General features: G+C 73.2%; 58 protein-coding genes (1 of these 58 cut by a window edge). 46 read left to right on the top strand and 12 right to left on the bottom strand.

From position 1 onward, the window contains the following. From ACTHAM_RS14730 to ACTHAM_RS14685, 10 genes are all read left to right on the top strand, one after another. A protein-coding gene (locus ACTHAM_RS14730; protein WP_440688780.1) for an adenylate kinase crosses the window boundary here: on the top strand, positions 1-180 show its final stretch. The gene continues 399 nt to the left of window position 1, outside the view; the window shows 180 of its 579 coding nt (coding positions 400-579); the start codon falls outside the window, past its left edge; it ends in the stop codon at positions 178-180. A gap of 18 nt (positions 181-198) precedes the next feature. Beyond that, positions 199-1,053, top strand: coding sequence for a type I methionyl aminopeptidase (map, locus tag ACTHAM_RS14725; RefSeq protein ID WP_440688778.1), 855 nt, complete (start codon positions 199-201; stop codon positions 1,051-1,053). Between the two features lie 326 nt (positions 1,054-1,379). Beyond that, positions 1,380-2,246 (top strand): hypothetical protein, encoded by an 867-nt coding sequence (locus ACTHAM_RS14720; RefSeq protein ID WP_440688776.1) that lies wholly within the window; start codon positions 1,380-1,382, stop codon positions 2,244-2,246. Positions 2,247-2,543: 297 nt separating this feature from the next. Further along, entirely contained in the window at positions 2,544-2,765 is a 222-nt protein-coding gene (gene infA / locus ACTHAM_RS14715; RefSeq protein ID WP_013770189.1) for a translation initiation factor IF-1, read from the top strand. A 64-nt stretch (positions 2,766-2,829) separates the two neighbouring features. After that, positions 2,830-2,943 (top strand): 50S ribosomal protein L36, encoded by a 114-nt coding sequence (gene rpmJ, locus ACTHAM_RS14710; RefSeq protein WP_013117849.1) that lies wholly within the window; start codon positions 2,830-2,832, stop codon positions 2,941-2,943. 210 nt (positions 2,944-3,153) lie between these two features. After that, positions 3,154-3,534, top strand: a complete 381-nt coding sequence (rpsM, locus tag ACTHAM_RS14705; protein WP_440688773.1) for a 30S ribosomal protein S13 — start codon at positions 3,154-3,156, stop codon at positions 3,532-3,534. Positions 3,535-3,615: 81 nt separating this feature from the next. Then, complete coding sequence (gene rpsK, locus ACTHAM_RS14700) at positions 3,616-4,017, top strand: 30S ribosomal protein S11 (RefSeq protein WP_146951446.1); 402 nt, start codon at positions 3,616-3,618, stop codon at positions 4,015-4,017. A gap of 140 nt (positions 4,018-4,157) precedes the next feature. Continuing rightward, on the top strand, positions 4,158-5,168 hold the full coding sequence (locus ACTHAM_RS14695; RefSeq protein ID WP_440688770.1) for a DNA-directed RNA polymerase subunit alpha: 1,011 nt from the start codon (positions 4,158-4,160) through the stop codon (positions 5,166-5,168). A gap of 80 nt (positions 5,169-5,248) precedes the next feature. Further along, positions 5,249-5,761 (top strand): 50S ribosomal protein L17, encoded by a 513-nt coding sequence (rplQ, locus tag ACTHAM_RS14690; RefSeq protein ID WP_440688768.1) that lies wholly within the window; start codon positions 5,249-5,251, stop codon positions 5,759-5,761. 133 nt (positions 5,762-5,894) lie between these two features. Continuing rightward, entirely contained in the window at positions 5,895-6,629 is a 735-nt protein-coding gene (locus ACTHAM_RS14685) for an alpha/beta fold hydrolase (protein ID WP_440688766.1), read from the top strand. A 42-nt stretch (positions 6,630-6,671) separates the two neighbouring features. Here ACTHAM_RS14685 and ACTHAM_RS14680 read toward each other — a convergent pair whose 3' ends face one another. Beyond that, positions 6,672-7,442: an ROK family protein gene (locus ACTHAM_RS14680; protein WP_440688764.1), complete on the bottom strand. Its 771-nt coding sequence runs from the start codon at positions 7,440-7,442 to the stop codon at positions 6,672-6,674. 38 nt (positions 7,443-7,480) lie between these two features. On the opposite strand from ACTHAM_RS14680, the gene truA reads away from it, so the two are divergent. Continuing rightward, positions 7,481-8,410 carry a tRNA pseudouridine(38-40) synthase TruA gene (gene truA / locus ACTHAM_RS14675; RefSeq protein WP_440688762.1) on the top strand — a complete coding sequence of 310 codons (930 nt, stop codon included), beginning with the start codon at positions 7,481-7,483 and terminating at the stop codon, positions 8,408-8,410. Positions 8,411-8,414: 4 nt separating this feature from the next. Here the strand turns inward: truA and ACTHAM_RS14670 are convergent, their stop codons facing one another. Next, a complete protein-coding gene (locus tag ACTHAM_RS14670; protein ID WP_440688760.1) occupies positions 8,415-8,864 on the bottom strand; it encodes a DUF5709 domain-containing protein in 450 nt (149 codons plus the stop codon). A 153-nt stretch (positions 8,865-9,017) separates the two neighbouring features. Here ACTHAM_RS14670 and ACTHAM_RS14665 point away from each other — a divergent pair, with 153 nt between their 5' ends. Further along, positions 9,018-10,706: an ABC-F family ATP-binding cassette domain-containing protein gene (locus ACTHAM_RS14665; RefSeq protein ID WP_440688758.1), complete on the top strand. Its 1,689-nt coding sequence runs from the start codon at positions 9,018-9,020 to the stop codon at positions 10,704-10,706. Between the two features lie 21 nt (positions 10,707-10,727). Here ACTHAM_RS14665 and ACTHAM_RS14660 read toward each other — a convergent pair whose 3' ends face one another. Then, entirely contained in the window at positions 10,728-11,354 is a 627-nt protein-coding gene (locus tag ACTHAM_RS14660; RefSeq protein WP_440688756.1) for a LysE/ArgO family amino acid transporter, read from the bottom strand. 72 nt (positions 11,355-11,426) lie between these two features. Between ACTHAM_RS14660 and ACTHAM_RS14655 the strand changes: the two genes are divergently transcribed. The 7 genes from ACTHAM_RS14655 to ACTHAM_RS14625 all read left to right on the top strand — a co-directional run bounded on the left by ACTHAM_RS14655 (position 11,427) and on the right by ACTHAM_RS14625 (position 17,485). Further along, positions 11,427-12,320 (top strand): LysR family transcriptional regulator ArgP, encoded by an 894-nt coding sequence (locus ACTHAM_RS14655; protein WP_440688753.1) that lies wholly within the window; start codon positions 11,427-11,429, stop codon positions 12,318-12,320. 268 nt (positions 12,321-12,588) lie between these two features. Then, positions 12,589-13,038, top strand: coding sequence for a 50S ribosomal protein L13 (gene rplM / locus ACTHAM_RS14650; protein WP_440688751.1), 450 nt, complete (start codon positions 12,589-12,591; stop codon positions 13,036-13,038). 41 nt (positions 13,039-13,079) lie between these two features. Then, the gene (gene rpsI / locus ACTHAM_RS14645) at positions 13,080-13,568 is read left to right on the top strand and encodes a 30S ribosomal protein S9 (RefSeq protein ID WP_440688749.1); all 489 of its coding nucleotides are present in this window, start codon (positions 13,080-13,082) and stop codon (positions 13,566-13,568) included. A 115-nt stretch (positions 13,569-13,683) separates the two neighbouring features. Further along, on the top strand, positions 13,684-15,033 hold the full coding sequence (gene glmM / locus ACTHAM_RS14640; protein WP_440688747.1) for a phosphoglucosamine mutase: 1,350 nt from the start codon (positions 13,684-13,686) through the stop codon (positions 15,031-15,033). After that, the gene (locus ACTHAM_RS14635) at positions 15,030-15,692 is read left to right on the top strand and encodes a peptide deformylase (RefSeq protein WP_440688745.1); all 663 of its coding nucleotides are present in this window, start codon (positions 15,030-15,032) and stop codon (positions 15,690-15,692) included. Before glmM ends, ACTHAM_RS14635 begins: the two co-directional genes overlap by 4 nt. A 212-nt stretch (positions 15,693-15,904) precedes the next feature. Then, positions 15,905-16,633: a DedA family protein gene (locus ACTHAM_RS14630; protein WP_440688744.1), complete on the top strand. Its 729-nt coding sequence runs from the start codon at positions 15,905-15,907 to the stop codon at positions 16,631-16,633. Between the two features lie 186 nt (positions 16,634-16,819). After that, a complete protein-coding gene (locus ACTHAM_RS14625; RefSeq protein WP_440688742.1) occupies positions 16,820-17,485 on the top strand; it encodes a hypothetical protein in 666 nt (221 codons plus the stop codon). A gap of 3 nt (positions 17,486-17,488) precedes the next feature. Here the strand turns inward: ACTHAM_RS14625 and coaA are convergent, their stop codons facing one another. Further along, complete coding sequence (gene coaA / locus ACTHAM_RS14620) at positions 17,489-18,439, bottom strand: type I pantothenate kinase (RefSeq protein ID WP_440688740.1); 951 nt, start codon at positions 18,437-18,439, stop codon at positions 17,489-17,491. A gap of 75 nt (positions 18,440-18,514) precedes the next feature. Here coaA and glmS point away from each other — a divergent pair, with 75 nt between their 5' ends. Both glmS and ACTHAM_RS14610 read left to right on the top strand, forming a co-directional pair. After that, positions 18,515-20,371, top strand: coding sequence for a glutamine--fructose-6-phosphate transaminase (isomerizing) (gene glmS, locus ACTHAM_RS14615; protein ID WP_440688738.1), 1,857 nt, complete (start codon positions 18,515-18,517; stop codon positions 20,369-20,371). 37 nt (positions 20,372-20,408) lie between these two features. Then, positions 20,409-20,762 (top strand): holo-ACP synthase, encoded by a 354-nt coding sequence (locus ACTHAM_RS14610; protein WP_440688736.1) that lies wholly within the window; start codon positions 20,409-20,411, stop codon positions 20,760-20,762. 54 nt (positions 20,763-20,816) lie between these two features. Here the strand turns inward: ACTHAM_RS14610 and ACTHAM_RS14605 are convergent, their stop codons facing one another. Next, positions 20,817-21,803: an LLM class F420-dependent oxidoreductase gene (locus tag ACTHAM_RS14605; RefSeq protein WP_440688734.1), complete on the bottom strand. Its 987-nt coding sequence runs from the start codon at positions 21,801-21,803 to the stop codon at positions 20,817-20,819. 72 nt (positions 21,804-21,875) lie between these two features. On the opposite strand from ACTHAM_RS14605, the gene ACTHAM_RS14600 reads away from it, so the two are divergent. The 7 genes from ACTHAM_RS14600 to ACTHAM_RS14570 are packed head-to-tail and all read left to right on the top strand — an operon-like array spanning position 21,876 to position 28,018. After that, positions 21,876-23,501 (top strand): bifunctional ADP-dependent NAD(P)H-hydrate dehydratase/NAD(P)H-hydrate epimerase, encoded by a 1,626-nt coding sequence (locus tag ACTHAM_RS14600; protein ID WP_440688732.1) that lies wholly within the window; start codon positions 21,876-21,878, stop codon positions 23,499-23,501. Continuing rightward, positions 23,498-24,121 carry a nucleoside/nucleotide kinase family protein gene (locus tag ACTHAM_RS14595; protein ID WP_440688730.1) on the top strand — a complete coding sequence of 208 codons (624 nt, stop codon included), beginning with the start codon at positions 23,498-23,500 and terminating at the stop codon, positions 24,119-24,121. The genes ACTHAM_RS14600 and ACTHAM_RS14595 overlap by 4 nt, the downstream gene beginning before the upstream one ends. Positions 24,122-24,175: 54 nt before the next feature. Next, on the top strand, positions 24,176-25,387 hold the full coding sequence (alr, locus tag ACTHAM_RS14590) for an alanine racemase (RefSeq protein ID WP_440688863.1): 1,212 nt from the start codon (positions 24,176-24,178) through the stop codon (positions 25,385-25,387). Continuing rightward, positions 25,384-25,983: a tRNA (adenosine(37)-N6)-threonylcarbamoyltransferase complex ATPase subunit type 1 TsaE gene (gene tsaE, locus ACTHAM_RS14585; protein WP_440688728.1), complete on the top strand. Its 600-nt coding sequence runs from the start codon at positions 25,384-25,386 to the stop codon at positions 25,981-25,983. Before alr ends, tsaE begins: the two co-directional genes overlap by 4 nt. Before the next feature lie 5 nt (positions 25,984-25,988). After that, on the top strand, positions 25,989-26,654 hold the full coding sequence (gene tsaB, locus ACTHAM_RS14580; RefSeq protein WP_440688726.1) for a tRNA (adenosine(37)-N6)-threonylcarbamoyltransferase complex dimerization subunit type 1 TsaB: 666 nt from the start codon (positions 25,989-25,991) through the stop codon (positions 26,652-26,654). Continuing rightward, on the top strand, positions 26,651-27,127 hold the full coding sequence (gene rimI / locus ACTHAM_RS14575; RefSeq protein ID WP_440688724.1) for a ribosomal protein S18-alanine N-acetyltransferase: 477 nt from the start codon (positions 26,651-26,653) through the stop codon (positions 27,125-27,127). The genes tsaB and rimI overlap by 4 nt, the downstream gene beginning before the upstream one ends. Before the next feature lie 27 nt (positions 27,128-27,154). Then, complete coding sequence (locus ACTHAM_RS14570) at positions 27,155-28,018, top strand: sulfurtransferase (RefSeq protein WP_440688722.1); 864 nt, start codon at positions 27,155-27,157, stop codon at positions 28,016-28,018. 32 nt (positions 28,019-28,050) lie between these two features. Here the strand turns inward: ACTHAM_RS14570 and ACTHAM_RS14565 are convergent, their stop codons facing one another. Then, positions 28,051-28,692: a malonic semialdehyde reductase gene (locus ACTHAM_RS14565; RefSeq protein WP_440688720.1), complete on the bottom strand. Its 642-nt coding sequence runs from the start codon at positions 28,690-28,692 to the stop codon at positions 28,051-28,053. A 75-nt stretch (positions 28,693-28,767) separates the two neighbouring features. Here ACTHAM_RS14565 and tsaD point away from each other — a divergent pair, with 75 nt between their 5' ends. Together tsaD and ACTHAM_RS14555 are read left to right on the top strand one after the other, a co-directional pair. After that, complete coding sequence (gene tsaD / locus ACTHAM_RS14560) at positions 28,768-29,808, top strand: tRNA (adenosine(37)-N6)-threonylcarbamoyltransferase complex transferase subunit TsaD (protein WP_440688718.1); 1,041 nt, start codon at positions 28,768-28,770, stop codon at positions 29,806-29,808. A gap of 109 nt (positions 29,809-29,917) precedes the next feature. Next, the gene (locus ACTHAM_RS14555) at positions 29,918-30,721 is read left to right on the top strand and encodes a hypothetical protein (RefSeq protein ID WP_440688716.1); all 804 of its coding nucleotides are present in this window, start codon (positions 29,918-29,920) and stop codon (positions 30,719-30,721) included. Positions 30,722-30,742: 21 nt separating this feature from the next. Here the strand turns inward: ACTHAM_RS14555 and ACTHAM_RS14550 are convergent, their stop codons facing one another. Next, entirely contained in the window at positions 30,743-31,891 is a 1,149-nt protein-coding gene (locus ACTHAM_RS14550) for a glutamate--cysteine ligase (protein WP_440688714.1), read from the bottom strand. Next, the gene (locus tag ACTHAM_RS14545) at positions 31,891-33,078 is read right to left on the bottom strand and encodes a THUMP-like domain-containing protein (RefSeq protein ID WP_440688712.1); all 1,188 of its coding nucleotides are present in this window, start codon (positions 33,076-33,078) and stop codon (positions 31,891-31,893) included. The genes ACTHAM_RS14550 and ACTHAM_RS14545 overlap by 1 nt, the downstream gene beginning before the upstream one ends. Positions 33,079-33,368: 290 nt before the next feature. Here ACTHAM_RS14545 and groES point away from each other — a divergent pair, with 290 nt between their 5' ends. Beyond that, positions 33,369-33,665 (top strand): co-chaperone GroES, encoded by a 297-nt coding sequence (groES, locus tag ACTHAM_RS14540; protein WP_440688710.1) that lies wholly within the window; start codon positions 33,369-33,371, stop codon positions 33,663-33,665. Positions 33,666-33,806: 141 nt separating this feature from the next. On the opposite strand, the gene ACTHAM_RS14535 is transcribed toward groES, so the two are convergent. Next, positions 33,807-34,103: a WhiB family transcriptional regulator gene (locus ACTHAM_RS14535; RefSeq protein ID WP_440688708.1), complete on the bottom strand. Its 297-nt coding sequence runs from the start codon at positions 34,101-34,103 to the stop codon at positions 33,807-33,809. A gap of 268 nt (positions 34,104-34,371) precedes the next feature. On the opposite strand from ACTHAM_RS14535, the gene ACTHAM_RS14530 reads away from it, so the two are divergent. The 3 genes from ACTHAM_RS14530 to guaB all read left to right on the top strand — a co-directional run bounded on the left by ACTHAM_RS14530 (position 34,372) and on the right by guaB (position 37,836). Continuing rightward, positions 34,372-35,292 carry a MerR family transcriptional regulator gene (locus tag ACTHAM_RS14530; RefSeq protein WP_440688706.1) on the top strand — a complete coding sequence of 307 codons (921 nt, stop codon included), beginning with the start codon at positions 34,372-34,374 and terminating at the stop codon, positions 35,290-35,292. A gap of 179 nt (positions 35,293-35,471) precedes the next feature. Further along, on the top strand, positions 35,472-36,212 hold the full coding sequence (locus ACTHAM_RS14525; protein ID WP_440688704.1) for a response regulator transcription factor: 741 nt from the start codon (positions 35,472-35,474) through the stop codon (positions 36,210-36,212). A 106-nt stretch (positions 36,213-36,318) separates the two neighbouring features. Then, positions 36,319-37,836, top strand: coding sequence for an IMP dehydrogenase (gene guaB / locus ACTHAM_RS14520; protein ID WP_440688702.1), 1,518 nt, complete (start codon positions 36,319-36,321; stop codon positions 37,834-37,836). A gap of 73 nt (positions 37,837-37,909) precedes the next feature. Here guaB and ACTHAM_RS14515 read toward each other — a convergent pair whose 3' ends face one another. Next, a complete protein-coding gene (locus ACTHAM_RS14515) occupies positions 37,910-38,629 on the bottom strand; it encodes an exonuclease domain-containing protein (protein WP_440688700.1) in 720 nt (239 codons plus the stop codon). A gap of 190 nt (positions 38,630-38,819) precedes the next feature. Here ACTHAM_RS14515 and ACTHAM_RS14510 point away from each other — a divergent pair, with 190 nt between their 5' ends. From ACTHAM_RS14510 to ACTHAM_RS14455, 12 genes are all read left to right on the top strand, one after another. Further along, positions 38,820-39,944 (top strand): GuaB3 family IMP dehydrogenase-related protein, encoded by a 1,125-nt coding sequence (locus tag ACTHAM_RS14510; protein ID WP_440688698.1) that lies wholly within the window; start codon positions 38,820-38,822, stop codon positions 39,942-39,944. 257 nt (positions 39,945-40,201) lie between these two features. After that, positions 40,202-40,963, top strand: a complete 762-nt coding sequence (locus ACTHAM_RS14505; protein WP_440688861.1) for a DeoR/GlpR family DNA-binding transcription regulator — start codon at positions 40,202-40,204, stop codon at positions 40,961-40,963. Then, positions 40,960-41,907 carry a 1-phosphofructokinase gene (gene pfkB / locus ACTHAM_RS14500; RefSeq protein ID WP_440688696.1) on the top strand — a complete coding sequence of 316 codons (948 nt, stop codon included), beginning with the start codon at positions 40,960-40,962 and terminating at the stop codon, positions 41,905-41,907. Before ACTHAM_RS14505 ends, pfkB begins: the two co-directional genes overlap by 4 nt. A 1-nt stretch (position 41,908) precedes the next feature. Continuing rightward, entirely contained in the window at positions 41,909-42,364 is a 456-nt protein-coding gene (locus ACTHAM_RS14495) for a PTS sugar transporter subunit IIA (protein WP_440688694.1), read from the top strand. Further along, positions 42,361-43,896, top strand: a complete 1,536-nt coding sequence (locus ACTHAM_RS14490; RefSeq protein WP_440688692.1) for a PTS fructose transporter subunit IIC — start codon at positions 42,361-42,363, stop codon at positions 43,894-43,896. The genes ACTHAM_RS14495 and ACTHAM_RS14490 overlap by 4 nt, the downstream gene beginning before the upstream one ends. A 187-nt stretch (positions 43,897-44,083) precedes the next feature. Next, complete coding sequence (locus ACTHAM_RS14485; protein WP_440688690.1) at positions 44,084-44,374, top strand: HPr family phosphocarrier protein; 291 nt, start codon at positions 44,084-44,086, stop codon at positions 44,372-44,374. Then, positions 44,374-46,071: a phosphoenolpyruvate--protein phosphotransferase gene (locus ACTHAM_RS14480; RefSeq protein WP_440688688.1), complete on the top strand. Its 1,698-nt coding sequence runs from the start codon at positions 44,374-44,376 to the stop codon at positions 46,069-46,071. Before ACTHAM_RS14485 ends, ACTHAM_RS14480 begins: the two co-directional genes overlap by 1 nt. Before the next feature lie 119 nt (positions 46,072-46,190). Continuing rightward, complete coding sequence (locus ACTHAM_RS14475; protein ID WP_440688686.1) at positions 46,191-47,258, top strand: iron-siderophore ABC transporter substrate-binding protein; 1,068 nt, start codon at positions 46,191-46,193, stop codon at positions 47,256-47,258. After that, entirely contained in the window at positions 47,255-48,310 is a 1,056-nt protein-coding gene (locus tag ACTHAM_RS14470; protein WP_440688684.1) for a FecCD family ABC transporter permease, read from the top strand. The genes ACTHAM_RS14475 and ACTHAM_RS14470 overlap by 4 nt, the downstream gene beginning before the upstream one ends. After that, the gene (locus ACTHAM_RS14465; RefSeq protein ID WP_440688682.1) at positions 48,307-49,377 is read left to right on the top strand and encodes a FecCD family ABC transporter permease; all 1,071 of its coding nucleotides are present in this window, start codon (positions 48,307-48,309) and stop codon (positions 49,375-49,377) included. Before ACTHAM_RS14470 ends, ACTHAM_RS14465 begins: the two co-directional genes overlap by 4 nt. Further along, positions 49,374-50,249 (top strand): ABC transporter ATP-binding protein, encoded by an 876-nt coding sequence (locus ACTHAM_RS14460; RefSeq protein ID WP_440688680.1) that lies wholly within the window; start codon positions 49,374-49,376, stop codon positions 50,247-50,249. Before ACTHAM_RS14465 ends, ACTHAM_RS14460 begins: the two co-directional genes overlap by 4 nt. Positions 50,250-50,280: 31 nt before the next feature. Further along, a complete protein-coding gene (locus ACTHAM_RS14455) occupies positions 50,281-51,912 on the top strand; it encodes a succinic semialdehyde dehydrogenase (RefSeq protein WP_440688678.1) in 1,632 nt (543 codons plus the stop codon). A 131-nt stretch (positions 51,913-52,043) separates the two neighbouring features. Here ACTHAM_RS14455 and ACTHAM_RS14450 read toward each other — a convergent pair whose 3' ends face one another. Together ACTHAM_RS14450 and pta are read right to left on the bottom strand one after the other, a co-directional pair. Further along, positions 52,044-53,237 carry an acetate/propionate family kinase gene (locus ACTHAM_RS14450; protein ID WP_440688676.1) on the bottom strand — a complete coding sequence of 398 codons (1,194 nt, stop codon included), beginning with the start codon at positions 53,235-53,237 and terminating at the stop codon, positions 52,044-52,046. After that, positions 53,234-55,321 (bottom strand): phosphate acetyltransferase, encoded by a 2,088-nt coding sequence (gene pta / locus ACTHAM_RS14445; RefSeq protein ID WP_440688674.1) that lies wholly within the window; start codon positions 55,319-55,321, stop codon positions 53,234-53,236. Before pta ends, ACTHAM_RS14450 begins: the two co-directional genes overlap by 4 nt. Positions 55,322-55,501: the final 180 nt, after the last annotated feature.

Raw genomic sequence — 55,501 nt, 5'->3', positions numbered from 1 at the left:
GGCCGTGAGGACGACACGGAGGACGTGATCCGTCACCGGCTCGGTGTCTACGCCGAGCAGACGGCTCCGATCTCTCAGGTCTACGCCGCGCGGGGCCTGCTGGTGCAGGTCGACGGCATCGGCGCCATGGACGAGGTCACCGAGCGACTGCTCGCGGCGATCGAGCGTGCCGCCGGCTGAGCCGGCGGTGGTCATCGCATGAGATTCGGACGCGAGCGGATCGAGTACAAGACCCCGGAGCAGGTGCTGCGCATGCGCGTGGCGGGTCTGGTCGTGGCGCAGGCGCTCGATGCGGTGCGGGAGCAGGTCGCGCCCGGACGGACGACGGCCGACCTGGACGCCGTCGCGGCCGCGGTCATCGAGGGTGCCGGTGCCACGCCCTCGTTCCTCGGGTACCACGGATACCCGGCGACGCTGTGCGTCTCGGTGAACGACGAGATCGTGCACGGCATCCCCGGACCGCGGGTGCTCGCGCCCGGGGACGTCGTGTCGATCGACTGCGGTGCGATCGTGGACGGCTGGCACGGGGACTCGGCCATCACCGTGGTGCTCGACGCCCCGGGTGGCGCCGACCCGCACGACCTGGCCCTGGCCCGCGTGACCGAGGACGCCCTGTGGGCCGGGATCGCGGCGCTGGCCACGGGGGAGCGCATCGGTGATGTCGGGGAGGCCGTCGAGGACGTGGTCGACGGCGCCCTCGCCGAAGGGCTCAACGACGGGCACCGCTACGGCATCGTGGAGGAGTACGTCGGCCACGGCATCGGCAGTGCCATGCACCTGCCGCCCGACGTCCCGAACTACCGCACGCGTGACCGTGGTGCGCGCCTGCGCCCGGGGTTGTGCGTCGCGGTCGAGCCGATGCTCGTGCGCGGCTCGCGCCTGACCCAGGTGCTCGAGGACGACTGGACCGTCGTGACGAACGACGGGTCCCGCGCATCGCACTGGGAGCACACGGTCGCGATCGGGGAGCACGGCATCTGGGTGCTCACGGCACAGGACGGCGGGGCCGCACGGCTCGCCGCACTCGGGGTGACGGTCGCACCGCTCGACTGACGTCCCGCCGGCCTGCCTTCCGCGCTCGCTGCGTCCGAACGGGTGACGAGAGAATCTCTGCAGGTCAACGAGCCTGTTTCGACCATGAGCGCCCGAAATGTCCGATATGGTGCCACTTCAGCGGGAACGAACCCGCTGCGGGCCGGGGGAGCGGGGCCCTGTGCGGTGACGCGCGGGAGGCCGCGGGTCCGCGTCCCTCGGCAGGCGCCTGACGGCTCGCGTCTGCCCGCATCGATGGGTGGACCATGCTGCGTAGTGCTCGTCACGGAAGCTCTCTCGCGCGCCACGGCGTGCTCGCCGCGGTGGCTCTCGCCTCCGGAGTGGTGATGGTTGCTGGTCTGTCGACCGGCGCATCGGCCACGGACCGGGGAGGGCCGCAGGGCGGCGGCCACGGTGGCTTCTCGCATCCGCAGGCGGCGGCGCGGGGTGCCGAGGACCTGGCGGTCGGCCTGTACGTGTACCTCAAGCAGGACCCCTCGCAGCACGCCAACTGGGAGAACTCGACCCAGCAGTACCTCGTGCGCGCCTGGGTCGGCGACGAGTACGGCAGTGTGACCGTCGAGGAGGCGCAGGCGGCTGTCGAGGCGGCGGGGCTTGAGGTGTGCGGGCCCGGTGAGTGGGGCGTGCAGCAGGACAAGATCATCGGCGGCGTCGAGGTGTTCACCGACAACCCGGCCCCGAGCTATCCGAAGTCCTGGATCGGCTGGGTGAAGGCCGGCGGGAACATCTACGAGGCGGCCCACTGGAACTTGGACGATATGGTCGAGGTCCCCGAGTGCGGTGCCCAGTCGCCGACCCCGGTGCCCACCCAGACAGCCCCGGTCCCGGCTCCGACAGCGCCGCCCGTGACGGTTCCGACCGAGGGTCCGACGCCGACTCCCACGACGCCGGTCACCGTGGTGCAGCCGGCACCGGAGGTGTCTCCGAGTGCGACGCCGGTCGTCACCCCGGCCCCCTCGAGCTCGCCGACGGCGGGCGTGGTGACGGTGGTGCTTCCCGCACCGAGCTCGGTAGAGACCAAGGCGCCCGAGGTCGTGACCGAGGTGCTCGCGGCAGGGCCGTCTGGCACGGTGGCCGGCGCGCAGCTCGCATCGACCGGTGCTGCGCCCGTGGCGGGCGCGATCGCGGCGGTCCTGCTCCTCGCAGGAGGTGGGGTCCTGCTCGTCCTGCGGCGCCGCGGGGCAGCTCGCTGACCCTGACCCGCCGGACGGCACAACGCTGACCGTGCCCGGACACGACGGCGCCCTGGAGAGCACTCTCCGGGGCGCCGTCGTGCGTGAGGGGGCCCCTGGTTCCGTGCCCGCGGGCCGTAGCGTATGATCGTCCGTTGGGTGTGTTCCCTCGGTCGTTCCCCCGTTGTCCCAAGGCCTCGTCGAGAGGTGCTGCGGCACGTCGGGTCGGTGAGGGTGCATGTCCTCCACGGACATCACGGCCTGCGGGTCGGGATGCGCCGTGGGCAGATCGTCCCGGACCGACAGTTAGCGGAGGACATGGCGAAGAAGGACGGTGTCATCGAGATCGAGGGCAGCGTGGTCGAGGCACTGCCGAACGCGATGTTTCGCGTGGAGCTCACCAACGGCCACAAGGTGCTCGCCCACATCTCGGGCAAGATGCGGCAGCACTACATCCGGATCCTCCCGGAGGACCGCGTCGTCGTCGAGCTGAGCCCGTACGACCTGTCCCGCGGTCGGATCGTCTACCGCTACAAGTAATCACCACTCGAACACGCCGTCGGATTCCGGTCTCCCGGAGAGTGCGGCGGCGGAGGAACACGCGATGAAGGTCAAGCCCAGCGTCAAGAAGATCTGCGACAAGTGCAAGGTGATCCGCCGGCACGGTCGCGTCCAGGTGATCTGCGAGAACCTGCGCCACAAGCAGCGCCAGGGCTGATGCCCTGACGCCGTGCACGTGGGTGCACGGGTCGATCAGCACCACCCGCTCTCCTGCGAGGCAGGGAGCAGCAAGCGCACCACCACTCCGTCCCTCCGAGGCCCAGGCCTCGCCCGGACGGCGAACCCCCGGTCGGAGGCCGGGGCCCGCGAGAACACGCGGGAAGGCGGTGCGGAAGACCTCCGACGCAGTACAGGAGCCACCAGGCACATGGCACGTCTCATCGGCGTCGACCTCCCCCGCGAGAAGCGGCTCGAGATCGCGCTCACCTACATCTACGGGGTCGGTCGCACGCGCGCCCAGGCGACCCTGGCCGCCACCGGCATCAGCCCGGACGTCCGCGTGAAGGACCTCGGCGACGCCGAGCTCGTCGCGCTGCGTGACTACCTCGAGGCCAACTACAAGCTCGAGGGTGACCTTCGTCGCGAGGTCGCCGCGGACATCCGCCGCAAGGTCGAGATCGGCTGCTACGAGGGCCTGCGCCACCGCCGCGGCCTCCCGGTGCGCGGTCAGCGCACCAAGACCAACGCGCGTACCCGCAAGGGCCCCAAGCGCACCGTCGCCGGCAAGAAGAAGGCCGGGCGCAAGTAGCCCCCCGCCCGGTGACGCCGCGCGCCTGAGCGCGACGCCGTCCCGGACGCCTCGCCCCGTAGACCACGAGAGAAGAAGCAGATGCCTCCCAAGTCCCGCACCGCCGTGCGCAAGCCGCGCCGCAAGGAGAAGAAGAACGTCTCCCACGGCCAGGCGCACATCAAGAGCACGTTCAACAACACGATCATCTCCATCACCGACCCGTCGGGCGCCGTGATCGCGTCGGCCTCCTCCGGCCAGGTCGGCTTCAAGGGCTCGCGCAAGTCGACCCCGTTCGCCGCGCAGCTCGCCGCCGAGGCCGCCGCGCGTCGTGCGCAGGAGCACGGCATGAAGAAGGTCGACGTCTTCGTCAAGGGCCCGGGCTCGGGTCGCGAGACGGCCATCCGTTCGCTCCAGGCGACCGGCCTCGAGGTCGGCTCGATCCAGGACGTGACGCCCCAGGCGCACAACGGCTGCCGTCCGCCGAAGCGTCGCCGCGTCTGACGACAGTCGTCCAGGACCGGTGCGGGGTCGAACCTGCACCGGTCCTGCACCCGCTCGCCGACCAGGTGGACCGAGACCGGGCCGGAACGTAGTACCTGCGGAGCGTCATATGGCGGACGCCCGCTGAGAGGAAACACACCGTGCTGATCGCACAGCGCCCCACCCTGACCGAAGAGGTCATCTCGGAGAACCGTTCGCGGTTCTCCATCGAGCCGCTCGAGCCCGGCTTCGGCTACACGCTCGGCAACTCGCTTCGCCGGACGCTGCTGTCCTCCATCCCCGGTGCCGCCGTCACGTCCATCCGGATCGACGGCGTGCTGCACGAGTTCTCCACCGTGCCCGGTGTCAAGGAGGACGTCACCGAGATCATCCTCAACATCAAGAACCTCGTCGTCTCCTCGGAGAACGACGAGCCCGTCGTGATGTACCTGCGCAAGCAGGGTGCGGGCGAGGTCTCGGCCGCCGACATCGTCCCGCCGGCCGGTGTCGAGGTGCACAACCCGGACCTGCACCTGGCGACGCTCAACGACAAGGGCAAGCTCGAGATCGAGCTGACCGTCGAGCGCGGCCGCGGCTACGTGTCCGCGAGCCAGAACAAGTCCTTCGACACCGAGATCGGCCGGATCCCGGTCGACTCGATCTACTCGCCGGTCCTCAAGGTGACCTACAAGGTCGAGGCCACGCGTGTCGAGCAGCGCACCGACTTCGACAAGCTCATCGTCGACGTCGAGACCAAGGCCGCGATCAGCCCGCGTGACGCTCTCGCGTCGGCCGGCAAGACCCTGGTCGAGCTCTTCGGGCTTGCCCGCGAGCTCAACGTCGAGGCCGAGGGCATCGAGATCGGCCCGTCCCCGACGGACGCCGCTCTCGCCGCCGACCTCGCGCTGCCGATCGAGGACCTGCAGCTGACGATCCGGTCCTACAACTGCCTCAAGCGCGAGGGCATCCACTCCGTGGGTGAGCTCGTGGCGCGGTCCGAGGCGGACCTGCTGGACATCCGGAACTTCGGCCAGAAGTCGATCACCGAGGTCAAGGAGAAGCTCGCCGAGCTCGGCCTGACGCTCAAGGACAGCCCGCTCGACTTCGACCCGACCGCCGCCGCGTACTACAGCGACGACGAGGGTGACTTCACCGAGGACGAGCAGTACTGACGCCGGGGAACGCGCTGACCCAGGTCTGACCGACCGGGGCCCGCGCGGCGCCCATCACTGGAACTCAAGGAGTACGAATCATGCCTACGCCCACCAAGGGTCCCCGGCTCGGTGGCGGACCGGCGCACGAGCGGCTGATCCTCGCGAACCTCGCGACGGCGCTGTTCGAGCACAAGCGGATCACGACGACCGAGGCCAAGGCCAAGCGCCTTCGCCCGCTCGCCGAGCGCCTCATCACGTTCGCCAAGCGCGGTGACCTGCACGCCCGTCGTCGCGTCATGACCACCGTCAGGGACAAGGGTGTCGTGCACGTGCTGTTCACCGAGATCGCCCCGGCCATGGCCGAGCGTCAGGGTGGCTACACGCGCATCACCAAGATCGGTGCCCGCAAGGGTGACAACGCGCCGATGGCCGTCATCGAGCTCGTCCTCGAGCCCGTCTCGCCCAAGCAGGCCGTCGTCAAGGAGGCCACGAAGGCCACCGCGAAGGCTGCCAAGGCCGCCCCCGTCGCCGAGCCCGTCGTCGAGGAGACGGTGGCGCCTGCTGACGAGGTCGTCGAGGACTCCACCGAGGGCGACGCCGACAAGGCCTGATCCCTCGCTCGCAGCACGCTCGAAGGCCCGGTGACCCCGTGAGGGGCGCCGGGCCTTCGGCGTGCCGGCGGTGTCGGTGCCTGGGCTCTGGCCCCGGCTGGTCCGTCGTCGGCGGTGCGCCTACGGTCGATCCATGGGCATCCCTGTCGTGCTCGTGCACGGGCTGCGCTCGTCCCGGACGATGTGGCGCTCTCAGGTCGAGGCGCTCGACCGTGCCGGACGCACCGCGCTGGCGATCGACCTGCCGGGACACGGCGCGCGCCGGGGCGAGCTCTTCACGCAGGAGGCCGCGGTGGACGCCGTCCGTCGCGGCATCGACGAGGTCGGCGGTCGGGCGCTCGTCGTCGGTCTCTCGCTCGGCGGCTACACGGGCATCGCGCACGCCGCGCGCCATCCGGCGCAGGTCGCCGGGCTGGTCGCCGCGGCCTGCTCGACCGTGCCGTGGACCCCGGTGCTGCAGGGCTGGTCCGTGGCGGCGAAGGGGATCTGCCGGCTGCCGGACTCGGGCGCGGCGTTGAACGAACGGCTGGCGCACCGGATGCTGCCACCGGCGGGAGCGGTGGACGTGGCGGCGGGCGGCTATGCACTGGACGTCGTGGTCGACGTGCTGCGGGAGGCGCGGGGTGCCGACCCGTTGGGCGACCTCGCGCGCGTGCAGGTGCCGGTCTGGCTGGTCAACGGCAGGTACGACCACTTCCGGACGCACGAGCGTCGGTTCCTGCGTGCGTGCCAGGACGGTCGGCTGGTCGTCGTGCCGGGGGCGACGCACCTGGTGAGCCTGGTCGCCCCGGAACGGTTCACCCGGGTCGTGCTGGAGGCGGCGGACCTGGTCGACGCCGGAGCACGGGAGTCTGCGACCGTGTCCTGATCGCCGTCTCCGGTGATGTCTCCTGCGCCGATCGGACCGGGTTCAGGTGGCGTCGAGCGCCCAGGCCCGGGCCCCGCCGACGATGCCGGCCTGGTTGGGCACGACGACCACGTCGTCGCCGAGCCGGCCGAGGACCTGCGGGGTGATCTGCCGGGCGTTGCCGCCACCCAGGTAGAGCCGGTCCCAGTGCACGACGGGGCGCAGGCCGTCGACGACGCGACGCACCCTCCGCGACCACAGGCCGTCGCCCAGCCGGGCGCGTTCGGGCTGACCGATGTAGGCGTCGTAGGTGACGCCCCACCGCACCGGGTGGTGCGACCACTCGAGGTGCGGGGCCAGGCGTCCCCCGTCGAACAGCGCCGAGCCCAGCCCGGTGCCGAACGTGAGCACGAGCTCGACACCGGTACCCGAGACGACCCCCGCGCCGTGCACCTCGGCGTCGTTGAGCACGAGGGTCGGCAGACCCAGGCGGGCTTCGATCGCGGCGCGGACGTCGCACCCGGACCAGGCGGCGAGCAGCGCGGGGTCGACGGCGCTGCGGGGCCCGGAGCGGGTGACGTAGTGCGGCGTGGCCACGACGACCCCGTGGCGGATCATGCCGGGCATGCCGACGGTGACGCGTCCGGCCGGTGGAAGGTCCTGGGCGATCGCCGCGATGGTGTCGACGAGGCGCGAGGGCGGCAAGGGGTACGGCGTGGGCACCCGCACCGCCGGGGCGTGCAGGGTGCCGGCCGCGTCGAGCACGGACGCCTTGATGCCGCCGCCGCCGCAGTCGACGGAGAGCGTGAACGGGTCCGGTGTGGGCGTCGGCACGCCGCCACGGTAGTCCCGGGCGGCTAGCGTGGTCGCCCGTGAGTGACGACCCCGCCCTGACCTCCCCGCCCGGAACCGTCCGGTTGCGTCTCGACCTGGCCTACGACGGCACGGCGTTCGCCGGGTGGGCACGTCAGCCGGCACTGCGGTCGGTGCAGGGTGTGCTGGAGGACGCGCTGGCGACGGTGCTGCGTTCGGCGCACCGGGGCGAGGCCCTGCCACGGGTGACGGTCGCGGGCCGCACCGATGCGGGGGTGCACGCGCGGGGGCAGGTGGCCCACGTGGACGTGGTGGCCGAGGCGCTCGCGGCCACCCCCGGGCGGTCGGACAGGGAGCCGACGGACGCGCTGCTGACGCGGCTGGCGGGCGTTCTGCCCGCCGATGTCGTCGTGCACCGCGTCTCGCCGGCGCCTGCGGGCTTCGACGCCCGGTTCTCCGCGCTGCGGCGTCGGTACACGTACCGCGTCTGCGACGACCCGGGCCGACGGGACCCGTTGACGCGTTCGCACGTGCTGTGGCACCGGCATCCGCTGGACGTGTGGTCGATGGACGCCGCGGCCCGTGCGCTGCTCGGTCGGCACGACTTCGCCTCGTTCTGCAAGCAGCGTGAGGGGGCGACCACGATCCGCACGCTCGAGGAGCTGACGTGGACGCGCCCGACGGACGGCGCGGACGCGGGGCTGGTGGTGGCGCACGTGCAGGCCGACGCGTTCTGCCACTCGATGGTGCGGGCGCTGGTGGGCGCGAGCCTGGCCGTGGGCGAGGGGCGTCGGGGGGTGGGCTGGCCGGCGCAGGTGCTGGCGGGTGGGCGTCGCGACCCGGCGGGGGCGGTCGTGGCGGCGCACGGGCTGACGCTCGAGCAGGTGACCTACCCGCCGGACGCGGAGCTGGCGGCACGGGCCGAGCAGACGCGGGCGCGACGGGCCGCGGACGACGTGCACCCGCTGGACGTGCCGGTCGAGGGGTGACTGCTCAGGTCTCGTCGTCCTCGACGTAGTGCGTCTCGTCGACGTACTCCTCCTCGACGAGGTGCACGGCGGCCTCCTCGGCGCTGGCGCCACCGCCGGAGACCCCGGCGTCGCGGGCGAACGTGTCGGTGGCTCCGGCGCGGACGGCGGCGTCGTCCTGGACGAGTCGCCCTGCCCGGCCCTCCTCGCGCTCGCCGCTGATGTGCGGGCGCGCCTCCCAGACCTCGGGCTCCTCCTGCAGGACCCGTTGGTCGATCGTCTCGCGGTGCGCCTCTTCCCACGGCGTCTCGCCGTAGTGCGTGGGCCGTGGACGCTCGGGGAGGGTGTAGCCCTCGTCGAGCAGGTCGTCGACCCCGCGCTCGAGCAGGCTGTCCTCCCGCGGGATCTGGTCGGTGTCGCCCTCGCCGCCCACGTCCGGCGTCAGGCCCTGGTAGCCCTCGCTCTGCTCGCTCATGCTCTGACCCTCGCACCGGCCGACCTCCGGCGCCAGCGTTGCCCGGGACCGCGCGCCGCGGCCGCCCCGGGGCGGCCCCGGTGTCCGCTGCGGGTCGCCGCACCGGGACCGCGCGCGTCGTCCGGGCCCCCGCGCGCCAGGCAGACTGGTCCGATGGGTCATCTCGACATCGGCGGCATCGCCTACGCGCTCTCCGACGGGCGTCCGCTGCTGGACGACGTCACGTTCCGGGTCGCCGAGGGGTCGCGCGTGGCCCTGGTGGGCCCGAACGGCACGGGCAAGTCGACGCTGCTGCGCATCGTGGCCGGCGACGAGCAACCTCATGCGGGGTCGGTGGTGCGTTCCGGCGGGCTGGGCATCATGCGGCAGGACGTCGGGCGGATCGACGACGACCGGTCGGTGCGTGACCTGCTGGCGTCGTTGGCCGCCCCGGTGGTGCGCGACGCGGCCCGGGAGCTGGCGGCGGCCGAGCTGGGGATCATGGAGGTCGATGACGAGGCCGCGCAGATGCGGTACGCGCACGCCCTGGTCGACTGGGCGGACGTCGGGGGGTACGAGGCGGAGGCGGGCTGGGACCGGATCACCCAGGCGGTGCTGTCGATCCCGTTCGAGCGGGTGCAGGACCGCGAGGTGCGCACGATGTCGGGCGGTGAGCAGAAGCGGCTGGTGCTGGAGGCGCTGCTGTCCGGTCCTGACGAGGTGCTGCTGCTCGACGAGCCGGACAACGCACTGGACGTGCCGACCAAGCGCTGGCTGGAGGAGCGCCTGGTGGCCTCACCGAAGACGGTGCTGTTCGTCAGCCACGACCGCGAGCTGCTGGCCCGGGTCGCCACGGCGGTGGCCACGCTGGAGCCGAGCGTGCTGGGTGCACGGGTGTGGGTGCACGGCGGCGGCTTCGGCACGTACGCGCAGGCGCGCCAGGACCGGCTCGACCGGCTCGAGGAGCTGCTGCGCCGGTGGGAGGAGGAGCACGCCAAGCTCAAGGAGCTGGTGCTGAACCTGAAGACGAGGGCGGCGTTCAACGACGGTCTGGCCTCGCGGTACCAGGCGGCGCAGACCCGGCTGCGCAAGTTCGAGGAGGCGGGGCCGCCCACGGTCCGCACGCGCGAGCAGCAGGTGCGGGTGCGGCTGCGTGGGGGGCGGACGGCCAAACGTGCGGTGGTCGCCTCGGGGCTCGAGCTGACGGGGCTGATGAGGCCGTTCGACCTGGAGGTCTGGTTCGGCGAGCGGGTCGCGGTGCTCGGCTCGAACGGGTCGGGCAAGTCGCACTTCTTGCGGTTGCTGGCGGCGGGTGGTTCGGATCCAGGGCCGGAGCACCTGCCGGCGAGCGACGTCGCCGTGGCACCCGTGCCGCACACGGGCGCGGTGGTGCTCGGCTCCCGGGTGCGTCCGGGCTGGTTCGCGCAGAGCGCGGGTGCCGGGCAGCGGGACCTGACGGGACGGACTCTGCTGGAGGTGCTGCACCGCGGGGACGAGCACCGCTCGGGGATGGGGCGCGAGCAGGCGTCGAAGGCGTTGGACCGCTACGACCTGGTCGGGGCTGCGGAGCAGCGGTTCGAGACCTTGTCGGGCGGTCAGCAGGCCAGGTTCCAGATCCTGCTGCTGGAGCTGGGCGGGGCGACGCTGCTGCTGCTCGACGAGCCGACCGACAACCTCGACCTGCACTCGGCCGAGGCCCTCGAGGAGGGGTTGGCGGCGTTCGAGGGCACGGTGCTGGCGGTCACGCACGACCGGTGGTTCACCCGCACGTTCGACCGGTTCCTGGTGTTCGGGGCGGACGGCGAGGTCGTCGAGACCCCCGAACCGGTGTGGGACGTGGCCCGGGTGGACCGCGCGCGCTGAGCCCGGGGCGTCCGGGCCCGGTCAGAGCACGAGCGAGGCGGCCAGGGTGATCATCACCAGGGCGACCACCAGGTCGAGCACCTGCCAGGCGCGGGGGCGCGCGAACACCCCGGCGAGCCGGGTGGCCCCGAAGCCGAGCGCGGTGAACCACGTGATGCTCGCGGCGACCGCACCGGCGCCGAACGCGGCGGCACCGGCACCGGGCCCGTGCTGCTGGGCCAGGGAGCCGAGCAGCACGACGGTGTCGAGGTACACGTGCGGGTTGAGGAACGTGAAGCCCAGGGCCGCGAGGAGCACCGGGCGCAGACCGGCCGGACCGGCGTCGGCGGGGTGCAGGGTGGCGGGGCGACGGGCGCGCAGCGCGGCGAGCGCGGCGTAGCCGAGCAGGAAGGCTGCCCCGCCCCACCGGGCCGCAGCCAGGACACCCGGGTGGTCGGCGATCAGTCGTCCGAGCCCGGCGACGCCCGCGGTCACCAGGAGCGCGTCGGCGCCCGCGCACACCAGGACGACGGGCGCGACGTGCTCGCGGCGGATGCCCTGGCGCAGCACGAACGCGTTCTGGGCGCCGATGGCCACGATCAGGGAGAGCCCGCTGAGCAGGCCGGCGAGCGCGGCGGGGGCGAGGGCTGCGGTGGACGGGTCGGTCACGTGCGTCACGCTAGGTCGGCGCCGATTCGTCAGTCCAGTTCATGTTCCTGCACGACCATTAGCATCACTGATGTGTCAGCTCCGTTCGACCTTGCCCAGCTCGAGGCGCTCGCGGCCGTGGTGTCCGAGGGCAGCTTCGAGGCCGCGGCGCGCCGTCTGCACGTGACGCCCTCGGCGGTCAGCCAACGCATCAAGGCGCTCGAGCAGCAGGCCGGGCACGTCCTCGTGCAGCGCAGCCGGCCGTGCCGGGCGACCGCGGCGGGGGAGGAGCTCGTCCGGCTGGCAGGTCAGGTGGACCTGCTGGCCGCCGATGCGCTCGGGGCGCTGCGGGCCCTGGGGGGCCCGACGCGGCTCGCGGTCGCGGTCAACGCCGACTCGTTGTCCACCTGGTTCCCCTCGGCGCTCGTCGGCCTGCCCGCCGGGGTCCTGGTCGAGCTGCACCGCGAGGACCAGGACCACTCGGCCCGCCTGCTGCGCGACGGCACCGTCATGGCTGCGGTCACCGCCGACGCGCAGCCCGTCCAGGGGTGTCGGAGCCGGCCTCTGGGGGCCATGCGGTACCTGGCGGTGGCCTCGCCGGCGTTCGTGCGCACGCACCTGCCGGACGGCGCGGGCGCCGCGGCGCTGGCCGTGGCACCCGTGGTCGCGTTCAACCGGCAGGACGCGCTGCAGGCCCGGTTCGTCGAGCAGCTGGCCGGGCCGGGCCTGCAGCCGCCCGAGCACCACGTGCCCGAGCAGCAGGCGTTCGTCGACCTGGTCCGCGCGGGGCTGGGCTGGGGGATGGTGCCCGAGCGCGCCGCCGTGCCCGCGCTCGCCGAGGGGGGCCTGGTGGAGATCGCCCCGGGCCGGTTCCTCGACGTGCCGCTGCACTGGCAGCACTGGTCGCTGCGCACCGCGACGCTCGACGCGCTGACCGGCCGGGTCGTGCAGGCGGCGCAGGCCGGTCTGCGTCCGGCGGCCTCGTGAACGGCCGCCCGGCGGTGGTCGTCCCGGCGTCCTGATCGCGCCTCCTGGCGGGTGGCCCATGCCCGCGTTTTGCCCCCTCGGGCGGCTGCCGCTACTGTGGTGTGTCGTTGTGCGTCCCCTGTCGAGCGCGGTTGGCTTCTCACCAGCTGCACCGATGGCGGTCCGGTGCGAGCCCACTCGCCGGATGGGATGCCTCGACAGCCATCCTCGGACGGTCGCCCGTGCGGCCGGACGAACACGACGCAACACGAAACGAAGGCTACGACCCGTGCGTACGTACACCCCGAAGCCCGGCGACGTCGAGCGGAACTGGTACGTCATCGACGCGACCGATGTCGTCCTGGGCCGCCTGGCCACTCACGTGGCCACGCTGCTGCGCGGCAAGCACAAGGCCACCTTCGCCCCGCACGTCGACGGCGGTGACTTCGTCATCGTCATCAACGCGGAGAAGGTCGCTCTGACCGGCAACAAGCGCGAGACCAAGCTCGCGTACCGACACTCGGGCTACCCGGGCGGTCTGCGCGCGACGGCGTACTCGGACCTGCTCGACAAGCACCCCGAGCGCGCGATCGAGAAGGCTGTCCGCGGGATGCTCCCCAAGACGTCCCTCGCCCGTCAGCAGATCGGCAAGCTGAAGGTCTACGCGGGTGCCGAGCACCCGCACGCCGCTCAGCAGCCCAAGCCCTTCGAGATCACCCAGGTCTCCCAGCAGGCGTGAGCCGGCTGAGAGACGAGACGACACAGGACGCGAGGACACCAGTGGCCGAGACCACGGTCGACATCGACCTCGAGGGCGACGACACGCCCACGAGCTACACCTCCGAGACGGCTGCCCCCACGGGCCGCGGTCAGAGCATCACGGCGCCGGGGCAGGCCCTCGGCCGTCGCAAGGAAGCCGTCGCCCGCGTGCGCCTGGTGCCCGGCACCGGCCAGTGGAAGATCAACGGCCGCACCCTCGAGGACTACTTCCCGAACAAGGTGCACCAGCAGCTGGTCAACTCCCCGCTGAAGCTGGTCGACGTCGAGGGTCGCTTCGACGTCGTCGCCCGCATCACCGGTGGCGGCGTCTCCGGCCAGGCCGGTGCGCTGCGCCTGGGCATCGCCCGTGCGCTCAACGCGATCGACGCCGAGCACAACCGTCCGGCCCTGAAGAAGGCCGGCTTCCTCACGCGTGACGCGCGTGTGGTCGAGCGCAAGAAGGCCGGTCTCAAGAAGGCCCGCAAGGCTCCGCAGTACTCCAAGCGCTGATCCCTGGCGTGGTGGCCCGATGGCCCCGTGGGTCGACAGACCCGCGGGGCCATCGGCGTCCCAGCAGGTGACCAGCATGCTCGGGGGGATCACGCACGGCGGAAGGAAGCACAGCATGACTCGACTGTTCGGGACCGACGGGGTCCGGGGACTGGCCAACCGCGACGTGACGGCCGAGCTCGCGCTCGACCTGTCCGTCGCCGCGGCGCATGTCCTGGGATCGCAGGGCGAGTTCGCCGGGCACCGCCCACGGGCGGTCGTAGGACGGGATTCGCGTGCCTCGGGGGAGTTCCTGTCGGCCGCCGTCAGCGCCGGGCTCGCCTCGGCCGGTGTCGACGTGGTCAACGTCGGTGTGCTGCCGACGCCGGCCGTGGCCTACCTGACCGCGGCGCTCGGTGTCGACATCGGCGTCGTGCTCTCCGCGTCGCACAACCCCATGCCGGACAACGGCATCAAGTTCCTCGCCCGCGGCGGCAACAAGCTCGACGACGAGCTCGAGAAGGCCATCGAGGCGCGCATCGGTGAGGGCTGGGAACGCCCCCTGGGTGCCGACGTGGGGCGTATCCGCGTCGACACCGGCACCGCCGGTGACCAGTACGTGCAGCACCTGGTCGGCACGATCGACGTGCCGTTGGCCGGGCTGCGGATCGCCGTGGACTGCGCGAACGGTGCGGCGAGCGAGGTCGGCCCGGCCGCCCTGCGCGCCGCCGGCGCCGACGTCGTGGTCATCAACGCCTCGCCCGACGGACGCAACATCAACGAGCAGTGCGGTTCCACGCACCCCGAGCAGCTGCAGGCCGTCGTGGTCGCCTCCGGTGCCGACCTCGGCGTCGCGTTCGACGGCGACGCGGACCGCTGCCTGGCCGTCGACCGGCACGGGATCCTGGTGGACGGCGACCAGATCATGGGCGTGCTCGCGGTGGCCCTGCACGAGGCCGGTGCGCTGGCCCACGACACGCTCGTCACCACCGTGATGAGCAACCTCGGCCTCCGGCTGGCCATGCGCGACGCGGGGGTGCGCACGGTCGAGACGGCCGTGGGCGACCGGTACGTGCTCGAGGCGATGCGTGCCGGTGGGTTCGGCCTGGGCGGCGAGCAGTCCGGCCACATCATCCTCGCCGAGCACGCCACCACCGGTGACGGGGTGCTCACCGCACTGCAGCTCGCGGCCCGTGTCGCCTCGACCGGGCGACCGCTCGACGCCCTGGCGGGCATCGTGCGGCGCCTGCCGCAGACGCTCGTCAACGTGCCCGGTGTGGACAAGGCTCGCGCGGCCTCCGACGGCCCGTTGGCCGAGGCCGTCCGGGAGGCCGAGAACGGGCTCGGGGAGACCGGCCGTGTGCTGCTGCGCCCCTCGGGCACCGAGGCGCTCGTGCGCGTCATGGTGGAGGCCGCCACCCAGGACGACGCCGACCGCGTGGCGCACTCCCTGGCCGACGTGGTGCGGACCCGGCTGTCGCTGTGAGTCTGCCCGGGGAGCAGCACGCGCTGGCGCTGCGTGACCTGGTGCTGCGGGTGCTGGACCGCGTCGACGAGCACGGGGTCGCGCCGATCGTCCAGGTGGGCCACCCTGCCTTGCGTGCCGTCGCGACGCCCGTCGACGGGCAGCTCTCGTCCGACGAGCTCAGTCGGCTGCTGGACGTCATGCACCGCACCATGCGGGCTGCACCCGGTGTGGGGCTGGCCGCACCCCAGCTGGGGTTGCCGCTCGCGCTCGCGGTCGTGGAGGACCCGGGCTCGCCGGACAGTGAGGCGTCCCGAGTGCGGGAGCGCGGCCCGGTGCCGTTCCGCGTGCTGGTGAACCCGCGCTACGAGGTGGTCGGGGAGCAGCGTGCGTCGTTCTACGAGGGCTGCCTCAGCGTGATCGGCTACCAGGCCGTGGTTCCGCGCGCCCGCCAGGTGCGCCTGAAGGGTCACGACGAGCACGGTGCGGCCTTCGACGAAGTGCTGACCGGGTGGCCGGCGCGGATCGTGCAGCACGAGACGGACCACCTCGGCGGGACGCTGTACCTCGATCGGGCGCTCCTGCGCTCGTTGGCGGCCTCGGACCCGCAGGGCGCCCGGTGGCTCCTCGAGCCGAGCCCCACGACTGCGGCCCAGGTCCTGGGCTTCTCGCTCGACTGAGCGTCGGGCCTCGCCCGTCCCGATGACCACCCTGGTCCCCGGGGTGGCACCCCCAGGGTCGAGTGGGGGGAGTCCCCGATGTCGGAACGCGGGGGCTCGGCCTACCGTTGAGGGACCGAGGGGGCGCACCACTGACGATCGTGGTCGGCCAGCCAGCCGTGCTGCCGGTGCAGCCGACGACACCGACGACCGTTGACGACCGCAGGAGCTGAGTGACGTTGATCGAGGCATGGGCGTTGGCCCTGGCAGGCTCACCATGGGTGTTCCTCGTGGTGTACCTGTTCGCGACGATCGACGGCTTCTTCCCGCCGATCCCCAGCGAGTCGGTCATCATCGCGTTCGCCGCGCTGGCCATGTCGGGCGGCGACCCGCCGCTGCTGCCGCTGATGCTCGCGGCGGCGGCCGGCGCGTTCACCGGTGACCAGATCGCGTACCAGATCGGCACCAAGGTCGACGTGCGTCGGGTCAGGTTCCTGCGGCGACCGGCCGCGCAACGCACGATCGACTGGGCGGAACGGGCGTTGGCCCGCCGGGGCGCGTCGTTCATCATCGCGGCCCGGTACATCCCGGTGGGCCGTGTGGCGGTCAACATGACCGCGGGTGCCCTCGGCTTCCGTCGGCGTCGGTTCGTCTTCCTCACCGCGCTGGCGGCGGTCACCTGGGCCGGTTACAGCACGGCGATCGGTGTGGGTGCCGGTCTCTGGCTGCACGACCACCCGGTGGTCGCGGTGGCCGCGGGTGTCGTCGGCGGTGTGCTGATCGGTCTCCTCGTGGACTGGATGCTGAGGCGGTGGATGCCGATGAGTCCGGCGATCGAGCCGCACACCGCGACGGAGCCCGCGCACCAGGGCCGACGACCGGGCGATGCGCCTGCGGCGGTGCAGGCTGCCTCGTCGGCTGCTCCGGTCACAGGTCGCTCACGATCCGCCTCGGCTCGCTAACGATCCGGTCTCACCCGGGGTTGTCACCCGTTCGGGTGCTTAGGCTCGATCCCGGGTCGACGCCGTGGTCGGTCCTCCCGCCCTCGCGCCCCCTGGGGTTCGCGTGCGCGCGGGTGACGGGTGACGACGAGCGCCACGTGTCGCGCTGACGCCGGTCCGCGTGCGCGGGCGAGACCGGGGGTGGGTATGGCGACGTCCGCACGTCTCCCGTGCCGCACCACCACAGGAGGGACGGGGAGCGGGGTCCGCCCGGTCGAGAGGCGTCGGGCGTGGCTGGCGGCCGCCGCCGTCGCCAGTGCGCTCGCCCTCGGGCTGCTGGGCGCGTGCGCGTCGCCGCGGGCGGAGGCCGACGCGGTGCCGGTGGCTCCGGTCGCAGCCTCGGGTGACTGCCTGGCACCCCAGGTGCTCGCCGCCCTCGGCCTGCCGCAGGACGTCCTGGCGAGCCGTTCCCCGCACGCGGATGCCCCGCAGGCGGGACGGGTGCCCGAGGGTTTCGTCCCGGTCAGCGTGCTGGTCTGCGAGCTCGACGGCACCCTGCGCGACAGCGAGGGGGTGTGGAGCGCGGTGACGGCCACCCGCCTGGAGGGCGACCTGGATGCGCTCGTCGCGGCGCTGTCCGTGCCGTCCTCCGCCCGCTCGGACGGGGGTGGCACGGTGTGTGCGCAGGAGTCGCCCGTGCCGCCCGTGCTGTGGCTGGTCGACGCGATGGGCCGGGCGGTGCGGCCCCTGTGGCCCACTGACCGGTGCGGGGCACCGCAGTCGGGCGTCGGCGACGCGCTGGGCGCGTTGGAGGAGATCGCCTCCGACACGTACCCGGCGACGTTGCGTCAGGGTGCGGGCCTCAGCGGCTGAGCCTCACAGCTTGCGCAGCCGGACCCGCTGCACCGAGTGGTCGAACCCCTTGGTGAGCACGAGCGTCGCGCGGCTGCGCGTCGGCAGGATGTTCTGCTCGAGGTTCGGGGCGTTGATCGAGTCCCAGATGCTCTCCGCCTTGTCCACGGCCTGCTCGTCGGTGAGTGCCGCGTACCGGTGGAAGTAGGACTCCGGTCGGGAGAACGCCGTGCGGCGCAGGCTCAGGAACCGGTCCACGTACCACTGGCGGACGTCGGAGGTGCGTGCGTCGACGTAGATCGAGAAGTCGAAGAAGTCGCTGACGGCCAGGTTGGAGGTGCGGTCCGAGGTGGGGCGTGCGGGTTGCAGCACGTTCAGGCCTTCGATGATCAGCACGTCGGGCCGGCGGATGACGTGCTCGGCGCCCGGCACGATGTCGTAGGTGAGGTGGTCGTAGACCGGCACCCGCACCTCGGGGCGCCCGGCCTTGACCTTCGAGACGAAGCGCACGAGTTCGCGTCGGTCGTACGACTCGGGGAACCCCTTGCGGTCCATCAGTCCGCGGCGCTCGAGCTCGGCGTTCGGGTACAGGAACCCGTCGGTGGTCACCAGCTCGACGCGGGGCGTGGCGGGCCACCGGGCCAGCAGCTCGCGCAGCAGGCGGGCGGTGGTCGACTTGCCGACCGCGACGGAGCCGGCGACGCCGATGACGAACGGGGTGCCGCCGACGTCCTCGCGCAGGAACGTGCTGGAGGCCGCGTGCAGGCCTCGGGTGGCCTCGATGTACAGGTCGAGCAACCGGGAGATGGGGCGGTAGATGGCGTCGACCTCCGCCAGATCGATCGGGTCGCCGATGCCGGCGAGACGTTCGACGTCGGCGTTGGTGAGCGGCAGCGGCGTCGAGGCGGACAGGCGGGTCCACGCGTCGCGGTCCAGGTCGACGTAGGGGGTGGCCGGGGTGAGCGACGATGGCACGCCCCGATTGTGCCGGACGCGAAGCCGTCCCGGGTGCGCCCCCGCCCCCGGGCGGCCCCGGATAGACTCCGCGGCATGTGTGGGATCGTCGGATACGTCGGTAGCCAGGTGCCCAGTGCACGTCCCCTCGACGTGGTGCTGGGTGGGCTGCGTCGCCTCGAGTACCGCGGGTACGACTCCGCGGGCGTCGCCGTGGTCGAGCCGGGCAGGGCTCTGGCGACGGCCAAGAAGGCCGGCAAGCTCGTCAACCTGGTCGACCTGCTCGACGCCGCACCGCTGCCGGACGGGACCGCGGCGATCGGTCACACGAGGTGGGCGACGCACGGCGGCCCGACGGACGTCAACGCCCACCCGCACGTGGCGGGCAAGCTGGCGCTGATCCACAACGGCATCGTGGAGAACTTCGCGACGCTCAAGGCCGAGCTGGTGGCCGACGGCGTGCAGTTCCTCTCGGAGACCGACACGGAGGTGGCCGCGCAGCTGGTGTCGCGCGCCTACGACGCGACGGGGGACCTCACGGTCGCGCTCACGCAGGTGGCGCGGCGGCTCGAGGGCACGTTCACGCTGCTCGCGGTGCACGCGGACGCACCGGACGTCGTCGTGGGCGCCCGGCACGACTCGCCCCTCGTCGTCGGCCTGGGCGAGGGGGAGAACTTCCTCGGGTCGGACGTCGCGGCGTTCATCGCGCACACGCGTGAGGCGCTCGAGCTGGGTCAGGACCAGGTCGTGACCATCACCCCCACGTCGGTCACGGTGACGGACTTCGACGGGGCGCCCGTCGAGGCGCACCGGTACACGGTCGACTGGGACGCCGCCGCGGCGGAGAAGGGTGGCTTCCGTTCCTTCATGGACAAGGAGATCCACGACCAGCCGCACGCGGTGGCCGACACCCTGCTGGGTCGCACGGACGTCAGCGGCCGGCTCGTCCTCGACGAGATCCACATCGACGAGTCGATCCTGCGCACCGTCGACAAGATCGTCGTGATCGCCTGCGGCACGGCCGCGTACGCCGGTCACGTGGCGAAGTACGCGATCGAGCACTGGTGCCGGATCCCGGTCGAGGTCGAGCTGGCTCACGAGTTCCGGTACCGCGACCCCGTCGTCGACGAGCGCACCCTGGTCGTGGCCGTCTCGCAGTCCGGCGAGACCATGGACACGCTCATGGCCGTGCGGCACGCGCGCGAGCAGGGTGCGAAGGTGCTGGCGATCGTCAACACGCACGGCTCGACGATCCCCCGGGAGTCCGACGCGGTGCTCTACACGCACGCGGGCCCGGAGATCGCGGTGGCCTCCACCAAGGCGTTCCTCTCGCAGATCACGGCCGCGTACCTGCTGGGCCTCTACCTCGCTCAGCTGCGCGGCAACATGTTCGCCGACGAGGTCGGGGCGATCCTGGCCGAGCTGCGCGCCATGCCGGACAAGATCCAGCAGGTGCTGGACCGTGCCGGGCGGGTGCGCGAGATCGCCCGGTGGATGGTCGACACGCAGTCGGTGCTGTTCCTGGGGCGGCACGTCGGGTTCCCGGTGGCCATGGAAGGTGCGCTCAAGCTCAAGGAGCTCGCGTACATCCACGCCGAGGGCTTCGCCGCCGGTGAGCTCAAGCACGGTCCGATCGCGCTCATCGAGCCCGGTCAGCCGGTGTTCGTCATCGTGCCCTCGCCGCGGGGGCGGCACTCGCTGCACTCGAAGGTCATCTCGAACATCCAGGAGATCCGTGCACGCGGGGCCCGCACCCTGGTGATCGCCGAGGACGGCGACGAGGCCGTGCGCCCGTTCGCCGACGAGGTGTTCTACGTGCCGCAGGCACCGACCCTGCTGGCGCCGCTGCTGGCGGTCGTGCCGCTGCAGATCTTCGCGTGCGAGCTGGCCTCGGCCAAGGGCCTGGACGTCGACCAGCCGCGCAACCTGGCCAAGTCCGTCACGGTCGAGTGAACGGCTGGGCGGTGCGCGCGGTACGCACGGGCGAGCGGTGATCGTCGGCGTCGGGATCGATGTCGTGGACGTCGCCCGGTTCGTCGCCACGCTCGAGCGCGCGCCCGGGCTGCGCGAGCGCCTGTTCACCCCCGCCGAGCGTCAGATGCCGGACTCCTCGCTGGCGGCCCGGTTCGCCGCGAAGGAGGCCATCGCCAAGGCGCTCGGCGCCCCGGGCGGCATGAGCTGGCAGGACGCGACCGTGCGGCGCGTCGTGGGCGCTCAGCCGGTCGTCGAGGTGACCGGCACGGTGCTGGCGGCTGCCGACGCGCTCGGCGTGGCCCGGTTCCACCTGTCGATCTCGCACGACGCGGGCATCGCCTCGGCGGTCGTGGTGGCCGAGCGCGACTGACACCGGTCAGCCTCCCCGCGCGGGGCAGGTCGACCGGTGTCGGTCGCGGTGGGGTCACGTCAGCGCAGGCACGACCTCGCGCTCGAACAGCTCGATGCCGGTCCGGTCGTAGGCAGCCTCGGCGAAGTACGTGATGGCGTACGTCATGCCGAGCCCCTCCAACGCGCGCAACGTCTCGACGACCTGCTCGGGCGTGCCGACCAACGGCCCCCGGCGGAACTCCTCGGCGACGTCGGCGGCTCGCGTGGGCACGGTGCGTCGGTAGTGGTCCTCGATCCAGGCCAGGCGCTCGTCGACCTCGGCCTGGTTCTCGCCGATGACCACGTTGTAGTTGGCCGACCGGGTGATCTGCTCGAAGGGACGCCCCAGCTGCTCGCAGTGGTCGCGGAGCACCTGCGACTTGTGCGCGAACCCCTCGGGGGTGCCGTCGAAGTTGGTGTACTGCGCGTGCTGGGCGGCGATGCGCAACGTCTTCTTCTCGCCGCCGCCGGCGATCCACAGCGGCGGGCCGCCGAGCTGCAGGGGGAGCGGGGACAGCTGGGCTCCGTCCACCTGGTAGTGCTCGCCGTGGAACGTCGCGACACCCTGCGACCACAGCTGCTCGAAGATCTGCACGCCCTCGTCGAGCATGGCGATGCGCTCACCGGCCCGCGGGAACCCGTAGCCGTAGGCGCGCCACTCGTGCTCGTACCAGCCGGCGCCGATGCCCATCTGGACCCGACCGCCCGAGATGATGTCGGCGGTCGCCGCGACCTTGGCCAGGTACGCGGGGTTCCGGTAGGCCATGCACGTGCACATCTGGCCGAGCTTCACGCGGGTGGTGGTCGCCGCGTAGGCGTTGATGAGGCTCCACGCCTCGTGCGTGGCCTCGCCGTTGGGCTCCGGGACGGCGTGCACGTGGTCGTACACCCAGATCGAGTCGAACGCGTCGCCGGTGTCCGCGTGCGCGGCCAGACCGCTCATGACGGACCAGTGCTCGCGCGGGTCGATGCCGGTGAGGTCCTGCCGCCACCCCTGGGGGATGAAGAGTCCGAAGCGCATGCAGGCACGGTACCGGCACCCGGCGCGCGCCTGGGCGGGCGTGCGGGTGCGTGCGTCCGTCAGGATGGTGGGGTGCTGCTGTCGTGGACCTCCGCCGCGGTGCGGACCGCCGAGGAACCCCTGCTCGCCGCGGGCGTGCCGCTGATGGATCGTGCCGCGTTCGCCCTGCACGTCGAGGTGCTGCGTGTGCTGCGGGCCCGCCGCGGGCGGGTGCGTGGCGCGCACGTGGCGGTGCTGGCCGGGCCGGGCAACAACGGGGGCGACGCGCTGTTCGCCGCAGCCCTGCTGGCGCGCCGTGGCGTGCGGGTCACGGTGGTGACCACCTCGGCCCGTGCACACGCCGGGGGCCTGGCCGCGGTGCAGGCCGGGGGGGTGCGCACCGTGACCGTCGTCGAGGGCGGAACCGGTGCCGCGCTGCCCCTCGAGGTGGCCGTCCGGCTGGCTGCCGGCGCGGATGTCGTGCTGGACGGTCTGCTCGGCATCGGGGCGACGGGCGCCGGGGTGCGCGGCGAGGCCGGCTGGCTCGTGGAGGAGCTGGCCGGCGCGCTCGAGGTGCTCGCGGCCGCCGGCGAGGACCGCCCGGTGGTCGTGGCGGTCGACACGCCCTCGGGCATCGGGGTCGACGAAGGTACGTGCACCGGGCCGGTGCTTCCGGCGGACCTGACCGTGACGTTCGGCGGTGCCAAGCCGGGCCTCCTGCTCCCGCCGGCCGACACCCGTGCAGGTCACGTGGTGGTCGTCGACCTCGGGCTCGGGCTGGCTGCCGTGCGCCCGGCCGTGGCGCGGCTGACCCGGCAGGACGTGGCCGCGCTGTGGCCGGTCCCGGTGCGCGCCGCGCACAAGTACAGCCGCGGGGTGCTCGGCGTGGTCGCAGGTACCTCGACGTACCCCGGGGCGGCCGTGCTGACGACGAGCGCCGCGGTGCTCGCCGGGGTCGGCATGGTGCGGTTCGTCACCGACGTGACGGGGCCGGGCGCGGTGCCGGAACCGGACGGGGCGTCGGCGCCGACGTCGGGACACCCCGTCGACCCGCTCGGCGCCGCCGTGGTGGCGCAGCGCCCCGAGGTGGTGCTCGGTCGCGGTCGCGTGCAGGCGTGGGTGCTCGGCCCCGGCGTCGACCCTCAGGACGGCCCGCGCCGCCGCACGCTCGAGCAGGCGGTCGAGGCCGCCGTGCGGGACGGTGCGCCCGTGGTCGTGGATGCCGGGGCGCTGGAGCTGCTGCCCGCGCGGGTGGGGCCGCTGGTGGTGCTGACGCCGCACGCCGGGGAGCTGGCCCGGCTGCTCGGTGCGCGCGGCGAGCCGGTGAGCCGGTCGGACGTCGAGGCCGCACCCGTGCGGTACGCCCGGCGCGCGCACGAGCTGACCGGGGCGACCGTCCTGCTCAAGGGGCCGACGACCGTGGTCGTCGGGACGGGCGGGGCGGTCTACGCGCAGGCCGACGGACCGTCGTGGCTGGCGACCGCCGGTGCCGGTGACGTGCTCGCCGGGCTGCTGGGCGCGCTGCTGGCAGGGATGGCCGACGACCTCCGTGAGGACCCGGTGCTCGTGGCGGCCGCGGCAGCCGCGGCCGCGGCGGTGCACGGATGGGCGGCGGACCGGGCGAACCCCGGGGGGCCGGTGGCCGCGCTCGCGGTCGCGCACGCCCTGCCACGCACGGTGGCCGAGGTGCTGGCCGGCGCGCCGGGGGCATCCCGATGACGCTCGACGCCGCCCTGGCTGCCCGGGTCGACGCCCTGCTCACGGCGGCCCGCGCGGACGGTCGGCGGCGGCTGCTCGGGCTGACCGGTGCGCCGGGTGCGGGCAAGTCGACGTTGGCCGCGCAGATCGGGCGGCGCTGGCCGCACGACGTCGTCGTGGTGCCCATGGACGGGTTCCACCTGGCGCAGACCGAGCTGGAGCGGCTGGGGCGCGCGGACCGCAAGGGTGCGCCCGACACGTTCGACGCCGCGGGGTATGTCGCGCTGCTGCGGCGGCTGCGGGCCGCGGAGGAGACCGTGTATGCGCCGGAGTACCGCCGTGGCCTGCGCAACGGGGTCGCCGGGGCGATCGCCGTGCCGGCGCACGTGCCCCTGGTGGTCACCGAGGGCAACTACCTGCTGCTGCAGACCGACGGGTTCGCACCCGTCGCGGCACTGCTCGACGAGTCGTGGTTCGTCGCCCCCGACGACGGTCTGCGGCTGGCGCGGCTGGTGGCCCGGCACGTCGAGTTCGGCAAGGAGCCGACAGCGGCGCACACCTGGGCGCACGGCCCGGACGAGTCCAACGCGCGTCTGGTGCGGGCCACGGTGCACCGCGCCGACGTGGTCGTGGGTCGGTGAGGGCCCGGACGGGTCGGTGGCCGTCGGGCCGGTGAGAGACTGTCGGGCGTGAGCATGTACCCGGCGCGTGCGGTGGTCGACCTCACCGCGATCCGTGACAACGTCCGCAGCCTTGCCGCCCACGCGCCCACGGCGCAGGTCATGGCCGTGGTGAAGGCTGACGCCTACGGGCACGGTCTGGTGCCCTCGGCCCGGGCCGCGATCGCCGGCGGTGCCACCTGGCTGGGCACCGCGCAGGTGTGCGAGGCGCTCGAGCTGCGTCGTGCCGGGGTGCTCGACGTCCGGGTGCTCACCTGGTTGTACGCGCCCGGCGCGCCGCTGCGCGAGGCGGTCGAGGCGGACGTCGACGTGTCGGTGGCGGCGGCGTGGGCGCTCGACGAGGTCGTCGCCGCGGCCCGGGCTGCCGGTCGGACGGCGCGCGTGCACCTCAAGGTCGACACCGGGCTCGGCCGCAACGGCCTGACTCCGGTGCAGCTGGTCGAGCTGCTCGAGCCCGCGCTGCGCGCCGAGGCCGAGGGCGCGGTGCACGTGGTCGGGTTGTGGTCGCACCTGGCGTTCGCCGACGAGCCCGAGCACCCGACGGTCCGGGCGCAGGCGCAGGTGTTCGCCGAGGCGGTGCGCACGGTCGAGCAGGCAGGTGTGCGGCTCGAGGTGCGGCACCTGGCGAACTCGGCGGCGACGCTGACCACACCGGCCGTGCACTACGACCTCGTGCGGCCCGGTGTGGCGGTCTACGGGCTCTCGCCGGTGCCCCAGCTGGGCGGGCCGGAGCGCTACGGGTTGACGCCCGCCATGACGCTCGAGGCCGAGCTGGCCACCGTCAAGGACGTGCCGGCGGGCACCGGCGTGTCGTACGCGCACCAGTACGTGGTGGAGCGGGACACGGTGCTCGGTGTGGTGCCGCTGGGGTACTCGGACGGCATCCCGCGGCACGCCTCGGGTGGTGCGGCCCGGCTCGGCGGTCCGGTGCAGCTCGGCGGTCGGCGCCTGGGCGTCGCCGGTCGCGTGTGCATGGACCAGTTCGTGGTGGATCTCGGGCCTGGGGCCACCGACCGGGCGGGCGACCGGGTCGTGCTGTTCGGCACGGGTGCCGACGGCGAGCCGACCGCGCAGGACTGGGCGGTGGCGGCGGACACCATCGGGTACGAGATCGTCACCCGGCTCGGCGGCCGGGTGCCGCGCGTGCACGTCGGTGACCTGGGTGAGTCGGTCGAGCCCGCGGTGGCCGCCGCCGGGCGTGACCGTGCCGAGCAGGTGGTCCGGTGACGGCCGTCGTGCGTCTGTCCGACGCCGAGGCGACGCGCGCGTACGGTCGGGCCCTGGCCCAGATGCTGCGCGCGGGCGACCTGGTCGTGCTCACCGGTGACCTGGGTGCCGGCAAGACCACGCTGACGCAGGGCCTCGGCGAGGGGCTGCACGTGCGTGGGCAGGTGGCCTCGCCGACGTTCATCATCGCCCGCGAGCACCCGCCGCTGCCGCGAGCCGACGGCACCCGCGGCCCGGCCCTCGTGCACGTGGACGCGTACCGGCTCGGCTCGCTCGACGAGGTCGACGCCCTGGACCTGGACTCGAGCCTGGAGGAGTCCGTCACGGTCGTCGAGTGGGGTGAGGGCTGGGTGGAGGGCCTGGCGGACGACCGTCTCGAGCTGCGGCTGCAGCGCCCGCGGGGCGATGCCGACCAGGTCGGGGTCGACGAGGCGCTCGAGGCGGGGTCGGACCCGTCCGCGGGGGAGCGGGTGCTGCACGTGACACCGGTGGGTGCGCGGTGGGCGGACGTCGCCCTGCCGGGCCAGGACGCCGCCCGGGTGGGACCGTCGACCGACGCGCAGGTGCGGGCTTCCTCCGACGAGATGGCAGGCTGATCGCCGTGCATCTCGCCCTGGACACCTCTGCCGCTGTGGCCGTCGCCCTCGTGGATGACGACGGCACGGTCCTGGCTGCGCGTTCCGACGACCAGCAGCGTCACCACGCCGAGCTGCTCGCCCCGATGATCGCCGGCGTGCTGGCCGACGCCGGGGTGAGCCGGACCGACCTGACCTCGGTGGTCGTCGGCACCGGGCCGGCGCCGTTCACGGGTCTGCGGGTGGGGCTGGTGACCGCGCGCACGCTGGCGCTGTCCCTGGGGATCCCGGTGCGTGGTGTGCCCAGCCTGGACGCCCTGGCTGCGTCCGCGTCGCGGCTCGTGCCCGAGGGGACCGCGCTGCTCGCGGTCACGGACGCCCGTCGGCGCGAGGTGTACACCGCCGAGTACGTCGTCGAGGGAGCCGGCGTGATCAGCGTGACGCGCGCCCCGGAGGTGGGTGCGCCGGCGGACGTGGCGCGCGACGGCGCCGTGGTCGTCGGACCCGGCGCCGCCCTGTACCCGGACGTCTTCGACCTGCGGGACGTCGTGCCCGCCGTCGTCGACCCCGCCGAGCTGGCCCGGCTGGCCCTTGCCCGGGCCGCGGCGGGGGAGCCGCTCGGTACCGAGCCGCTGTACCTGCGTCGACCCGACGCCGTCCCGAGCGCGGCACGCAAGCGCGTGCTCGGATGAGCACCGGGCGTGGGCCCGACGTGCGTCTGCGCGACCTGACGCTCGAGGACGTCCCGGCGCTCGACGTGCTGGAGAAGCAGCTGTTCGGCCCCGGCGCGTGGTCGCGGCAGGGTCTGGCCGACGAGATCGTCGGTCCCGGGCGCTGGTACGTCGGTGCCGAGCTCGGCGGTCGGCTCGTCGGGTACGCCGGTCTGTGGTTCGACGGTCAGGACGCCCAGGTGATGACCGTCGGCACGGCGCAGGCGCACCAGGGTCGTGGTGTGGGTCGGCTGCTGCTGGACGCGCTCGTCGAGCGTGCCCGGACCCTGGGGGCGGAGGTCCTGCTCCTGGAGGTCCGGGTCGACAACGAGCCGGCCCTGCGCCTGTATGCGGCGGCGGGGTTCGAGCAGCTGGGCCGTCGCCGCGGCTACTACCAGCCGGAGAACGTGGACGCCTGGACGATGCGCCTGCCGCTGCAGCAGGCTGACGCCTGACGCGTCCACCACCCGAGGGAGCACCTGATGACCGATCCGCGCGGCACCGTCCTGGTCGAGGCCACCACGCTCGCGGCGCTGCTCGCGGACGACGAGGCACCCGTGCTGCTCGACGTGCGCTGGGCGCTGGGACGCACCGACGGGCACGAGCAGTACCTGGGCGGTCACCTGCCCGGTGCCGTGTACGTCGACCTGGACACCGAGCTGGCTGCCCCGCCGAGCCCGCAGGGTGGGCGGCACCCCATGCCGGCGCTCGCGGACCTGGAGGCGTCGGCCCGCCGGTGGGGGGTGCGGGAGGGTCGCGGGGTCGTCGTCTACGACGGGGCCGGCGGTGTCTCCGCCGCGCGGGCATGGTGGTTGCTGCGCTGGGCGGGTGTGCGCGACGTGCGACTGCTCGACGGGGGGCTGCAGGCGTGGCAGGCCGCGGGGTACTCGCTCGAGGCGGGCCCGGTCACGGCCGAGCCGGGGGACGTCGTGCTGGTCGCGGGTGCGCTGCCCACGCTCGACGCCGACGGCGCCGCGGCGCTCGCCGGGTCGGGGACGCTGCTCGACGCGCGGGCGGCCGAGCGATACGCCGGTGAGGTCGAGCCGGTCGACCCGAAGGCCGGGCACATCCCCGGTGCGGTCTCGGCACCGACGACGGCCAACCTTGACGCGGACGGCCGGTTCCTGCCGGGGGATGCGCTGCGTGAGCGGTTCCGGGCGCTGCGGGCGCAGGAGGGCGCGCCGGTGGCGGTCTACTGCGGGTCGGGGGTGACGGCTGCGCACGAGGTGGCGGCGCTGGCGTCGATCGGTGTCGAGGCGGCCCTCTACCCCGGGTCGTGGTCGCAGTGGTCCCACGACGAGACCCGCCCGGTCGCGACAGGCATCACCGACGGCGGGGCTGCCTGACCGGACCGGACGGGCCGGGTGTCGTCGAGCCGTCAGATCGTCTGTGCGACCTGCTCGTAGGTGAGGCGTGCGCCACGCGGGTGCGGGGTGCTCGAGCCCTCGGTGCGTCCGACGTTGAGGACCATGAGGGCCTTCCAGCCGTTCTCGGTGAAGAACTCCCCGTCGATGCCTGCCGCGTCCATGCCGCTCATCGGGCCGACCGCCAGGCCTGCCGCGCGCAGCCCGACGATCAGGTAGCCGGCCTGCAGGGTCGCGTTGGTGCGGGCCATCTGCTCGCGCGTGGGCTCGTTGTCCTCGAGCGAGGTCGCCATGGCCGCGTACGGCGGCATGAGCACCGGGATGTGGGTGTGGAACCGGGTGTCGGCGGCCACGACGATCGACAGGGGGGCGGCGAGGACGCGCTCGCGGTTGCCCTCGCCCATGTGGGTGGCCAGGCGTGCACGGGCCTGCGGGGTGCGCACCAGCAGCAGCCGCAGCGGCACGATGTTGATCGCGGTGGGGCCCCACTTGACCAGGTCGTAGACGGCGGCGATCTCCTGGTCGGTGACCTCCTCGTCGCGGAAGTGGTGGACGCTGCGGGCCTCGCGGAACAGGCGGTCGGCGACCTCGTCGGGGACGGCGAGCGTGGGAGCGGGGAAGTCCAGTCCGTCGAGGACGGTCGTGTCGGTGCTCATGCTCTGATTGAACTCTCAATGACTGTGAAGTCGTCCCATGAAAGGGGTGACGTCGCTCACGCCTACGATGGGGGCATGGCAGACCCCCTCGTCCTCGGGATCGAGACCTCCTGCGACGAGACGGGTGTCGCCCTCGTACGCGGCCACGACCTGCTCGTCGACTCCGTGGCCAGCTCGGTCGACGAGCATGCGCGGTTCGGCGGGATCATCCCGGAGATCGCCTCCCGGGCCCACCTCGAAGCCATGGTGCCGACGATCGAACGGGCACTGGCCACGGCCGACGTCACGCTCGACCAGGTCGACGCGATCGCCGTCACCGCCGGCCCCGGCCTCGTCGGACCGCTCACCGTGGGCGCCTCGGCGGCCAAGGCGCTGGCGATCGGGCTCGACAAGCCGCTCTACGGCGTCAACCACGTCATCGGCCACGCGGTCGTCGACGAGCTGGTCGACGGGCCGTTCCCCGAGCGGGTCATGGCCCTGGTCGTCTCCGGCGGCCACTCCTCGCTGCTGCTCATCGACGACACCGTGCAGGTCACCGAGCTCGGGTCGACGCTCGACGACGCCGCGGGGGAGGCCTTCGACAAGGTCGGACGGCTGCTCGGCCTGCCCTACCCCGGCGGCCCGCACATCGACCGCCTCGCACGCGAGGGCAACCCGGCGGCCATCCGGTTCCCCCGTGGGCTGACGGCCGCCAAGGACCAGGCCGCCCATGCCGCGGACTTCTCGTTCTCCGGCCTGAAGACCGCCGTGGCCCGCTGGGTCGAGGCCCGCCAGGACGCCGGCCAGGAGATCCCGCTGCCCGACGTGGCCGCCTCGTTCGCCGAGGCCGTCGCCGACGTGCTCACCGCCAAGACCATCGCCGCCTGCCGTGCGCACGGCGTCGACACGCTCGTGGTCGGCGGCGGCTTCTCGGCCAACTCCCAGCTGCGTGACATGGCCGCAGCCCGGTGCGCGCAGGCCGGGATCACCCTGCGCATCCCGCCGATCCGGTACTGCACCGACAACGGCGCGATGATCGCCGCGCTCGGCTCGGCCGTCGTGCGGCGCGGCATGGCACCCTCGGCACTGGACCTGCCGGTCGACTCCTCGATGCCGCTGACCCAGGTGCTGGTCTGACCGACGACCACTGAACCCTCTCGCCGGGCGTGGTCGACTGACGCGATCCGGTCCGTGGTCGGCGTGGTCAGGCACTTCACTCCCGTCCCGTCCGCGCCGATGGGACCGTGTGCACCCGTTCGTCCCGCTGCTCCGCCCTGGTCTGCTGGCCGCGACCGACGACTCGGCGGCGGGCGGCCTCGACTGGCCGGGCCTGGCGGGCCTGCTGCGGGCCGCGCTCGTCCTGGGCGTGGTGTGGCTCTGCTACGACGTGCTCGCCCGTCTGGTCGCCCGCGAGCTGCTCGCCCGGCGCATCGTGCGGGCCGATCCGAGCCGTGCGCGGGTGGTCCGCATGGCACTGCGCGAGTCGATGCCCTTGCTGCGGTGGCGCGCGAAGGGGTTCGTCTACCCCTCCGACCCGTTCGCGTTGGTCACCCCCGTGGTGGTCCCGCCGCTCGGCGACGGGAGGCCGGGTGAGCACTTCCTGGCCGCGGGGCCGTCGCAGGTGGAGAGCCAGATCAGCGTGTGGGGGGTGCGCACCGACGCGACGGTGCCGGTGGCGCCCGGGGTGGCGCTCCTCGTCGTCTGCCTGGGGCGGATCGGCACCGTGCAGGCGGCCGAGAACCCCGGAGAGCCGGACTACGTGCTGCGGGACGCCGCTGCCCGGATGGCCGACATCGACCTCCCGTCCACGGTGACCCGTCTCCGCGTCGGTCCGGTCGAGCGAGGGGTCACGGCGGCCGGCGAGGCGTGGCGGCACACGTTCCAGGTCGGCTCGCAGCTCGTCACGGACACGCACCTCGACCACGACGGGTGGGCCTTCGTCGTGGGGGTCTTGCGACCTGCGGGGTTCCAGGGCGCCGAGCGGATCGTCGACGGTGTGCTGAGCACGTGGCGGTGGATCCCGGACGGAGGCATCACCCGCCAGGTGTGAGCGGTGGTCGCGGGGACGCGCCTACAGCGGCCTGCCGGCCCGCATCTCGGCCACGAGCGAGCGGACGACGCCGTCGAGCTCGCCGGCGTTGCGCCGTGCCGCGGCCCGCTGCCGCTGGTACGAGGCGCCCTTGCGCAGGATCACCCGCACCTGCTCCAGCTCGGCCGAGCACCCCAGGCGTTCGGCCACCGGCGCCAGCTCCGTCAGCCAATGGGCGACCGAGTCCGTCACGAGCTCCTCCTCGCCCGCGGCGTCGGTGATGACGATCGCGTCCATGCCGTAGCGCGCCGAGCGCCACTTGTTCTCCTGCGCGAACCAGGGCGGCATGGTCGGCAGCGTCCGACCCTGGTCGAGCAGCGTGGAGAAGTGCTCGACCAGGCAGTGCGTGAACGCGGAGATCGCGGTGACCTCCAGCAGGTTCGTCGCACCGTCGGCGATGCGCATCTCGAGCGTGCCGAACCGGGGCGAGGGGCGGATGTCCCAGCGGACCTCGTCGAACTGGTCGATCACGCCGGTGTGCATCATGTCGCCGACGTACTGCTCGAGCTGTTCCCAGTGGTCGAACCCGAACGGCAGGCCCGCCGTGGGCAGCTGCTGGAAGATCAGGGCACGGTTCGAGGCGTACCCGGTGTCCTTGCCCGCCCAGAACGGCGAGGACGCCGACAGCGACTGGATGTGCGGGAACACCGTGAGCATCGCGCGTGAGATCGGCAGCACCTTGGCGCGGTCCTCGATGCCCACGTGCACGTGCACGCCGTAGATGAGCATCTGCCGGCCCCACCACTGCGTGCGGTCGATCAGGGTCGCGTACCGCTGCTTGTCGGTGACCTTCTGCCGGGCCCAGTGCGCGAACGGGTGCGTGCCGCCGCCCATGACGTCGATGCGCAGCGGGGTCGCCGCGTCCTGGACCTGCTCGATCGCCCGCCGCAGGTCTTCCCCGGCCTGGCCGACGGTGGTGCACTTGCCGGAGTTGACCTCGACCGTGTTGAGGAGCAGCTCCTGCGTGATGTTCGGGTGGTCGAGCCCGTCGGCGCCGCGCACGGCCTCGAAGATCGACGGTGCGGCCTGCCGCAGGTCGCCCGAGTCGGTGTCGACGAGCGCCAGCTCCCACTCGATGCCCACGGTCGAGCGCTCCGAGCGGGCGAACGGCAGGCGGACGGGCGCGGCCATCAGAGGGGCTCCACGACGAGCACCTGCTGCGTGCCGGCGACGCGCGTCAGCACGACGGTGGCCTCGGCGCTGCCCCGCAGGTCGAGCTGGTGGCGCAGCTGCTCGGGGACCACGGCGGTGCCTCGCTTCTTGATGGTCAGCCGTCCCACGTCGCGCCCGCGCAGGTAGGTGCGCAGACGCTTGAGGCCGAACGGCAGCGTGTCGAGCACGCGGTACGCGGTGGCGGTCGGGTGGTCGTGCAGGGCGTCGGAGGTCACGTAGGCGATGGTGGGGTCGACGAGCCGACCGTGCACCTGCTGGGCGACGGTGCCGACCAGCCCGGCGCGGATCACGGCGCCGTCGGGCTCGTACAGGTACGGGCCGACCGGGCCGACCGGGGGGTGGGGGTCGTCGTCGGGTGTGGCGCGCAGCACGTGCGACGTGCCGTCGTGCAGCACGAGGGCGCTGCGGCCCGGGCCGTCGGGGGCCAGGGGGCCGAACCACAGCCCGACCTCGACGACGTCCCCGTCGACGGACACCCACTGCGCCTCGGCGTCGTCGGGCACCGCACCGCGCGGCAGGCCGGGGCCGAGCTTGAGGCCGAGCGCCGGCACCTGCTCGCGGACGGCGAGCACGGCGTCCAGGGGTGGGGAGTAGGCCGCGGGGTCGAACACGCGGCTGCCGGAGGACGTGCGCCGTGCCGGGTCGGCGTACACGGCGTCGACGCCCTCGGCGAGCAGGTCGAGCGCGAGGCCGTCGCCGTGCCGGACCTGCGACTCGGGGAAGTGGCGCAGGTTGACCGTGGCGACGGCGGCGGTGACCTCGTCCAGCTCGGTGGCCAGCACGCGCAGCCCTACGCCGGCGAAGGTCATCGCGTCGGCGCCGATCCCGCACGTCAGGTCCGCCACGTGCGTGGAGCCGGCCGCCAGGTACCGCCGGGCGTGCTGCGCGGCCACGGTCAGGCGGGTGGCCTGCTCGAGGCCGGCGGGAGTGAAGAGCATGCCGTCGGCGAAGTCGCCGAACTTGGCGTGCGCCTTGGCGCGCAGCCGCGACTGGGTCAGGGCGGCCGCCACCAGCACGGGGTCGAGGCCCTCGCTGCGCAGGCGCTCCGACAGGGCCATCACGCGGGTCTCGTCGTACGGCGGCAGCGCCGTCAGCAGCGCCCACCCGGTGGGGCTGAGCAGCTGGGCCAGGCCCTGGTCGTCCATGCGGCCGATCCTTGCACGGGGTACCCCCGCGGGGCACCGCCGTGGTTCGTCCGCGGAAGACCCACATGCGCTGCGAGGGGAGGCTGTTGCCCCGGACTGCGTGTTCGCCGGTCGCGGACGGCTGGCACTCGCCTTGACCGAGTGCTAACGCGTTCCTAGAGTGAGAGACCGGTGAGCCCCTCGGGGCAGGCCGACCGCACCGACAGGCCCCGGCACCCGCGACGACGGTGGCCCGCACGTGCGGCCCAGACAACTCACGCACGCACTCACACGCGAAGGGGAGGTCCGCTGTGTCGGTCTCCATCAAGCCGCTCGAGGACCGCATCGTCGTCAAGACGCTCGAGGCGGAGCAGACGACCGCCTCCGGTCTCGTCATCCCGGACAGCGCCAAGGAGAAGCCCCAGGAGGGCGAGGTCCTGGCCGTGGGTCCCGGTCGCATCGACGACAAGGGCAACCGCGTCCCGCTCGACGTGGCCGTCGGCGACAAGGTCATCTACTCCAAGTACGGCGGCACCGAGGTGAAGTACGCCGGCGAGGAGTACCTGATCCTCTCGGCCCGCGACATCCTGGCGATCGTCGTCAAGTGAACCGTCGTCAAGTGATCTGAGGCCGCTCGCGGCCTGGGATGACGAGAGCCCCCACCCTGCGCGGGTGGGGGCTCTCGTGCGTCTGTGTCGGGTTGCGGGCCGTGTCGGCGGGGGCCCGCCTGGCCGGCGGGCTCGGTGAGGTCAGGAGGCGTTGCGGCGACCGGCTCGTTCGAGGAGCACGGCGGTGCGCTCGTCCTCGGAGAGCCCGCCCCACACGCCGTACGGCTCGCGCACCGTGAGGGACTGCTCGCGGCACTCGCGCAGCACGGGGCACGTGCCGCAGATCGCCTTGGCGGCCTCGGCCCGCCGTCGCCTGGCCGCTCCCCGCTCACCCTCCGGGTGGAAGAACAGATCGTGGTCGGCCTCGCGGCATGCGCCGTCGAACTGCCACTCCCACAGGTCCATCACCGGTCCGGGCAGTCGTGAGATCTCGGCCATGCGTCACACTCCTCGGTCGCTCTCCGTACGGGTCGACCCCAGGGGCCCACACCGCTCTGTGGTGGTCCGGTTCGTACGGGCGGGCCGTACGTTTTGCCACGTTACAACCGCGCCAAGAGTTGTTCAAGACCCGTTCGGGAGTACTTCGTCCCTGGACGGCTCGCCAGCGCGCCTCCCTGTTTGCCCAGGTGGAGGGGGGGGTCCTGTGTGACGCGGTGGTCGACGCGGCGCTCCGCCGCCGGGCCGCGCGCCCTGGCAGAATCGAGGGATGCCACCCGACGAGGACGCGCTGCTCGGCGAGCCCTCCGCACCCGCCCTCACCGTGGCCGGAGTCGCCCGGCGGCTCGGCGTGGCCCCTGCGACGCTGCGCACCTGGGACCGCCGCTACGGCCTGGGCCCCTCCGCGCACGCACCCGGTCAGCACCGCCGGTACACACCGCAGGACGTCGACCGGCTGCTCGTCATGCGACGGCTCACCGTGGACGGTGTGGCGCCCGCCGAGGCCGCCCGGGCAGCACTTGCCGCCGGCAGCACCGGCGAGAGCCCCCGGCCGGCGACCGTCACACCCGCGCACGTCGTCGACGCGGCCGTCGCCGGCGACGTCGAACGGTGCGCCCGGCTGCTCGCCCTGCACGACGGGGCGGACGTGGGGCAGTGGTGGACCGGCCTCGCCGAGCCCTCCCTGCACACCCTCGCGCGACTCACCGTCGTGGACCGGCCCGGGGTCGACGCCGCCGCCACCCTCACCGCGGCCGCGCTGGCCGCGCTGCGCGCCCGCACGGCCGTGGCGCCACCGCCAGGCACCCCGGTCGTGCTGCTCCTCGCCCCGGCCGGAGAGCCCCGACCTCTGTCCGTGCACGCGCTCGCGGCCGCGCTGGTCGCGGCAGGGGTGGACGCGCGCATCGTGGGCGGCCCCGTCGGCCCGCACCGCGTGCTCGAGCTCGTCCTGATGAGCCGCCCCGTCGCCGTCGTGCACCTGCACGAGAAGGCCGGCGCGGCTCCCGACGCCCTCGTCGGTCTCGTCGAGCGGCTCGTGCACGCCCATCCCGACCTGCCGCAGTTCGTCGTCGCGCCCGAAGGCTCCACCGCCCACCTGCCGTCGGGGCGGTCCGTGCACCGGGCGAGGACCTTCACCGGCGTGCTGCACGAAGTCGCCGCCACCGCTGTGAGTCGTGACACGATCGGGTGAAGTTCCGCACCAACGGGGGTCGGAACGGGCGTTGACAATCGTGTGAGCCTCACATTGGGGCAGAAATCGACGGTCTGAGCGCTGGATGCCGCCGCGCTCGCGACCGGCCCTGGCTAACCTGACGCGCCTCGTCGGCCGATAGGACACGAGATACGCACCGGTAACACAAGGGGGACGACATGGCGGGCGTCGTGATCTGCCACGGCTCGGCACTGGTCCGAGAACGCCTGGTCGTCACCTCGATCGGGGTGCCCGCCCTGACTCCTGTCCGGGCGGCCGCCACCGTGGAGGAGCTGCTGACCCACGCCCGGCGCATCCCGCCGACGGTCGTGCTGCTCGACGCCAACCTGCCCGCCCCCGGCATGGCCGAGGCGGTGCGGCGACTACGGTCGGTCGCCCCCGCGGCCGCGATCGTCCTGCTGGCCACGCCCGACGACGCCGTGGCGCTCGACCGGGCGCTGAGCCTGGGCGCGCGCGGGTTCCTGGCCCCCGAGGTCGGTCGCGCCGAGCTGGCCGCAGTCGCCGCGCACGTGCTCGCCGCCCCCGTGCTGCCCCAACCCGGACACGCCCCCTCCCCGTTGCGCACCGTGGCCGCCCGATCGGTCGAGGTCCTCGTCGAGGAGCCGCAGGCCCACGGGCTGGCGGGCGTCCCCGCGCAGGCATCCGGTCCGGTGCTCGACGGGCTCGACGCCGTCGCGGGTCGTCGTGACCGCGGTCCCGCCGAGGTCGTGCTCACCAAGAGGGAGATCGAGGTGCTCGTCGGCATGAGCAACGGGCGGTCGAACGCGCAGATCGGCGCGCAGCTCTTCCTGTCCGAGGACACCGTCAAGACCCATGCACGCCGGCTGTTCCGCAAGCTCGGTGCCGCCGACCGTGCCCAGGCCGTCGCGATCGGGCTGCGCCGCGGTCTGATCCGCTGACCGGCGCCGGCAGGGACCCGGCGCGGGCCATCAGGCAGCGTCGGCCGTCGGCCGGGTCGGCTCCGCGGCGTCCGGGGTCCCGCGTCGGCCGACGTATCCTGGGCGGATGACGGAGCCGGGAACCGCCGCCCACGATCCCTTCGCCCGCATCGGGCTCACCTACGACGACGTCCTGCTGCTGCCGGGGGAGACGGACGTCATCCCCAGCGAGGTGGACACCACCTCGCGGCTCACCCGCGAGATCTCCGTGCGCGTGCCGCTGCTGTCGGCCGCGATGGACACCGTCACCGAGTCCCGCATGGCGATCGCGATGGCCCGCCAGGGCGGTATCGGGATCCTGCACCGCAACCTCTCGATCGCCGACCAGGCGCACCAGGTCGACCTGGTCAAGCGGTCCGAGTCGGGCATGGTCTCCGACCCCGTCACGGTCGGGCCGGACGCCACGCTGACCGAGCTGGACCGCCTGTGCGGGCAGTACCGGGTCTCGGGCCTGCCGGTCGTCGACGGTGCCGGCCACCTGCTGGGCATCATCACCAACCGTGACCTGCGGTTCGTGCCGAGCGGTGTCTGGGACACCCGCCGCGTGCACGAGGTCATGACACCGATGCCGCTGGTCACCGGCCCCGAGGGCATCGCCCGTCAGGACGCCGCGGCGCTGCTGGCCAAGCACAAGATCGAGAAGCTGCCGCTGGTCGACGCCGACGGCGTGCTGTGCGGTCTGATCACCGTGAAGGACTTCGTCAAGTCCGAGCAGTACCCGGACGCGACCAAGGACGGCGAGGGTCGCCTGGTGGTCGGCGCCGCGATCGGGTTCTTCGGCGACGCGTGGGAGAGGGCCTCCGCCCTGACCGAGGCCGGTGCGGACGTGCTCGTGGTCGACACGGCCAACGGGCACGCGCGCCTCATGCTCGACATGGTCCGCCGCCTGAAGTCGGACCCCTCGACCCGCCACGTGCAGGTCATCGGCGGCAACGTCGCCACCCGTGAGGGTGCGCTGGCGCTCGTCGAGGCGGGTGTCGACGCGGTCAAGGTCGGTGTCGGCCCGGGCTCCATCTGCACCACGCGTGTCGTCGCCGGGGTCGGCGTGCCGCAGGTCACCGCCATCTACGACGCCGCGACCGTGTGCAAGCCGGCCGGGGTGCCGGTGATCGGCGACGGCGGCCTGCAGTACTCCGGTGACATCGCCAAGGCCCTGGTGGCCGGTGCGGACACCGTGATGCTCGGGTCGCTGCTGGCCGGCTGCGACGAGTCGCCCGGTGACCTGGTGTTCGTCAACGGCAAGCAGTTCAAGCACTACCGCGGCATGGGATCGCTGGGGGCGATGGCCTCGCGCGGGCGTGTCTCGTACTCCAAGGACCGCTACTTCCAGGCCGACGTGGTCTCGGACGAGAAGATCGTCCCCGAGGGCATCGAGGGCCAGGTGCCGTACCGTGGGCCGCTGTCGGCCGTGGCGCACCAGCTGGTCGGCGGGCTGCACCAGTCGATGTTCTACGTCGGGGCGCACACGATCCCGCAGCTGCAGGAGCGCGGGAAGTTCATCCGGATCACGCCGGCGGGGCTCAAGGAGTCCCACCCGCACGACATCCAGATGACGGTCGAGGCGCCGAACTACACGGGGCGCTGACCCGCCCGGGTCGCGGCGACGCGACCCGGCAGTTCGGTCGGCACCTGGGCGGTCGGCACCCGGTCGGCCTCGGTCACCACAGGGTGCCGACGGGCTCCCGGACGGGCCACACGGTCTCGGCGCCGGGGCCCTCGAGCCCCTTGCCGGCCCGCCAGGCGTTGAAGTTCTCGGCCCAGCTGCGGTGGGCGCCGACCTGGTGCTCGTGCAGCGCGTCGACGTCCAGCGCGCTCAGGTGCCCGAACCGGGCGACGATCCGCTCGAGCACGTCGAGGGTGGCCACGACGTCCACGTCGGCGCTGTGCAGCGTGCCCTGCTCGACGACCCCGTACAGGCCGCACAGGTCGACCAGCTTGCGCGGGCCCTTGCGGTACGGGTCCTCGGCGCGGTCGAGGACGAGTGGGTCGACGACGGGGCGCGGCTCGCCGCCGAGCCGGTCGGGCAAGGTGGGCAGGCCGTGCCGCCGCAGCTCGGCGTCCAGGAGCCGCAGGTCGAACGAGGCGTTGTAGGCGACCACCGGCGTGCGGGCGCGGAGGGCGTCGGCGAGGACGGCGGCGATCTCCTCGAGGGCGCCTGCCGGGGCGACGCCGTGCTCACGGGCGTGCGCCGTGCTGATGCCGTGGATGGCCGAGGCGGCCTCGGGGATCTCCACGCCGGGGTCGATGAGCCAGGTGCGCACGTGCGTTCCCGTGGCGTCGCGACGGACCAGGGCGGCGGTGACGATCCGGTCGGTGTCGACGTCGACGCCGGTGGTCTCGGTGTCGAAACCCAGCAGCGGCCCGTCGCTCCAGCTCATCGGTGACTCGTCCTCCGTCGCAGCCGATCCGTCCGGGCCGCTGTCGGCCGCAGCCGACCCGCCCCGACGTCCATGTCCGTGATGTCCGGCGTCAGCATGGCACCGGGGTGCGACACGAGGGCGCAGGTGGGCCCGCGTGGCGGGCCGGTGGGCCGCACGGGGTGCCGCCGGGCGCCGGTAGCCTGGGGCGGTGAGCAACGAGATCGAGATCGGCCGCGGCAAGCGCGGACGGCGGGCCTACTCCTTCGACGACATCGCGGTGGTGCCCTCGCGGCGTACCCGCGACCCGGAGGAGGTCTCGGTCGGCTGGCAGATCGACGCGTACCACTTCGACCTGCCGGTGCTGTCGGCGCCGATGGACTCGGTCGTGAGCCCGGAGACCGCGGTCGCGCTGGGTCGCGCCGGAGGGTTGGGGGTGCTCGACCTCGAGGGGCTGTGGACACGGTACGAGGACCCCACGCCGCTGCTCGCGGAGATCTCGGCGCTGGACCCGACCCGGGCGACGGCGCGGATGCAGGAGATCTACTCCGCCCCGATCCAGCCGGAGCTGATCACCGCCCGGTTGCAGGAGGTGCGTGCGGCCGGCGTGACCGTGGCCGGGGCGCTCTCGCCGCAGCGCACGCAGGAGCTGTGGCGCACGGTCGTGGACGCGGGGGTCGACCTGTTCGTCATCCGCGGCACCACGGTGTCCGCCGAGCACGTGTCGGGCAGGGCCGAGCCGCTGAACCTCAAGCGCTTCATCTACGAGCTGGACGTGCCGGTCATCGTCGGTGGCGCCTCGACGTACACCGCCGCGCTGCACCTCATGCGCACGGGCGCGGCCGGTGTGCTGGTCGGGTTCGGCGGCGGTGCGGCGCACACGACGCGGACGTCGTTGGGCATCCACGCGCCGATGGCCACCGCGGTGGCGGACGTCGCGGCGGCCCGTCGGGACTACCTGGACGAGTCGGGCGGTCGTTACGTGCACGTGATCGCCGACGGCGGTGTCGGGCGTTCGGGCGACCTGGTGAAGGCCGTGGCGTGCGGTGCGGATGCGGTGATGCTCGGCGCGGCCCTGGCGCGTGCCGCGGAGGCGCCGGGCCGTGGCTGGCACTGGGGGCCGGAGGCGCACCACCCGCAGCTGCCGCGGGGCGAGCGGGTCGAGGTGGGCACGGCGGGCACGCTCGAGCAGATCCTGTTCGGCCCCGGTCACACGGCGGACGGCACGCTCAACCTGGTCGGGGCGCTGCGCCGTGCCATGGCGACCACGGGCTACTCGGACCTCAAGGAGTTCCAGCGGGTCGAGGTCGTCGTCTCGCCGTACCAGCCGCAGTAGCAGTCGCTTTCCCGACGCCCGGGTGTCCCCGCTTCGGCGGGGCCCCGGGCGTCGTCGTGCCCGGGCTCGTCCGGGTCGGCACCGGGGGTGCGTCCGCCGATGTCCGGGTCGCTGCGGTTCGCTCACCTGGGCAGACATCCGTTTGGCTTTGGTTCTGCCCGTATCGCTTGACATCGCCTGTGCGCGCGCGGATCCTGGTACCAGGCGCCGGCGCTCGTCCGGCCACCGTGGACCAGACGAAGACGACGGAGTCGGACGTGTACGCACCGGAGCGGCACCAGCAGATCCTCGCCAGGGCGAGGGCCGAGGGTCGGGTCGACGTCGCCTCGCTCGCGCAGGAGCTCGACGTCACCCCCGAGACGATCCGCCGCGACCTCACCGCGCTCGAGCGGCACGGCCTCGTGCGGCGCGTGCACGGCGGGGCGATCCCCGTCGAGCGGCTCGGCTTCGAGCCCGGGCTCGCCGACCGCGAGGGACTGCTCGCCGGCGAGAAGGAGCGCATCGCCAAGGCCGCGCTCGACGAGCTGCCCGACGGCGGCGCCGTGATCCTCGACGCAGGGACCACCACGGTGCGGCTCGCCGAGATGCTGCCGACCGACCGTGAGCTGACCGTCGTGACGCATGCCCTGCCCGTCGCCACGGTGCTCGCGACGCGACCCGGCATCACGCTCCACCTGGTCGGCGGGACCGTCCGCGGCCGGACCCTGGCCGCCGTCGGCTCCTGGGCGCTGCGCGAGCTGGCCGAGATCCACGCCGACGTGGCGTTCCTCGGTGCCAACGGCCTCAGCGTCGAACGAGGGGTGACCACCCCCGACCTGGCCGAGGCGGCCGTCAAGCGCGCGCTCGTGGACGCCGCGCGGCGCACCGTCGTGCTGACCGACCACACCAAGATCGGACGCGTCGACCTCGCCCTGGTGGCGCCGCTGTCGCGGATCGACACCATCGTCACCGACTCCGGTGTCGACCCCGAGCTCGCCGACGAGCTCGAGGCGGCTGGACCGAGGGTGGTGCGCGCATGATCGTCACGCTGACCCCCAACCCCAGCCTCGACCGGGCGCTCGACGTGGAGCGTCTCGAGGTCGGCGAGGTCAACCGCGCGGTGGCCGCCCACGTGCACGCCGGTGGCAAGGGCATCAACGTCTCGCGCGCGCTGGTCCGGCACGGCGTCGCCTCGATCGCCGTGCTGCCCGCCGGTGGCACCGACGGGACGCGCCTGGTGGCCCTGCTCGCCGAGCACGACGTGCCCGCCGTGGCCGTGCCGACCTCGGGCGACACCCGCTCCAACCTCACGCTCGTCGAGCGCGACGGCACGACCACCAAGGTCAACGCCCCCGGACCCACGCTCACCTCGGCCGAGGGCGAGGCGCTCCTGGACGCCGTCGAGCAGCAGCTCACGGCCGGGGCCGACCACCTGGTCGGTGCGGGCAGCCTGCCGGCTGGCGCCGGGGCGGACTTCTACGTGCGCCTGGCCCAGGTGGCCCGGCGGCACGGTGTCCCGCTCGTGCTCGACTCCTCGGGGGCTCCGTTCATCGCCGCGGTCCGGGCCGGTGGCCTCGAGCTGGTCAAGCCCAACGACGACGAGCTCGCCGAGCTGGTCGGCCACCCGCTGCACACCGTCGGCGACGTCGTCGACGCCGCACGGCAGGTCATCGCCGCAGGCACCCGCACCGTGCTGGTCAGCCTCGGTGCGCACGGCGCGCTGCTCGTGCACGCCGATCACACCTGGTGGGCCGGTGGCGACCCGCTGGTCCCGTTGTCCACGGTCGGCGCAGGGGACTCCACGCTCGCCGGCTACCTCGCCGCCGACGGCGACCCCGCCGACCGCCTGCGCCGCGCCGTCGCCTGGGGGCGCGCCGCAGTCCTGCTCCCTGGGACGGCCGCACCCGCACCGTCCGACATCCACCTCGACGACGTCCGCGTCGTCACCGAACCCGACACCCGAGTCGCACTGAAGGAGCTGTGACGTGACCTCCGCCCTCATCACCCCGGACCTGGTCGCCGTCGACCTGGTCGCCACGGACCGCGACGACGCGACCCGTCAGCTCATCGACCTGCTCGTCGCCGCCGGCCGCGTGACCGACGCCGACGGGTTCCACGCCGACGTGCGTGCCCGCGAGGCGCAGATGGCCACCGGCATGCCCGGCGGTATCGGGCTGCCGCACGCCCGCTCGGCGTACGTCACCGTGCCGAGCCTGGCCGTGGCCAAGGTTCCCGCCGGTGTCGACTTCGGCGCCCCCGACGGTCCCGCGACGCTGGTCTTCCTCATCGCGGCGCCCAGCGCCGGCGACGCCGACCACCTGCAGATCCTGGCCGCCCTCGCCCGGCGGCTCGTCCACGAGTCCTTCCGCACCGCCCTGCACGACGCCCCCGATGCCGGCACCGTCGCCGACATCATCACCCGAGAGGTCGTCCCCTCATGAAGTTCGTCGCAGTCACCTCGTGCCCCACGGGGATCGCCCACACCTACATGGCCGCCGAGGCCCTGGAGCAGGCCGGCAAGGCCGCCGGGCACACGGTCACCGTCGAGACGCAGGGGGCCGCAGGCTCCACGCCGATCGACCCGCAGGTCATCGCCGAGGCGGACGGCGTCATCTACGCCGCCGACCTGGAGGTCAAGGACCGCGACCGGTTCGCCGGCAAGCCGTCGGTCGACGTCGGCGTGAAGAAGGCCGTGCACGACGCGGCCGGTGTCATCGCCCAGGCCGTCGCGGCCGTGGAGTCCGGCGTCGTGGCCGCCTCGCCGGTGGCGACCCCCGGTGCGGGCCCCGCCACGAAGGTCGACCCGAACGCCTCGGTGGCCACCCGGGTGCGGCAGTGGCTCATGACCGGCGTGTCGTACATGATCCCGTTCGTCGCCGCGGGCGGCATCCTCATCGCGCTCGGGTTCATGGTGGCCGCGTTCGCCTGGCCCGGTGACGAGGGCGTCGTCGCGGTGACCGGCGTGCCGCTGGCGGACCTGCTGGCCAACTTCAACGTGATGTCCGGTCAGGACTGGGCGGTACTCCTGTTCCAGACGGGCGCCGTGGCCTTCGGGTTCCTGGTGCCGGTGCTGTCCGGGTTCATCGCCTACGGCATCGCCGACCGGCCGGGTCTGGTGCCCGGGTTCGTCGGCGGCGCCATCTCGGTGGCCGTCGGCGCCGGGTTCCTCGGCGGTCTGGTCACCGGCTTCCTGGCCGGGTTCCTGGCGCTGTGGATCAGCCGGTGGCGTGTGCCGAAGGGTGTGCGCGGCGTGATGCCCGTCGTGGTCGTCCCGCTGCTGTCGTCCGCGATCGTCGGGTTCGTCATGATCGTGCTCATCGGCCAGCCCATCGCCTCGGCCATGGAGGGTCTGACCAGCTGGCTGAACGGCCTGTCCGGCGCGAACCTGCTGCTCATGGGCGCCCTGCTCGGCGCGATGATGGGCTTCGACCTCGGTGGCCCGATCAACAAGGTCGCCTACACGTTCGCCGTGACGGGTCTGGCGACCGAGGGCCTGGCGGCCGACGCCGTGCAGTACCAGATCATGGCCGCCGTCATGGCTGCCGGCATGGTCGCCCCGCTGGCCATGGCGTTCGCCTCCACCGTCCGCAAGAACCTGTTCACGCACGCCGAGCAGGAGAACGGCAAGGCCGCCTGGCTGCTGGGTCTGTCGTTCATCTCCGAGGGGGCCATCCCGTTCGCCGCGGCCGACCCGTGGCGCGTGATCGTGTCCTCCGTGGTCGGTTCCAGCGTGACCGGTGCGCTCGTGATGGCTGTCGGCTCGGGCCTGCGTGCCCCGCACGGTGGCATCTGGGTCGCCCCGCTCATCTCCAACCCGTTCGCCTTCATCGGCTGCGTGGCGGTGGGGATGGTCGTCAGCGGGCTGCTGGTCATCGTGCTCAAGAGCGCGCGAACCAACCCGCTGGTGCAGGCTGAGCGGGAGGCCGACGCGGCCGCCGCCGGTGAGTCGTTGCTGGTGGCCCGCCCGGCCTGACCGGACACCACGGCACCGCGTGCCTGCAGGACCACGCACGACCTGCCGTGACCCCGGGGCGCCGCTGCCCCGGGGTCACGGCGGCCTCAGCTGGAGCTCCACCTCGTCGTCCTTGACCCACCTGCTCGTCGATCCACCCCGTCCTCCGGGCCGCGCCCGGGGCACCCTCGTAGAACGGACCTCTCCCATGGCTCAGCGCACCGTCGTCGTCGCCTCCCGGGTGGGCCTGCACGCCCGTCCCGCCATGCTCTTCGCGCAGGCGGCCGCGGCCACCGGGCTGCCCGTCACGATCGCGCGTCCGGGCGGCGACCCGGTCGACGCGGCGAGCATCCTGTTCGTCATGGGCCTGGGTGTCCCGCACGGCGAGGAGGTCACCCTGGCCGCGGAGGGAGAGGGCGCCGAGGCGGCCCTCGACGGTCTGGTCACGCTGCTGGCCACCGACCTCGACGCGGCCGACGCCCCTGCGGGTGGTGCGTGATGGTCCAGTCCGTCCTACAGGGGGTCGGGGTCGGTCGGCGCGGGGCTGTCGGGCCGGTGGCGCAGGTGACGCCCGCGCCGACCGTGCCGGCTGACGCCCCGGTGCTCGTCGATGGTGCGCCGGCGGATGCGGCAACCGTGCGGGCGCTGGTCGAGCGGTCGTTCGGCGAGGTCGCCGACGGTCTGCGGGCCCAGGCCGAGCGGGCCGAGGGCACGGTGCGTGACGTGCTGGCCGCGACCGCGCAGATGGCCGACGACCGTGCGCTGCGCTCGGGGGTGCTCACCCGCCTGGACGCGGGGGAGCCCGTCGTCGGGGCGATCGACACGGTCGTGGCGACGTTCGCGGCGATGTTCGAGCAGGCCGGGGGATACCTGGCCGAGCGGGTCACGGACCTGCACTCGGTGCGGGACAGGGTCGTCGCGCGGGTGCTGGGCCTGCCTGCGCCCGGGGTGCCCGAGCTGCACGAGCCGTCTGTCGTCGTGGCCCGTGACCTGGCGCCGGCCGACACCGCGGCGCTCGACCTGGACAACGTGCTGGCGATCGTCACCGAGCTGGGTGGGCCGACCGGCCACACGGCGATCATCGCCGGGCAGCTGGGACTGCCGTGCCTGGTGCGCGTGGCCGGTGCGACGGACGTGCCGCCGGGCACCGTGGTCGCGGTCGACGCGGCGGCGGGGACCGTGACCGTCGAACCCGACCAGGCCCTGCGGAGCATGCTGGCCGACCGGGCCGCCGTGGACCGCGAGCTGGCCGCGGACACGGCACCGGGCGGCACCGCGGACGCGCACCCGGTGATGCTGCTGGCCAACATCGGTACGGCGGAGGACGCCGAGCGTGTCGCCGCGCCCGGTGTCGAGGGTGTGGGGCTGTTCCGCACCGAGGTCCTGTTCCTCGGGCGTGCCACGGCGCCGAGCCTCGACGAGCAGTCCGAGACGTACGCGCGGGTGCTGCGTGCGTTCGGTGACCGCAAGGTCGTGGTGCGCACGCTGGACGCCGGGGCCGACAAGCCGTTGGCGTTCGCGACGCAGGCCGACGAGGAGAACCCGGCGCTGGGCGTGCGCGGCTACCGCCTGGTCCGCACCCTGCCGGACCTGCTCGACACGCAGCTGGCGGCGCTGGCACGCGCGCAGGAGCTCACGGCGACGACCCCGTGGGTGATGGCGCCGATGATCGCGACACCCGCCGAGGCGCGCGCGTTCGCGGAGGCGGCCCGTGCGCATGGCATCGCGACCGTCGGGGTGATGGTGGAGGTGCCCGCGGCGGCGTTGCGTGCCCGGGAGATCCTGGCCGAGGTGGACTTCGTCTCGTTGGGCACCAACGACCTGGCCCAGTACACGATGGCCACCGACCGGTTGCGTGGTGAGCTGGCCGACCTGCTGGACCCCTGGCAGCCCGCCGTGCTGGACCTCGTCGCGGCCACCGCCCGTGCGGGCGTCGAGCTGGGCAAGCCGGTGGGGGTGTGCGGGGAGTCCGCCGCCGACCCGCTCATGGCACTGGTCCTGACCGGCCTGGGCATCACCAGCCTGTCGATGTCGGCGGGCGCGTTGCCGGCGGTGCGGCACATGCTTCGGCGCCACTCGCTGGAGACGTGCCGGTCGGCCGCGGAGCGGGCGCTGGCGGCGGGCTCGGCGGGCGAGGCCCGGGAGGCGGTGCTGGCGCTGGTGGATCCGGCGCTGGTGGCGGCGCTCGCGCTGTAGCGGGGTCGGCGGGGTCAGCTGGGTCGACGGGGGTCGCAGGCGGGCTCGAGCACGTGCGGACATGGCTTAAGGTAAGCCTGTCCTAAGCACGTGCTCCGGCCCATCTCGAGGGGACCCCCATGCCTCACTCCACCGTCCAGCGCCACCTGGCACGCGTCGCCGCGGTCGTCGCCGCCGGGCTCGCGCTCACCGCGTGCAGCTCGGCGGGCGGCGCGACAGGCGACGCGGCCACCACTCCCGCGGCGGTCGCGGCCGGCTCCAGCTCGTTCCCCGTCACCCTGGTCAACACGTTCGGCGAGACGACCATCGAGTCCCAGCCCGAGCGTGTGGCCACCGTCAACTGGGGCAACCACGACGTGCCGATCGCGCTGGGCATCGTCCCCGTCGGCATCCAGCAGAGCACCTACGGCGACGACGACGGCGACGGCGTCCTGCCGTGGACCTACGCCGCGCTCGAGGAGCTCGGTGCCACCGGCGACAAGCTGCCCGCGCTCTTCGACGAGACCGACGGCATCCCGTTCGAGCAGGTCGCGAACACCGAGCCCGACGTCGTCCTGGCCGCCTACTCCGGGCTCACGGAGGAGGACTACACGACGCTCTCCCAGATCGCGCCCACCGTCTCGTACCCCGAGTTCGCCTGGGGCACCTCCTGGAAGGACATGGCCCTCATCGACGGTGAGGCGCTCGGCCTGAAGGACGAGGCGCAGACCCTGGTCGACGACGTGCTCGCGCAGATCGACGACGCGCTGGCCGAGCGGCCCGACGTCGAGGGCAAGACCGTGGCCTACGGCTGGATCGACCCCGCCGACACCAGCACCGTCGGCATCTACACCCCGCTCGACGCCCGCGTGCAGCTGCTCAGCGACCTGGGCATGGTCGACGCCCCCTCGGTGGAGAAGCTCGCCGCCGACACCGACCAGTTCTACGTGAGCCTGTCCGCCGAGAACGCCGACACCCTCTCCGACGTCGACATCCTGGTCATCTACGGCGACGACACCACGCTGGCCACGCTGCAGGCCGACCCGCTGATCAGCAAGATCCCCGCCGTCGCCCGCGGCTCCGTGGTCGTCATGCCGAACTCCGCGCCGATCTCCGCGGCGACCTCCGGCCCGACCGTGCTGTCGGTCCCGTACGTCCTCGACGACTACCTCGACCTGTTCCAGGCCGCCGCTGAGCACGTCGGGTGAGCACGACCGTCCTGACCGGCACACCGGCCGCCCCCACGCGGGGGCGGCCGGTGCCGCTGCGTCGTCGCCATGCGACCGGTCTCGCCGTGTGCGTGGCCGCCGTGCTGCTGGCGTGCCTCGCCTCGCTGGCCTTCGGCTCGCGGGTGGTCGCCTGGCCCGACGTCGTCGCCGGCGTGCTGCACCCCGACCTCGACGACATCGCGCAGGCGGCCGTCCACTCGCGGGTCACGCGCACCCTGCTCGGGGCGCTCGTCGGTGCCGCGCTCGGCCTGGCCGGTGCCGTCATGCAGGGCCTGACGCGCAACCCGCTCGCCGACCCCGGTCTGCTCGGCGTCAGCTCGGGGGCGTCGTTCGCGGTCGTCTGCGGCATCGCCTGGCTGGGCGTCGCCCACCTCACGCAGTACATCTGGCTGGCGTTCCTCGGAGCCGCCCTCGCCGCCGCCCTGGTCTACGCCGTCGGGTCGATCGGACGGGAAGGCGCCACACCGCTCAAGCTCGCGCTCGCCGGCGCTGCGACCAGTGCCGCCCTCGTCTCGATGATCTCGATGGTGCTGCTCACCCGCACCGACGTGTACGACACGTTCCGGTTCTGGCAGGTCGGCTCGATCGGGCGCGCATCGCTCGGCGAGATCGGGCAGGTGCTCCCGTTCCTGCTGGTCGGGGCAGTGCTCACCGTGGCGTGCGCCCGCGGCATGGACGCCATCGCACTCGGCGACGAGGTGGCCACGGGCCTGGGTCAGCGCATCGGCCGGGTCCGGGCGCTCGGCGCGCTCGCCGCCGTCCTGCTGTGCGGTGCGGCCGTCGCGATCGCCGGTCCCATCGGGTTCGTCGGCCTCGTCGTGCCCCACGCCGCGCGACGGTTCACCGGCCCCGACCACCGCTGGCTGCTGCCGTACTCCGCGGCCCTCGGCGCAGCCCTGCTGCTCGTGGCCGACGTGATCGGTCGGCTGGTGGCCCGGCCGCAGGAGATCGAGGTCGGCATCGTGACTGCCCTCATCGGGGCACCCGTGTTCCTGATCATCCTGCGTCGGCAGAAGGTGCGTGACCTGTGAGCGCGCCGACGGACGTCATCGACCGGCCCCTGGTCGGCGCAGCAGGCGGTGTGCAGATCGGCGCGGGCCGACGTGCCCGTACCCGGCGTCGACGCACCGTCATCGTCACCCTGCTGCTCGCCGTGCTCGGCGCGCTGCTGCTCTCGCTGTGCCTCGGTGAACGCTGGGACTCCCCGGTCGAGGTGGTCCGGGCGCTGCTCGGCCAGCAGGTCCCGGGGGTGTCGTTCAACGTGACCGTGCTCCGCCTGCCCCGGGCGCTCACCGGTCTGCTCGCCGGGCTCGCGTTCGGGATGGGCGGTGTCGTGTTCCAGACCATGCTGCGCAACCCGCTCGCCAGCCCCGACATCATCGGCATCTCCGCCGGGTCCAGCGCCGTCGCGGTCATCGCCATCACGATGTTCGGCCTCTCCGGCCCCACGCTGTCGGTGCTGGCCGTGATCGGCGGCCTCGTCGTCGCCGGGGTCATCTACCTGCTGTCCTGGCAGCGCGGCGTGCACGGCGCCCGCCTGGTGCTGACCGGCATCGCCGTCGGCGCCATGCTCGACTCGGTGATCTCGTACGCCATGACGCGCACGCAGGTCTACCAGGCCACCGAGGCGCTGCGCTGGTTGACCGGCTCGCTGAACTCGGCGTTCTGGGACGGCGTCGGGCCGCTGGCCGCTGCGACCGCCGTGCTGGTGCCGGTGCTGCTGGTCCTCTCGCGACGCCTGGAGGCCCTCCAGCTCGGTGACGACGCCGCCGCAGGTCTGGGAGTCCGACCGCACCGCGCGCGGCTGGCCCTGCTCGTCGTCGCCGTGGCCCTGATCGCCGTGGCGACCGCCGCCACCGGCCCGATCGCGTTCGTCGCGTTCCTGTCCGGACCCATCGCGCACCGCCTGGTCCGCGGCACCGGTTCGCCGCTGGTCCCCGCCGCGCTCGTCGGTGCCCTGCTGGTGCTGCTCGGTGACCTGATCGGCCAGCACCTGCTGCCGACACGGTTCCCCGTCGGCGTCGTCACCGGCGTGCTGGGCGCCCCGTACCTGATCTGGCTGCTGGCCAGGACCAACCGCACCGGAGGCAGTCTGTGACCGACACGACGACCCGCAGCACCCGTGAGGTGACCACCGACGCGTCCCGGCCGGCCACCACGCACACCCTCGCGGTGCACGGCGCGAGCATCGGCTACGAGGACCGCCTCGTCGTGCAGGACATGACGCTCGAGGTGCCCAGCGGCCGGATCACCACGATCGTCGGCGCGAACGCGTGCGGGAAGTCCACGCTGCTGCGCGCCATGGCACGGCTGCTGCGGGTGCGTTCCGGTTCGGTCCTGCTCGACGGCACCCCGATCGACGCGATCCCGTCCCGTGAGGTCGCCACCGTGCTCGGGCTGCTGCCGCAGTCGCCCGTCAGCCCCGAAGGCATCGCGGTCGCCGACCTGGTGGGCCGCGGCAGGTACCCGCACCAGGGCTGGTTCCGTCGGTGGACGCGTGAGGACGACGCCGCGGTCGAGGAGGCGCTGCGCGCCACGGACACCCTGGACCTGGCCGACCGACCCGTCGACGAGCTGTCCGGCGGGCAGCGGCAGCGGGTCTGGATCGCGATGGCCCTGGCCCAGCAGACCGAGGTCCTGCTGCTGGACGAGCCCACCACGTTCCTGGACGTCAGTCACCAGGTCGAGGTGCTCGACCTGCTCACCGACCTCAACCGGTCGCGCGGCACCACCATCGTGCTCGTGCTGCACGACCTGAACCTGGCCAGTCGGTACACCGACCACCTGGTGGCGCTGCGCGACGGCCGCCTCGTGGTGCAGGGCGCGCCGAGGGACGTCATCACCCCCGCGCTGGTCTCGCAGGTGTTCGGCCTGGCCGCCCAGGTGGTGCCCGACCCGGTGTCGGGGACACCGCTGGTGGTCCCGATCGGACGGCACCACGGCGCCCCCGTCCGGCCCGCCCACGGGTGAACCGCCACAACCCGGGCGTACCCTGACCGCCATGGTGCACGACCCCGGACACGCGCAGCTGCACGACCCCGAGACCGACCCCCTGGCCACCTACGTGCTCGAGCCCGACGACGTGCGCACGTTGCTCGCGCGCGTGGTCAGCTCGCCCGGTGCCGCGCACCACACGTCGTACGCCCCGTTCACCGGTGCACCGATCGCCGCCGTGCCGCTGTCGACCCCGGCCGACGTCGAACGGGCCGCGTCCGCCGCACGTGCCGCGCAGCGACGGTGGGCGGCCACCCCCGTGCGCGCCCGCACGGCGGTGCTGCGCCGGCTGCACGACCTGCTGCTCGAACGGCAGAGCGACGTGCTGGACCTCATCCAGCTCGAGACGGGCAAGTCGAGGGTCTCGGCGTTCGAGGAGGTCGGCGACATCGCGCTCGTGGCCCGCCACTATGCGGCCCGCGCCGGCCGTTACCTGGCGTCCCGCCGCGAACCCGGCCTGCTGCCGGGCCTGTCGTCGGTGCGTGTGCACCGCCGGCCGCTGGGCGTCGTCGGCATCATCGCCCCCTGGAACTTCCCGCTGACGCTCACGCTCGGCGACGTGCTGCCCGCACTCGTGGCCGGTAACGCGGTGATCCTGCGCCCCGACCCGCAGACCGCGCTGACCGCGCTGTGGGCCGCCGAGCTGCTCGAGGACGCAGGCCTGCCCGACGGCCTGCTGCAGGTCGTCGTCAACGACGGACGCGTGCTCGCGCCCATGCTCGTCGACCAGGTCGACCACCTCAGCTTCACCGGTTCGACCGCCGCGGGCCGGGTCGTGGCCGAGCAGGCCGGCCAGGCGCTCGTCCCGGTCACCCTCGAGCTGGGCGGCAAGAACCCGCTGTACGTCGCGCCCGACGTCGACGTCGAGGTCGCTGCGCGCGGTGCGGTGCGGGCCTGCTTCACCGGCGCCGGGCAGATCTGCGTCTCCATCGAGCGCCTGTACGTGCACGAGGACGTCGCCGAGGAGTTCCTCGAGGCGTTCGTGCGGCACACCCGCGCGCTGCGGCTCGGCTCCGGCCTGGACTACCGCAGTGACATGGGGTCGCTGACCTCCGCCGCCCAGCTGGCCAAGGTGGTCGAGCACGTCGAGGACGCGATCGGGCACGGCGCCACCGTGCTCGCCGGTGCGGTGCACCGCACCGACCTGGGCCCGTACTTCTACGAACCGACCATCCTGACCGAGGTGCCGTCCGAGGCCCGCGCGTTCCACGAGGAGACGTTCGGGCCGGTGGTCGTCGTGCAGACCGTGGCCTCCGACGACGAGGCCGTCGCGGCGATGAACGAGGGGGAGTTCTCCCTCAACGCGAGCATCTGGACGCGAGACGCCCGGCGTGGTGCCCGGCTGGCCGCCCGGGTGCGGTCGGGCCAGGTCAACGTCAACGAGGGCTACCTGGCCAGCTGGGCTGCCGTCGGTGCCCCGCAGGGTGGTTCGGGCACCGCCGGCATGGGGTCACGGCACGGACGGGAAGGGCTGGCCGAGACGACCCGCCTGCAGACCGTCGCGGTGCAGCACGGCGCGCACGGCGTGCTCGGGCTGCCGCCCGTGGGGCTCGACCGCCTGTTCGCGCTGGGCACAGAGACCTGGCCGCGCGTGTTCACGCAGGTGCTGCGGGTCTCGAAGGCCCTGCGCCTGCCCTGACCGGCCACTGACCGCCACTGACCGGCCACTGACCGGCCGCTCACCCGCACGGTCGACCCGGACTGTCGGCCCGGACGACGACGGCCCGCCCCGGATCGCTCCGGGACGGGCCGTCGTGCGGCGGTGAGGCGTCAGCCGCGCACCAGCTCGACCGCCTGACGGGCGATCTCGAGCTCCTCGTTCGTCGGCACCACGAGCACCGTCACCGGGGCGTCGTCCGGCGAGATGACCGTGATCTGCTTCTTCCGGCCCGCGTTGCGCTCCGGGTCGACGACGATGCCGAACTTCTCCAGGCCAGCCAGGGCGCCCAGGCGCACGATGTCGTCGTTCTCGCCGATGCCGGCCGTGAACGCGATGACGTCGACGTGACCCAGGTGTGCCATGTACTGCCCGACGTAGCCCTTGATCCGGTGGTAGTAGACCTTCAGCGCCGTGCTGGTCGCCTCGTCGCCCGCGGCGACCGCGTCGTGCACGTCACGCATGTCGGTGTGCCCGCACAGGCCGAGCATGCCGGAGCGGCGGTTCAGCAGGTCGTCGAGCTGGTCGATCGAGTAGCCGCCCTGGCGCGCCAGGTGGAACAGCGCGGCCGGGTCGATGTCGCCCGAGCGGGTGCCCATGACCAGGCCCTCGAGCGGGGTCAGACCCATCGACGTCTCGACCGAGTGACCGCCGCGCACGGCCGTGGCCGACGCCCCGTTGCCCAGGTGCAGCACGATGGTGTTGAGGTCGGCGACGTCCTTGCCGAGGTACTCGGCCACCGTGCGCGAGACGAACTTGTGCGACGTGCCGTGCGCGCCGTAGCGGCGGATCCGGTACTCCTTGGCCACCTCGCGGTCGATCGCGTACGTGTACGCCTCGGGCGGCAGGGTGCGGTGGAACGCCGTGTCGAACACCACGACGTGCGGCACCTGCGGGAACGCGGCCTGCGCGGCGCGGATGCCGTCCAGGTTCGCCGGGTTGTGCAGCGGCGCCAGGGGGGCCAGGTCGGCGATCTGCCCGATGACCGTCTCGTCCACCAGGGCCGGGCCGTCGAACACGTCGCCACCCTGGACGACACGGTGACCCACGGCCGTCAGCGTCGCCGGGTCGAGCGTGGGACCGTGCTCGGCGAACTGGGCCAGCACGAGCGCCATACCGGCCTCGTGGTCGGCGATGTGCTGCTCGAGCACGACCTCCCCGTTCGGGCCCTCGTGCTTGAGGCGACCCACCGCGAGGCCGATGCGCTCCACCAGGCCCGTGGCCAGCGCGTCGTGCGTGTCGACGTCGACGAGCTGGTACTTGATCGAGGAGGAGCCGGAGTTGATGACGAGGACGAGCGTGCTCACAGGGTGCCTTCCGAAGGGGTGTCCAGCGCCTGGGCCTGGATCGCGGTGATGGCGACGGTGTTGACGATGTCCTGGACCAGGGCACCGCGGGACAGGTCGTTGACGGGCTTGCGCAGACCCTGCAGCACCGGGCCGATGGCCACGGCACCGGCAGAGCGCTGCACGGCCTTGTAGGTGTTGTTGCCCGTGTTCAGGTCGGGGAACACGAACACGGTGGCCCGGCCGGCGACCGCCGAGTCGGGCATCTTGGTCTTGGCGACCGAGGCGTCCACGGCCGCGTCGTACTGGATCGGCCCCTCGATCGACAGGTCGGGGCGGCGCTCGCGCACCAGCTGCGTGGCCGCACGGACCTTCTCCACGTCAGCGCCCGTGCCGGACTCGCCCGTCGAGTACGACAGCATCGCGATGCGCGGCTCGATGCCGAACTGCGCCGCGGTGCTCGCCGACGAGATCGCGATGTCGGCCAGCTGCTCGGCGGTCGGGTCGGGGATCACGGCGCAGTCGCCGTAGACCAGCACCCGGTCCTCGAGGCACATGAGGAACACGCTCGAGACGCTGTTGGTGTCCGGTGCGGTCTTGATGATCTCGAACGACGGCTTGATGGTGTGCGCCGTGGTGTGCGCAGCCCCGGAGACCATGCCGTCGGCCAGGCCCAGCTGGACCATCATCGTGCCGAAGTACGACACCGAGGAGACGATCTCGCGGGCCCGCTCGACCGTCATGCCCTTGTGCTTGCGCATCTGCGTGTACGCCTCGGCGAACTGCTCCAGGGTCGCCGGGTCGTGCGGGTCCAGCACAGCGGCCTCGTCGAGGTCCAGGCCCAGCTCGGTGGCGCGCGTGCGGATCGCCGTCTCGTCACCCAGGATCGTCAGCCGGGCCACACCGCGCTGCAGCAACGTGGATGCCGCGCGCAGGATCCGGTCGTCGGAACCCTCGGGCAGCACGATGTGCTTGCGGTCGGCACGGGCCCGGTCCAGCAGGCCGTACTCGAACATCAGAGGCGTGACGACCTCGATGCGCGGCACGTCCAGTGCGGCGAGCAGCGCGTGGCCGTCGACGTGCTGCTCGAACAGCGACAGTGCCGTGTCGACCTTGCGCTGCGAGGTGCTCTCCAGGCGGCCGCGCGTGGTGGCGGCGGCGCTCGCCGACCGGAACGAGCCCAGGTCGGTCGTGATGATCGGCAGGCGCGTACCCAGGCCCATCACGAGCCGCTCGATCGTCGGGGTGGGCTGGAACCCGCCGTTGAGGATGATGCCGGCCAGCGAGGCGAACCCCTCGGCCTGGTGGGCCATCAGCAGGCCGAGCAGCACGTCCGAGCGGTCACCCGGCGTGATGACGACCGCGCCGTCGGCGAGCCGGTCGAGCAGGTGCTCGATCGACATGGCGCCGACCATGACGTCCAGGACCTCGCGCGAGAGCAGGGTCTCGTCGCCGGCGAACAGCTTGCCGCCGGTGGCCTCCATGAGCTGGCGCACCGTCGGGGCCTGCAGCAGCGCGCTCTCGGGGACGGCCCACGCGGGCATCCGCTGGCCCTCGGTCAGCGCGGCCTGCACCTGCTCGACCTGCGAGCCCGAGCACCGGTTGGCGACCACCGCGACGACCTGCGCGTGGTTGGCGTGCAGCTCTCCGACGGCCACCTCGGCGACCTGCTGGATCGTGGCGGGCGTGCGGCCGTGGCCGTTGACGACGAGCACGACGGGCGCACCGAGGTTCGCGGCGATGCGCGCGTTGTACGCCAGCTCGGTCGGACCGGCGACGTCCGTGTAGTCCGTGCCGACCACGACGACCACGTCGCAGCGGCGCTCGACCTCGTGGTACCGCGACACGATCTGCGCGAGCGACCCCTCGGCGTCGGCGAGCACCTGCTCGTAGGTGACGCCGATGCACTCGTCGTACGTCAGGTCGACGCCGTCGTGGTCCAGCAGCAGGTCGAGGACGTAGTCGCGGGTCTGCGTGGAGCGGGCGACGGGGCGGAACACCCCGACCCGCTGGACCGTGCGGCTGAGCAGGTCCACGAGTCCGAGTGCGATGGTCGACTTGCCGGTGTCACCTTCGGGTGAGGTGACGTAGATGCTGCGGGCCACGGTGGGCTTCTCCAGGTGCGTGCGGATGTGCGTGCGGGTGTGCGCGGCGGGCAGGTCGTGCGGGCCGTGCGGGTCGTGCAGGTCGTGCGGTCCTGCCGGTCGGTGCTGCGGGCCGGGTGGTCCGGGTCACAGACGGACCGTCAGGGGGTGGAACGGCAGGTGGGCGAGGCGCTGTGCGCC

Origin of the sequence: Cellulomonas soli (assembly GCF_052036975.1) — a bacterium.
GTDB lineage: Bacteria > Actinomycetota > Actinomycetes > Actinomycetales > Cellulomonadaceae > Cellulomonas > Cellulomonas soli_A.
The sequence above is the reverse complement of the archived record's forward strand: the minus strand, read 5'-3'. Positions and strand labels throughout refer to the sequence as shown.

Bases quoted from the DNA above. Each gene is read 5' to 3' on its own strand.
- ACTHAM_RS14490 (WP_440688692.1), top strand. From the start codon at position 42,361: ATGAAGTTCGTCGCAGTCACCTCGTGCCCCACGGGGATCGCCCACACC.
- ACTHAM_RS14535 (WP_440688708.1), bottom strand. From the start codon at position 34,103: ATGGCCGAGATCTCACGACTGCCCGGACCGGTGATGGACCTGTGGGAG.
- alr (WP_440688863.1), top strand. From the start codon at position 24,176: ATGTACCCGGCGCGTGCGGTGGTCGACCTCACCGCGATCCGTGACAAC.
- ACTHAM_RS14545 (WP_440688712.1), bottom strand. From the start codon at position 33,078: ATGGACGACCAGGGCCTGGCCCAGCTGCTCAGCCCCACCGGGTGGGCG.
- rpmJ (WP_013117849.1), top strand. From the start codon at position 2,830: ATGAAGGTCAAGCCCAGCGTCAAGAAGATCTGCGACAAGTGCAAGGTG.
- ACTHAM_RS14455 (WP_440688678.1), top strand. From the start codon at position 50,281: ATGGTGCACGACCCCGGACACGCGCAGCTGCACGACCCCGAGACCGAC.
- ACTHAM_RS14565 (WP_440688720.1), bottom strand. From the start codon at position 28,692: ATGAGCACCGACACGACCGTCCTCGACGGACTGGACTTCCCCGCTCCC.
- ACTHAM_RS14475 (WP_440688686.1), top strand. From the start codon at position 46,191: ATGCCTCACTCCACCGTCCAGCGCCACCTGGCACGCGTCGCCGCGGTC.
- ACTHAM_RS14525 (WP_440688704.1), top strand. From the start codon at position 35,472: ATGGCGGGCGTCGTGATCTGCCACGGCTCGGCACTGGTCCGAGAACGC.
- ACTHAM_RS14485 (WP_440688690.1), top strand. From the start codon at position 44,084: ATGGCTCAGCGCACCGTCGTCGTCGCCTCCCGGGTGGGCCTGCACGCC.
- ACTHAM_RS14665 (WP_440688758.1), top strand. From the start codon at position 9,018: ATGGGTCATCTCGACATCGGCGGCATCGCCTACGCGCTCTCCGACGGG.
- ACTHAM_RS14670 (WP_440688760.1), bottom strand. From the start codon at position 8,864: ATGAGCGAGCAGAGCGAGGGCTACCAGGGCCTGACGCCGGACGTGGGC.
- ACTHAM_RS14605 (WP_440688734.1), bottom strand. From the start codon at position 21,803: ATGCGCTTCGGACTCTTCATCCCCCAGGGGTGGCGGCAGGACCTCACC.
- ACTHAM_RS14550 (WP_440688714.1), bottom strand. From the start codon at position 31,891: ATGGCCGCGCCCGTCCGCCTGCCGTTCGCCCGCTCGGAGCGCTCGACC.
- ACTHAM_RS14685 (WP_440688766.1), top strand. From the start codon at position 5,895: ATGGGCATCCCTGTCGTGCTCGTGCACGGGCTGCGCTCGTCCCGGACG.
- glmM (WP_440688747.1), top strand. From the start codon at position 13,684: ATGACTCGACTGTTCGGGACCGACGGGGTCCGGGGACTGGCCAACCGC.
- glmS (WP_440688738.1), top strand. From the start codon at position 18,515: ATGTGTGGGATCGTCGGATACGTCGGTAGCCAGGTGCCCAGTGCACGT.
- infA (WP_013770189.1), top strand. From the start codon at position 2,544: ATGGCGAAGAAGGACGGTGTCATCGAGATCGAGGGCAGCGTGGTCGAG.
- ACTHAM_RS14570 (WP_440688722.1), top strand. From the start codon at position 27,155: ATGACCGATCCGCGCGGCACCGTCCTGGTCGAGGCCACCACGCTCGCG.
- rimI (WP_440688724.1), top strand. From the start codon at position 26,651: ATGAGCACCGGGCGTGGGCCCGACGTGCGTCTGCGCGACCTGACGCTC.
- ACTHAM_RS14625 (WP_440688742.1), top strand. From the start codon at position 16,820: ATGGCGACGTCCGCACGTCTCCCGTGCCGCACCACCACAGGAGGGACG.
- ACTHAM_RS14720 (WP_440688776.1), top strand. From the start codon at position 1,380: ATGGTTGCTGGTCTGTCGACCGGCGCATCGGCCACGGACCGGGGAGGG.
- guaB (WP_440688702.1), top strand. From the start codon at position 36,319: ATGACGGAGCCGGGAACCGCCGCCCACGATCCCTTCGCCCGCATCGGG.
- ACTHAM_RS14515 (WP_440688700.1), bottom strand. From the start codon at position 38,629: ATGAGCTGGAGCGACGGGCCGCTGCTGGGTTTCGACACCGAGACCACC.
- rpsK (WP_146951446.1), top strand. From the start codon at position 3,616: ATGCCTCCCAAGTCCCGCACCGCCGTGCGCAAGCCGCGCCGCAAGGAG.
- ACTHAM_RS14595 (WP_440688730.1), top strand. From the start codon at position 23,498: ATGACGCTCGACGCCGCCCTGGCTGCCCGGGTCGACGCCCTGCTCACG.
- pfkB (WP_440688696.1), top strand. From the start codon at position 40,960: ATGATCGTCACGCTGACCCCCAACCCCAGCCTCGACCGGGCGCTCGAC.
- ACTHAM_RS14480 (WP_440688688.1), top strand. From the start codon at position 44,374: ATGGTCCAGTCCGTCCTACAGGGGGTCGGGGTCGGTCGGCGCGGGGCT.
- map (WP_440688778.1), top strand. From the start codon at position 199: ATGAGATTCGGACGCGAGCGGATCGAGTACAAGACCCCGGAGCAGGTG.
- ACTHAM_RS14530 (WP_440688706.1), top strand. From the start codon at position 34,372: ATGCCACCCGACGAGGACGCGCTGCTCGGCGAGCCCTCCGCACCCGCC.
- rpsM (WP_440688773.1), top strand. From the start codon at position 3,154: ATGGCACGTCTCATCGGCGTCGACCTCCCCCGCGAGAAGCGGCTCGAG.
- tsaD (WP_440688718.1), top strand. From the start codon at position 28,768: ATGGCAGACCCCCTCGTCCTCGGGATCGAGACCTCCTGCGACGAGACG.
- rplQ (WP_440688768.1), top strand. From the start codon at position 5,249: ATGCCTACGCCCACCAAGGGTCCCCGGCTCGGTGGCGGACCGGCGCAC.